This is a genomic window from Streptomyces phaeofaciens (assembly GCF_014648915.1).
Taxonomy (GTDB): Bacteria; Actinomycetota; Actinomycetes; order Streptomycetales; family Streptomycetaceae; genus Streptomyces; species Streptomyces phaeofaciens.
The window spans coordinates 1-55,542 of sequence record NZ_BMSA01000003.1; the positions used below are offsets into that span (position 1 = coordinate 1).

Here is a 55,542-nt window from a genome sequence, read left to right on the forward strand (position 1 = left end):
ACGGTCGCGTGCACCGCGCCGCGGGCCTCGCCGATGCGCTGCACGGCCATGGCGATGCCGCGGTCCAGATAGGTGGGCGTTCGGTGGCGGCACTCCCCGCCACCGGCCAGGGCGGGTACGGCGATGGCATGGGGCGCCGGCCGGACCGCGGCAGGCTCCTTCACGACCAGCGCCCGCACCGCATCCGGCAGCTCGGCCATGCGGCCGCTGCCGGGACCGAGCCACCGGGCGTAGGCCATGGACGACTTGACGTCGACCCCGGGGCGCACGTGGTTCGCCGACCGCGTCGCGCCCTGGTAGATCCAGTGCTGCCCCCTAGTTGTCGGCACGGTGCGGGTCGCGGGCAGGCTCTGGCGGGCCCAGTCGACGGCTGCCGCGTCGTCCAGGTCGACCACGGTGAGCCCGGCGCCGCCGGGGTGGTAGGCGACGGCGCCGGCGCGGCGCCACGCGGACGCCCACCGCGGGGAGGTGAGGGTGGCTGCGTCGGTGGTGGCGGCGGCCCAGGCGTGGCAGACGTCGGGGCAGTGGCAGGGGCCAGCACTCTTCATGTTCGGCCGTCCACCGCACGCGTTGGCGGCGCAGTTGGGGCAGTTACCGAACGGCACCTTGCCCGCCCGCAGTGGCAGAACAGGCACGGCGCGTGCGGCCAGCGTGAGCGCGGTGGCCAGCAGGGCGGGGGTGGTCACGCGGCCACCCCCAGCGCGAGGGCAGATAAGGCGGGAGCTCGCCGGATGCTGATGAGTTGGGTCATGCTTGATGTCTCCAGTCCTGTGAAGGGTGCTGGGTGATGAGGGCGGCCCCGCGTTCTTGCCGGAAGGGGGGTCGCCCTTTCGCCTGGCTCCGGGAAATCGGGCGGCGGGGTGTCAGTGGGGGTGGTTAAGGTCGCGGCATGACGACGACCGTTGATCTTGTGCCGGGTAGGTTGACGACGCGCGATGCGATCGCGGCGGCCTACGGCTGTGGCACGTTCCAGGGCATCGAGCCGGCCGATGATGCGGGCAAGGTGTTCGTGTACTCCGACCCGTCCGCGGGCGAGGAGTACGGCTACACCTTCGATGGGCGGGCCGAGGACGACGAGTTCGGGCCGCTGTACCTGTACACCGGCGCCGGTGCCAAGGGAGATCAGAAGCCTTCCGGCCGTAACGGCTCGCTGCTGACTCACGCCGAGAAGGGCCGTGAGGTGCATCTGTTCGTCGCTCACGGCAAGGTGCCGGGTAGCGGGGCGATGCAGCAGCGCTACATCGGGCAGATGGTGGTGGACCCCATCACGCCCTACGAAGTTCGCCGCGGGCCCGGCCGGGACGGCGTGATGCGCGATGTCCTGGTCTTCCGGTTCCGGCCGGCTGAGGGAACCACGCCGGCATGGACGGAAGCCGACCGGATGCCGGCCGCGGCGAAGTCGGACGTCGAGATCACCGAACCCGTGGTGGAGGTGGCGGAGCCCGTCACGCTGCCGAAGCAGAGCGGTGCGCAGGTCAAGAAGACCGAGCAGCACAGCACCGCGGAGACGGTTGCGGACATTCCCGCCGGCCAGCGCAAGGTGCTGCGCCGTGAAGGCGAGCTGGTCAAGGCGTTCGTGGCGCACCTGACGGCGGCGGGCCATGAAACCCACAGCTTCCAGATCACCATCAAGGGCGAGCCCGGGGCCCTGACGCCGGACCTGTACGACGCGACGGACCACGCGCTGTATGAGGCCAAGGGACTGACGACCCGCGCCAACGTCCGCATGGCGATTGGCCAGTTGGCGGACTACCGCCGCCACATCCCCGGGCGCAAGGAACTGCGCGTCGCTGTGCTGCTGCCGAGCGAGCCCACCGAGGATGTGAAGGATCTCCTCGGCGAGGAGTACGTGGAGCTGGTCTACCAGACCGAGGACGGCGGGTTCGCCGGCTGGCCGCTCGCCTACAACCAGCCGTAGCCGCCGCGGGCGGCACGGGTCCCCCGCGCGCCAGAGCGAAGGTGGGCGTACTGCTGGCGGACGTAGGCGCGCGGGTCGCAGATCACGGCCGGCGGGTCGACGTCGAGCAGCTGCACCGCGGCCGCGTACGCGGCCGCGGTGGCGTCGCCGTCGTCGGGGTCGGCGAGGGCGACGCGGTCGAGCAGGGCGGCCTTGCGCAGGTAGTACTCGCGGTCCAGCGGTGCGAGGCACGGGGTGGCAGCGAGGGTGCGGGCCACCCAGCTGATCTCGCTGAGGATGCTCGGGACGTCGGCGTATGCCTGCTCGGGGGTGGGCCACTGTTCGGGCACGGCTGTTCCTCCGCTTGGGGCTAGAAGGGGGGTTCGTCGCTGTAGCCGGCGGGGCCCCACGGGTCGCGGTCGTCGCCGCGGCGGCGCCGCCACCGGGGCAGGGGCAGGAGGACCAGGCGGCGGGTGTCGTCCCAGCAGGGGCAGACATCCCAATCGGTGCCGGCGTACTCGCCGGTGTGGTCGCAGTAGGGGTGCTCGGTGCCGCCCTCGCCCCGGCAGTCCGGGCAGTGAGGGTGAGGGGTGTCGGTGAGGACCAGCGCTCGGCGCGGCCAGTCGTCGACCTTGATACGCAGTCGCATCGGTGCGGGCTCCTTTCAGCCGTAGAACTTGTTGCGCTTGATGACGGCCTTGCGGATGTTGACCGTGGTCCCGCCGCCGTGGCGGTTGCTGCTGAAGATCTGCACGGCGATCCATCCGCCGAAGATGACGGCGGCGAGGGTGATGAGCTGGGTGACCAGCGCGGCCAGCGCGGTGATGAACGTGGTGAGCATCAGCAGTCCGCCGCAGACGGCGAGGAACCCGACGCCCCCGAGGGCGACGTTCACCGCCGTCCGGGACACGGCCGGCCGCGTGGCGACCGGTTCGGGCTGCACGGGGCTGACGGCGTAGCCGGTGACGACCCGCCCGTCGGGCAGGACGACGCTCGCCACGGCGGGGACGTGCGCCGGCTGCTGCACAGCGAGCGGGGTGCTGGGCGGGTGGGTGAGCGGCTGCGGCTGGTGTACCTCGATGGCCGCCGGCTGGTTGGGGTGGGGCATGGCAGATGCCTCCGCAGGGGTGTGCCGCGGGCCCGCGCCGTGGGAGGGCGCGGGCCCGTGCGGGTGGGTGTTAGGCGCGCGTGAGTGGGGTGTTACGGGCCGGCGTGAGGGCGCGTAACAGCGGGTCTGCCTAGGGGTTTGGGTGTGAGGGGCCCGTAACGGTGTTACGGGTGTCAGGGGTGTTAGGCCGCGGCAAGGGTGGGCACGATGCGCCACCGTCCGGTGGTGTTCGTCGCTTCCAGGCGGCCGTCCGTCGCGGCTTCCTTGAGGCGCAGGGACACCCAGGAGCGGGAGAGGTGGTTGCGGTCGCACCAGTCGGTGAAGTCGACCGGCCCCACGACCATCTGCCCGGCCGTCTCGAACTCGGCCAGCGCCCGCGCGAACAGTTCCCGCGCTTCGTCCGGGGACGGCTTGCGCCCCTGCTCGCGTCCGAAGATCGGGGCGTCGTCGCCGTCCTCGGCGTCGGGGAGTTCGGCGTCGGGGTCGATGCCGGCGTCCTCGGGGTCGACCAGCAGCCCGCCGCCGTACGCCTCCATGTCGTCCTCCTCCTGGACGGCCCGCAGCGCAGCCGGCTGCGGGGCGCCGTCGGCGGTGGTGCGGCCGGTGTAGGCGCGGCCGGCCACGCTGGTGGCGGCGCCGGCGGTGATGGGGTCGGCGGTCGCGCCGTTGCGCTGGGCCCATGCGGCGAGCTGTTCCATGACGGGCACGGCGCGGGCGGTGAAGCGGCGGGTGCGGCCCGGGGAGGGGTAGCGGTCCTCAGGGATGCCGGGAGAGACGACGTAGCAGTAGCCGGGGCGCCGGTTGCCCCACGCCCCGGGGTGGGCGCCCGCGTCCAGCACCGTTTCGGGGAGGGAGAACCCTTCGTCGCGGGGGTCGCAGCCGAGCGCGATCACGGACGGCAGGGAGGCCCGGGTGGAGGTGGACATCTGGTCGTAGGAGGGCCGCTGAAGCGACACGATCAGCGAGATACCCGCGGAGCGGGCTTCCTGCGCGATCCCGGTGAACGCGTCGTCGCCGAGCGCGCGCAGAGTGTTGGCGGCCTCCTCGAACCAGGCGACCAGGAACGGCATCCCTACGCAGCCGCACGCCCGCCCGCTCTGGCAGGAGTGGGCGGGGTCGTTCTGCTGCTGCGCGGCGGCCGGTACCCACTGGCGGTAGCCGTGGGCGCCCAGCCAGCGGGTACGGGCGGGAATGACGGCCTTGACCGCCTCCACCATCACCTCGGTGTCCGTGCCGCCCTCGGCCGCCCAGTCCAGACCGGGGCGGAGCGGGGCGAAGTCCTGGAACGCCTTGGGGTCGGAGAACCACACGATGACGTCCCGCCGGGACAGGATCTCCGTCTGGAGATTCAGGGCGGTGTCGCCCTTGCCGGATCCGGTGCCGCCGGCTACCAGCACATGGGTGGAGTTACGGCCCGCGTCCGGGTCGCCCGGCAGCCAGATCACGAGCAGGGATCCGTCGTCGTAGCGGCCGATGACCAGCGGTTCGGCGATCGAACCCCCCAGATTCGACGGCCCTTCCCACTCCACTTCCTCCGCGAGCATGTCCTCGGGGACGATGACCAGCTCGCCGCGGCGGGAGGATCCGGCGTCCGGGGTGTAGCGGACGGCGGACGTCGGCAGGTCCAGCGCGGACGCGATCCGGGCCAGCGCCTTCGTCACGTCGTCGTTGGTCTGCTCGCCCGCCACCACGGCGAGCGGGGCGGTGACCCGGTTCGGCTCCACCTTGGCGGCGCCGATCTGCGCCCGCGCCAACCCCACCTTCTCCAACAGCCCGCCATCGGCACTGCCGCTGGCGGCGCCATCGGGGGTGTGGCGCAGGACCATGCGAACGTTCCACGACAGCGCCGCCACGGGCCCGCCCATCAGGAACATGTCGTCGATCGGCCCGGCGGTGGGTCCGGCGAGGCAGGCCGCGGTGACCCACGCGGAGCCGGCGGCGACGGTGACGGCGGAGTGCAACCGACGCTGGGGGCTGGTCGACTTCCCCGCCCACCACGTCGCCCCGGTGAGGGCGACAGAGGCGAGGGTGAGGCCGACCCCGGCGCCGGCGCTGCCCTCCCACCGCCAGTTCCCCAGCGCCCCGGCCAGGCCGGTACCGGCCCACCCGATCCACGGGGGCAAGTGCGGCTTGGCCCGGTGCAGCAGGTACGCGCGGACGCTCCCGCCCGACGACCCGTCGGGCACGGCGTAGGTGGCCATGGTCCGGCCGTCGTCCAGAAGATCGGTGACGTTGCGGCGGTTGTTCCTGGTCATGCGGCGGGTCTCCTTACTGCTGGTGCCAGTTCATGACCGGCTGCTGCGGCTTGCGGGCACGGTGACGGACGCGGTTGATCTCCTCCTCGAACTCCTGCTGGAACGTCGAGTAGCAGGCGGCGGCGTTCTTCGCCGCGTCCCGCAGGGCGTCCGCGGAGCGCTGCATCTTGCGCGCCACCTTCGCGGCCCGGATCCGGGAGCCGAACGTGCGGCCCTGCGGGTCGGGGACCGCGGCCAGGACGCCCTTCATGATTTCGGCGCCCATGGACACCTCGATGGACAGAGTCACGGCCGCGGCGCGCAGGGTGTTGCAGTACTGCCGCACCTGCGCCGGCGAGCCGAACTCCGGCGACGGCAGCAGCGCCTCAGCATGCGGCCGACCCCCACCCCCACCGCCGCGGGCGGGGGTCTTGGTGTTGTTGACGGTGACGTTGATCGGCGGGACGAACGAGCCGCCCAGCGCGCCGACGAACCCGCCCGCGGCGGCGCCAGCGTTGGCGAACTTGTTGGGCTTGTCCGCGCCGTCACGGCGCGGGCGCGGGCGGGTGAACGGCTGGTCCGCCTGCCGCGTGGCGAAGTCGCGGACCCGGCCGGCGGAGCTTCGGCTGTCTGCCATCAGGCTGTCTCCCTGATCAGTGCGTGCGGCGGACGATGAGCCAGGCGGTCTGTGCAGTGATCCACATGAGCAGCCAGACCAGCTCTAACGGCCCGGCGAGCGGGCCGAAGCCGGCCGCGAGTGCCGCCCAGGCGGCGGTGAGGGTGGCGAGCAGGGCCAGGCCGGCGCGCCACAGGGCGACCGTGCCGCGGCCGGGCCGGCGGACCTGGAGGAACCACAGCCACGCCCCCGGCGCCGCAGCGAGCGGGGCTAGGACCAGGCCGGTCCACCAGCCCAAGACGTGCAACAGGCCCGTGACGGCGAGGGCGACCAGCGCGAGGCCGGTCGGGGCGAGCGCCCGCCGTCCCTTCCAGACGGCGCGGCCGATGAAGCCGGCCGCCTCACGGGCCAGGGACGGCGACTCGGGGACGACGATCACGAACGGCTGCGCGCCGCGGCGCCCGCGCTGACGCGGGATCTGGACGGTGTGCACGGCCCTCTTCGGGCCGCCGGCACGGGTACGACTGGACACAGCGAAGCTCCTTGATCGGAGGATGGTTGAAGGTGCTGTGCAGGTGAGTCAGGCCGCGGCCTGGTCGTCGGGGTAGGTGCAGGGCACGCACATGCCGAGTTCGGCCGGGATGACGTAGCCGGTGTCCCGACGGCACTGCGGGCAGGTGCGGCGCGCGGCGTTTGCCTTGTCCAGTGCCGCCTGCTTGGCCGGCGTCATGGGTCGTACAGGCTTGGCGCCGTCGACGCTGTAGAGGTAGGCGACCAGCGGGCCGCGCCGGTAGCGGGGCCGCTCGATCTGCGCGACCACATCCTGGCCACCCGGCCGCAGTCCCTTCGCACGAAGCTGACGGCGGGTGGCCAACCCGTCCGGCGCCAGGCGCCAGGGGTAGACCGGTAAGGCGCTCATCCGTGACTCACGATCGCGAGTTCTGCGCCACCCTGGCCCGGTTCGCGGTACTCGACGTAGCGAGCGGAGACCCACCCGACGGACCAGCCGCACAGATCGGCCGCGCGCCGCACCGACACGCCCTCGGCCACCGCGGCGGCGACGATCCGCCGCGCGTGGTCCTCGGGCAGCTTGGTGTTCACGGGCGGACCATCCAGCAGCGCGGCGTGCTCACGGCGGGCGGCTTCCGCACGCTCACGGGCCTCCCTCGCTACCCGTTCGGCCGCCTCGCGTTCAGCGTGTTCACGATCACGCTCGCGCTGTTCACGCTCGCGTTCACGGCGTTCACGCTCCTCGCGGTCAGCAGCCTCGTGCGCTGCCCGCTCCTCGCGCTCCTCCCGCCGCCGGCGCTCCTCGCGCTCCGCTGCTTCCGCGGCAAGGCGGGCTTCGTGTTCACGCTGTTAGGGTTCCCTGCGGTGTCAAGCGGTAAGGTAGGGAACCTCAGGGATGTGACGACAGGGAGCAGGCGACATGGCAGGCCAGGCCGACAATCGGGCCCCGTACGCGAAGATTGCCGCCCACTACACGGAGTTGATTACCTCTGGTCAGCTAGAGCCGGGAACGCTCTTGCCGAGCATCAAGAACCTCGCGGAAGAGTGGAGAGTGAGCACCGCGACGGCTGAGAAGGCGCTGCGCAAGCTGCGCAACGAGGGTCTTGTCCGAGGGATTCACGGAATCGGGACAGAGGTTCTGGACCAGCCGGCTCCGATGTCTTCGGGAGCCCAGCGCCAGGACCGAGGGCGCCGTACCGGGTCCAGTTGGGGAGCGGGCGAAAGGTCCGACTCGCATCAGGCCGCCGTGGTGCCCGCACCCGCCGAAGTGGCCCAGGCGCTGGACATCAAGCCCGGCTCCGATGTGATCCGCCGAAGCCGGGTCTACCGAGACCGGCACGGCATCGTGGCCCACAGCACGTCATGGATTCCCGCCCGGTACGGGAAGCTGATTCCCCAACTGGCGGCGAGTGAGCGCCTGACAGGTGGAACATCACTCCAGCTCATTGCCCAAGTGACCGGCCACCCGATCAGCCACCGCATCGACACCGCCTCTGCCCGCCTGCTCACGCCGGAGTATGTGCGTCTCTTGGAGCTGGATCCCGAAAACCCGCCAGCAGAACCGGTGGTCGTGATGACAGCAAAGTTCGTCGACACCGAGGGCAACATCGTGGAGTACGGCGTGGACCTCGGGGGCCCTGGCCGCACATGGCGCACGGAGTCGGAGGTCTCCTCGTGACGGTCGTGGATGACACGCTCGCGAAGGTGCCCGAAGAGCGCCTAGGGTCATTTCTTGCGGCCCACAGGGCTGGCACAATCACGCTCGAAGCCGAAGCGGAGATGGCCACCATCTCCCAGACCATGACGAGACCGATGTCACCACGCCCACCGTTCTGCGTCCTAATGGCCGGGCTCCCCGGCTCCGGCAAGACCACCCTTTCCCGCGCCCTCACAGATCGTGGGTTCGTACGGCTGTGCCCGGACGAAGAGATGTACCGCCGACATGGCGTCTACGGAGTCGACTTCCCGCGGGGCACCTTCCCCGTCCTTGAACGGCCGGTCCTTGAGGATGTCGCAGTTGAACTGCGCGAACTGCTTCAGGCGGGGCGTGATGTCGTGGTCGACCACGGCTTCTGGACGCCGGACGACCGCGCCCTGTGGCGAACCATCGCGACCGACGCCGGCGCCACTCCGCTGCTGGTCTATCTCGAAGCAAGCCATGACGAACTCTGGTCGAGAATCAACAAGCGCAACGAGTTCCACGCTGACGATCCGAACTCGATCTACTTTTCTGAGAGCGACCTTCAGCGCTACCGCGCCCGCTTCGTTCCCCCTGGGGCAAACGAAACGCATCTCACGTACCACGGCGATCCTGCGGCCGTGATTTCGGCACTCTAATTTACTTAGAGCGGCCCTTAAAGTTTCTTCATCGCCTTCCGCAGTTCAGTTAGAAGTTGCGAAGGTGTCAAATCATTCTTTTCGTGCTGCCTTCCCCGTCGCCCCGTTGAGAGCTGAACCTGGACTGCGAACTTGCCAGACTTCTCGCGGACGGCGCAGACCTCTACACCCAATGCGGTTTTCGTGGCGCCACCAAGGAAACACGCTTCATGCCCTTGATGGGAATGGATGCGTCGCCAGGGGCGAGGGTAGTGGGAACAAGAAGCAAGTTGATTGGCGAAATCCTGCGCACTCTTGGGTCGCTGAGCCGGGTCGAGGGACATTCCCTGTTCTACTGTTCGGGCCACACTAGGCGATACGTGTGGGGCGAGAGAGCGTAGGTCCAAGAATTCCCCGGCAAGGATCTTCTGTCTTCTGTCTTCATTCTTTATGCTGCGTGGGCCGGTAGGATAGTGGCCGGTGAGCAGATAGAAGACGGTTGCCGCCAGAGAGTAGATATCCGTGGCAATCGAGCATCCAGGATTCTCCGGAGATACAACTTCGGGTGCAACGGTAGCGTACGAGCCATTTGCCGAAGTTTTGCCGTCGGCATCCATCGCGGCTGCCATACCCAGATCGCCTAGTAGCACGTCGCCGTTGTCATCCAAGTAAGCGTTGCCGGGCTTCACATCGCGATGCAGCAAGCCCTCCCTGTGCATGCGATCCAACCCGTAGCCCAAGTGCTCTCCCCAGCGAACCGCAGATAGAGAGTCCACTCCGAAGCCGTCTGCTACATCTTCAAGATCGCCACCAGTGATCACGGGCGTGGTGATATATCGAATGTCTGTGTCATCCACGAGGTCTGCGTTGAGTACTCGAAGGAGATAGGGACTGCGCAGACGCTCAAGAACCTGCGCCTCGTCCCACGTGGCAGGCTCATTCTGCTTAGGGGTTAGCAGCTTGAGCGCCACCTCGTTTCCCAGGTGATCGTCCGCGACGCGGAAGACATCGCCGGTTGAGCCGCTGCCGAGGCGTCCAAGTACCTGGTATCGGCCGTCGATTCGGTCGCCGGCTTGCGCGGCCGGGAGTGCAGACATGACCAACACCCTATAGTGCTTGTCATGTTGGTGCTGGGAGTGAGCGTTGGCTTTCCGACGCCGGGCAAGCCCGTAGTCAGTCTCGTCCTCCTTGAAGGGGGGCGAGAGGAGCCGAGTTTCGTGGAGTCCTGCGAGATCAAGACGGCCGAGAAAGAGATCGCCGATCAAGTAATTGATCTTGGTCGCAAGTTCCTGAGCAAACTCTCTGGACTTAAGCCGGAGATTGTGGTAGTGCGCATCGCAGATATTCCAACGAGGGCCAGTAGAGCAGCAGGGCCGCGACACCGTCTCATGATTGAGGGTGCGTTGGCCTACGTGTGTAACGAACAGAAGGTGCGGAATGTCATGCTGTGCACTGGCAGGGAGGTGGGAATCGCGCTTGGAATGAGCAAGGCTGATGCCTTGGCTTGTGGGGAGCATCTTGACGCGAAGCACCCTGAGGCTGCCTCGGCAGGAATTGTTGCCTTGCCATCAGAGTCCTGAGTCAGTGGTGCGGCCGCCAGCTTGCCAGGAAGTAGTGTGAGTTTCGTTGAGTACAACGAGTTCGTCTACGCCGCAATCAGCGGCAGCAGCAGCGACGTCTGTTACCTGGTGTAGCACGGCCGCCCGAATGTGGTTAGCGCCGGCGTGACGCGCTGTTCGGGCAGCTTTCGCGACAGAGGTGCCGCTGGCAAGGTTTACGTCGATGATCAACACTTTGGATCCTGTGCTTCCACCGCCAATGAGACCCATTAGGTCATCGGACGCAAGGAGTACGGCGCTTACCAGGCGCTCTGCTACGGGACTAGCCGCGATCACCGTTTGCGCTCCGAAGGCGTGCGCAACTTTCGTGACCTGCTCCACAGCGGCACGCAGCTGGTCAGGCTGCGCAAGTCGATCAATGTTGGTCTGCGCCGTTCCGACAGCTGCTAGCAAGTCGCTCATGCACGTCACCCCTCATGCTTTCAGCCCGCTGCCTTGCCTCAGTCTCACCCGCTCAACGAGGCGTTGCCAACACCGTTGCGCAAGCCGTTACCGAAGCCTCGCAGCGGACGAAAACCGGTTGCCTCATCGGTGTGCTTGGGTCACATCGGCGAAGGGAAGCATCCTACTTCCCGAGCGATTCAGGTGTCAGAACGTCCCATAGAGTGAGTCCAGCTGGTGGTGACTTCAGCTTCCAAGACCGGGACGAGCTACCCCGTGGTATGCCTCGCCGTGGGAGCTTGAGATTGCGGAGCGTTCGGTCGGGCGGTCGCTAGGGCCACCCTCCCTGCGGGCGCCAGGTAGAGGTGCAGTATCAGGATCGGCAATCCGTCGGCTGGCTGTGCCGAGGGGGCTACTGCGAGCCAGTTTCCCCAGACGTCCCCCGAACTGACCCCAGTCACCCGTAGCCCCAGGTCAACTAGGGCGGAGGCAGCCCGCTGTAAATCTGCTGGCCTCGCCTTCGGTGCCGGCGCATGACGGGACTCAACCGCGCTGGGAGGGCACAACGAGGGCACAACGGCTTCAGACGAGCCCAACGGCAACCAACGCCAGCAAACGCCGTTTCGCCTGGTCAGCGACTTAGCTTGACAGTCTTCGCAGATGATGCATGAGAGGGCGGCACCCCCGCACAGGGTGCCGCCCTCCTCTTGCGGTCCGGAGCCGCCGCCGATCGGTGAGGGTCGGGGACCAGCGGCGGCTCCGGGGCCAGAGGGGATCGGCGGTCGGCGCCGATCACCCGAAGCGATCAGCACTCCCGCCGATCGCCCGGAGGGGATCGGCGGGAGGCGCCGATCCCCTCAAGGTTCAGCGGTGGTCGCTTCCCGTCGACTGCGTAGCCGCCCGGCCCGCCTCCAGGCGGGCCACCGGGATGCGGAAGGGGGAGCAGGAGACGTAGTCGAGTCCCACCTCGTGGAAGAAGTGGACGGACTCCGGGTCGCCGCCGTGTTCGCCGCAGACGCCCAGCTTCAGGTCGGGGCGGGTGCGGCGGCCGGCCTCCGCCGCCGCCTTCACCAGGGAGCCGACGCCGTCCTTGTCGATCGTCTCGAAGGGGGAGACTCCGAAGATGCCCTTCTCGAGGTAGGCGGTGAAGAAGGAGGCCTCGACGTCGTCCCGGCTGAAGCCCCACACCGTCTGCGTGAGGTCGTTCGTGCCGAAGCTGAAGAACTCCGCCGCCTCCGCGATCTGACCGGCGGTCAGTGCGGCGCGCGGCAGTTCGATCATCGTGCCGATCGCCAGCTTGAGCGCCACGCCCGTCGCCGCCTCGACCTCGGCGATGACCTCGTCGGCCTCCTCGCGCACGATCTCCAGTTCCTGGACCGTGCCCACCAGCGGGATCATGATCTCCGCGCGGGGGTCGCCCTTGGCGTTCTTGCGTTCCGCCGCCGCTTCGGCGATCGCCCGGACCTGCATGGTGAAGAGGCCGGGGATGACCAGGCCGAGGCGTACGCCGCGCAGGCCCAGCATCGGGTTCGCCTCGTGCAGGCGGTGGACCGCCTGGAGCAGGCGCAGGTCGTTCTCGTTGGCGTCCTTGCGGGCCTCCGCGAGCGCGACCCGGACCGACAGCTCGGTGATGTCGGGGAGGAACTCGTGCAGCGGCGGGTCCAGCAGGCGGACCGTGACCGGGAGGCCGTCCATCGCCTCGAAGAGCTCGACGAAGTCCTTCTTCTGGAGCGGCAGCAGCTGCTTCAGGGACTCCTCGCGCTCCTCGTCGGTGTCGGCGAGGATCAGGCGCTCCACGAGTTCGCGGCGGTCGCCGAGGAACATGTGCTCGGTGCGGCACAGGCCGATGCCCTGGGCGCCGAAGCGGCGGGCGCGCAGCGCGTCCTCGGCGTTGTCGGCGTTGGCGCGCACGCGCAGCCGGCGCTTGCGGTCGGCGAAGGCCATGATGCGGTGGACGGCCTCGACCAGTTCGTCGGCGTCGTCGGCGCCGGCGTGCATCCGGCCCTCGAAGTACTCCACCACCGGGGACGGGACGACCGGGACCTCGCCCAGGTAGACCTTGCCGGAGGAGCCGTCGATGGAGATGACGTCGCCCTCCTCGACCACGTGGCCGCCCGGGACGGTCATCCGGCGGCGCTTGGTGTCGACCTCGAGCTCCTCCGCGCCGCACACGCAGGTCTTGCCCATGCCGCGCGCGACGACGGCCGCGTGGGAGGTCTTGCCGCCGCGCGAGGTGAGGATGCCCTCGGCCGCGATCATGCCGTCGAGGTCGTCGGGGTTGGTCTCGCGGCGGACGAGGATGACCTTCTCGCCGGAGCGGGACCACTTGACGGCGGTGTAGGAGTCGAAGACGGCCTTGCCGACCGCCGCGCCCGGCGAGGCGGCGATGCCCCGGCCGACCTTCTCCACCTTCGCGTCTTCGTCGAAGCGGGGGAACATCAGCTGGGCGAGCTGGGCGCCGGTCACTCGCTGGAGCGCCTCGGTCTCGTCGATGAGGCCCTGGTCGACGAGCTGGGTGGCGATGCGGAAGGCCGCGCCGGCGGTCCGCTTGCCCACGCGGGTCTGGAGCATCCACAGCTGGCCGCGCTCGATGGTGAACTCGATGTCGCAGAGGTCCTTGTAGTGGTTCTCCAGCGTCTCCATGATCCCGAGCAGCTGGTCGTACGACTTCTTGTCGATCTGCTCCAGCTCGGCGAGCGGGACGGTGTTGCGGATGCCCGCGACGACGTCCTCGCCCTGGGCGTTCTGGAGGTAGTCGCCGTAGACGCCCTGGTGGCCGGAGGCGGGGTCCCGGGTGAAGGCGACGCCGGTGCCCGAGTCGGGGCCGAGGTTGCCGAAGACCATGGAGCAGACGTTGACGGCGGTGCCCAGGTCGCCCGGGATGCGCTCCTGGCGGCGGTAGAGCTTGGCGCGGTCGGTGTTCCAGGAGTCGAAGACCGCGTGGATGGCGAGGTCCATCTGCTCGCGCGCGTCCTGCGGGAAGTCCCGGCCGGCCTCGGCCTTGACGATCCTCTTGAACTTGGTGACCAGCTTCTTGAGGTCGGCCGCCTCCAGTTCGGTGTCGACGGCGACCTTCTTCGCCGTCTTCGCCGCGTCCAGCGCGTCCTCGAACAGCTCGCCGTCGACGCCGAGGACGGTCTTGCCGAACATCTGGATGAGGCGGCGGTAGGAGTCCCAGGCGAAGCGGTCGTCGCCGGCCTGGGCGGCCAGGCCCTGGACCGACTTGTCGGAGAGGCCGATGTTCAGGACCGTGTCCATCATGCCGGGCATGGAGAACTTCGCGCCGGAGCGGACGGAGACCAGCAGCGGGTCGTCGGCCTGGCCGAGCTTCTTGCCCATGCGCTCTTCGAGGGCGACGAGGTGTGCACTCACCTCGTCACGCAGTGCCGCGGGCTCCTCGCCGCTGTCGAGGTAGACCTTGCAGGCCTCGGTGGTGATCGTGAAGCCGGGAGGGACGGGGAGGCCCAGGTTGGTCATCTCGGCGAGGTTCGCGCCCTTGCCACCGAGGAGGTCCTTGAGGTCCTTGTTGCCCTCGGTGAAGTCGTAAACGAACTTCACGTCCTCAACGCTCGCGGCCTGATCGGCTACCTGAAGATCTTTGTTTTCCGACACGGGTCTCGACTCCTCGAGGACGCGGTGGCTGCCCTGACGGCCAGGAACATACCCAGATCGAAGGCGCCTGGGTACGTCCACTTGTGCGTCATGCGCCTGTAACCAATCGTCCGCCACCGGATCGAAAGTCAAAGCTTGGCAAGCGCAGAGCCGCCGATGTTTTCACTTCTTGAACACAGTCACCCTGACAGACCCCCGAAAGCGCTCACATGAGCAGCATAGGGGTACATCTGATTTCGATCGATGAACGATCAAGGGGTGGCACCGAGTGCCACCCCTTGATGTCGTGCAGTCGCTCTTGATCCGCTCATCTGAGCAATGCCCCCCTCAGGGGTGGCGAGAATCACGCTTCGGTCGGCGCCCCGATGTCACCATGCGGACGGGTCCCGAGACAGGTCACAGCGCGTCTCCCCGGACGAAACACGGCTGCCACACGAGCGTCCCTCAGACCCCCAGCGCCAGCAACCGCTCCTCCACCCGCTCCGGCGCGTACAGGTGCTCCACGACCATCGCACCCGCTCCCACCAGCGCGGCCCGCTCCCCCAGCCGGGAGGTCACCACGTCCAGCCGGGCGGTGGAGCGCGGCAGCGCCCGCTGGTAGAGCAGCTCGCGCACACCGGTGAGGAAGGGGGTCCCGGCCAGATCCCCGGCGATCATCAGCACGCCGGGGTTGAGCAGCGTCACCACCGTCGCCAGTACGTCCCCGACCCTGCGCCCGGCCTCGCGGGCCAGCGCGGCCGCCTCCGGATGCCCGGAGGCGAGCAGGTCCCGTACGTCCGAGCCGGAGGCGGCCCGTATCCCGGCCTCGGTCAGCTTCCGGGCCACCGCGCCGCCGCTGGCCACGGCCGCGAGGCAGCCGTACGACCCGCAGCGGCACAGGGAGTCCGCGCCCTCGGGGACCCGGATGTGCCCGATGTCCCCGGCGCCGCCGTCGATGCCCCGGAAGACCGAGCCGTCGACCACGACCCCGGCGCCGATGCCGGTGGACACCTTGACCAGCACGAACGCCGAGCAGTCGGGATGTCCGGCGCGCTGTTCGCCGTACGCCATGAGGTTGGCGTCGTTGTCGACCAGGACCGGGACCTTCGTCGCCCGGCCGGTGCGCTCGGCGAAGGCTCTCGCGAGGCGGCCCCTTATGTCGTAGCCGTCCCAGCCCGGCATGATCGGCGGCTGGACGACCCGGCCGGTCTCGTTGTCGACCGGGCCGGGGACGGCGAGGCCTATGCCGCCGACCTCCTCGGCGCGGTGGCCGGCCTTCTCCAGCAGCTCGGCGAACCAGCCGCCCAGCTCGCCCAGCACGGCGTCCGGGCCGTCCTCGACGACCAGCGTGCCGGAGTGCTCGGCGAGGATCTCGCCGGTCAGCGTCAGGACGGCAGCCCGCGCGTGCCGGGTGTCCAGGTCGGCGGCCAGCAGCACCGCGTGGGCGTCGTCGAACTCCAGGGTGATGGAGGGACGGCCGCCCAGCGGGGAGTCGACCGGGCCGCCGGCCCCCTCGCGCAGCCAGCCCGCCCGGAAGAGACGGTCCAGGCGCTGGCCGACGGTCGCCCGGGACAGGCCGGTGGCCTGCTGGAGCGCACCGCGTGTCGTCGCCCGTCCCGTGCGTACCAGTTCGAGCAGATCTCCGGAGCTGGCCTGTCCCCGTCCCGTCATGCGCACCCCCTTGTGTTTCTCAAGCTTGCATTACATATTGAGTTTTGCGTGTTAAATAGACGTAACCCTACGGTAGCCGCTGCCGAACCGAGCGGCACTGTCGTCTTCGGGGAGCCCCGAGTGGATCGCACCGCCCAGCTCATCGCCCGCCCGACGGAGCACACCGTCGTATACGATCCGGCGGCTCCGCCGGGTTCGCCGCACGTCAGGGCGGCGGAGGTGCTGGAGCGCAACTGGACGGGCACATCGACGGTGCCCTCACGCGGTCTGTACCCGCACCAGTGGTCCTGGGACTCCGCGTTCATCGCGATCGGCCTGCGGCACGTCTCGCCGCGCCGGGCGCAGCAGGAGCTGGAGACGCTGCTGGACGCCCAGTGGGGCGACGGACGCGTCCCGCACATCGTCTTCAACCCCTCCGTACCGCACGACGCGTACTTTCCGAGCCCCGACTTCTGGCGCTCCTCGACCGCGGGGCGCGCTGCGGGCGCCCCGCGCACCGTACAGACCTCCGGCATCGTGCAGCCACCGGTGCACGCGCTGGCGGCCTGGCTGGTGCACCGCGCCGATCCGGGACTGTCCCGGGCCCGCGGCTTCCTCGCCAAGGTCTACCCCCGGCTGGCCGCCTGGCACCGCTATCTGCTGCACCGGCGGGACCTCGGCGGCGGCGGACTGGTGTCCGTCGTCCACCCGTGGGAGCAGGGGATGGACAACGCTCCCGCGTGGGACGCGCCGCTCGCCCGGATCACCCCGGCCCCGGCCCGCTCCTTCCGCCGCGCCGACCTCGACCACGGGGCCGCCGACGACCGGCCGACGGACCTGGACTACGGGCGGTACGTGCGGCTGGCGGCCGACTACCGGGACGGCGGCTACGCCGACGGCGCGGACCGGGGGGCGGCCCACCGGGCCCGGGGCGAGGACGCCCATGGGCGAGGGGCGGGTGGATTCGCCGTCGAGGACCCCGCCTTCAACGCGCTGCTCATCGCCTCCGAGCACGCCCTCGCGCGGATCGCCCACGAGCTGGGGGCCCAGGCCACGGCCCGCCACGCGCGCGCGGAGCGGCTGACGTCCGCGCTGGTGGACCGGCTGTGGGACCCGGACGAGGGCATGTTCCTCTGCCGGGACCTGCGCGGCGGCGGGCTGATCCGGGAACGCGGGGTCTCCGGACTCGTCCCGCTGATCCTGCCCGGCCTGCCGCGTGACGTGGTCGCGGCCGTCGTACGGACCCTGCGCGGCCCGCACTTCGGGGTCGGTACGGCCACCCGGCTCGTCCCCAGCTACGACCTGCTCGGCGAGGCCTTCGACCCGCACCGCTACTGGCGCGGCCCGGCCTGGTTCAACACGGGCTGGCTGATCGAGCGGGGCCTGCGGCTGCACGGCCGGCTCCAGGACGCGGACGCGCTGCGCGAGGCCGTCCTCGGCACCGCGCTCGCCTCGGACTTCGCCGAGTACGTCGACCCGTTCACCGGCGAGGCGTGCGGCGCGACCGGCTTCAGCTGGACCGCCGCGCTCACGCTCGACCTGCTCCACCACGACACCACTTCGAGCACGGGAACCAAGGGAGGGGACCGGCGATGACGGACCGGCATCATCTGCTCGTGTACGGCGGGACGTTCGCCGCCGTGGGCGACCACGGGGACATCAGCGGCGTACGGGGCGCCGGTTCTTCCCCCGAGGGATTGTTCGTGCGGGACGCGCGCCACCTCAGCCGCTGGCAGCTGACGGTGGACGGCGCCGTGCCGGAGGCGCTGGCGCCGGTCGCGGACGGCGACACCGCGCGCTGTGTGCTCGTCCCGCGCGGCGGCCGCAACGAGCCGCCGGCCTGCACGGTCTTCCGTGAGCAGGCCGTCGGCGACAGCTCGTTCGTGGAGTCGCTGCGGGTGGTCGGCAACCGTCCGGTGGCGACGACGGTCCGGCTCGCGGTCACCGTCGACGCCGACTTCGCCGATCAGTTCGAGCTGCGCTCCGACCACCGTACGTACACCAAGACGGGCGCCGTGCGCGGCCGCCAGGTGCTCGAGGACGGTGTGGAGTTCACCTACCGGCGCGGCGAGTGGAAGTCCTGTACGACGGTGACGGCCGAGCCCGCCCCGGACGCCGTCGAGGAGACCGGCACCGGCGCCCGGCGCCTGGTCTGGAAACTGGAACTCGCCCCGCACGGCTCCGCCGAACTGATCCTTCGGGTGATGGCGCGGCCGCACGGCGAGAAGCGGGCGCTGCGGGTACCGCGCTCCCCCTCGGCATTGGCCGAAAAGCTGCTTGCGCAGGAGGGGGAGTTCGTGGAAGGCGTGGCCTTCCCGACCGGCTGGCCCGAACTGGCGGCCGCCTGCGCCCGGGGGCTGGCCGACCTGGCAGCGCTCCAGGTCCACGCGAGCGGTCCGGACGGCGAGGAACTCCGCGTCCCGGCCGCCGGAGCGCCCTGGTTCCTGACCCTGCTCGGCCGCGACGCCCTCCTCACCTCTCTCTTCGCGCTCCCCTACCGCCCGGGGCTCGCCGCCGCCACCCTCACGGCGCTCGCCGCCACCCAGGCCACCGAGACCGGTCCGCAGGCGGTGTCCCAGCCCGGCAAGATCGTCCACGAGGTACGGCACGGGGAGCTGGCCCACTTCGGGCAGGTCCCCTACGGGCGCTACTACGGCTCGGTGGACGCGACCCCGCTCTTCCTGGTCCTGCTCGGCGCGTACACCGAGCGGACCGGCGACACGGCGACGGCCCGCCGTCTGGAGCGCAACGCCCGCGCGGCCGTCGGCTGGATGCTCGACCACGGCGGGCTCACCTCGCGCGGCTATCTCGTCTACCGCGCCGACCAGGGCGGCCTCGCCAACCAGAACTGGAAGGACTCCCCCGGCGCCATCTGCTCCGCGGACGGCACCCGCGCCACCGGAGCGGTCATGGCGGCGGGGGCCCAGGGGTACGCGTACGACGCGCTGCGGCGCACGGCGTGGCTGTCCCGCACGGCGTGGGGCGACGAGACGTACGCCGCGCTGCTGGAGCAGGCGGCCGCGGACCTGCGCGACCGGTTCCAGCGGGACTTCTGGGTGCGGGAGCGCTCGTTCCCCGCGCTCGCGCTGGACGGCGAGGGCCGCCAGGTCGACGCGCTGGCCTCCGACGCCGGGCACCTGCTGTGGTCCGGTCTGCTGGACAAGGAGTACGGCGAGGTCGTCGGCCGGCGTCTCCTCGAACCGGACTTCTTCTCCGGCTGGGGCGTGCGCACGCTGGCCTCCGGGCAGCCGGCGTACCACCCGCTGTCGTACCACCGGGGTTCGGTCTGGCCGCACGACAACGCGCTGATCACCCTCGGCCTCGCCCGCTACGGGCTGCACGACGAGGCCCGGCAGGTCGCCCACGCCCTGGTCGACGCGGCGACGGCCACCGGGCACCGCCTCCCCGAGGTGCTCGCGGGCTACGGCCGCGACACCCACGCGGAACCGGTGCCGTACCCGCACGCGTGTGTGCGGGAGTCCCGGGCGGCGGCGGCCCCGTTGGCGCTGCTCACGGCGGTCGGGGGTGCGTGACGGCACGCCCGGCGTGCCGCTTGGCGTGACGTTTGCACGGTGTTTGCCGAGCACTGGACGAGGGGGCTGAACGCGGGGCGGGGGCAGGCCGTACGAAACTGAGGCGGATCCGACGTCCGATGCCGGATCCGCCGAACCACCGGGCTTCGTACGGAAGGACCCTCGGGTGCCTGTCTCCACTCGCTCTCACCAACTGCCTGAATCGGAACAACCCGAAGGCGACGCCGTGGGCTCCGGGGAACCCGTGGACGCCGGGAAATCGGTGACGGCGGCGGACGCCGGGGACACGGTGGACACCGGGGAGGCCGGGGACGCCGGGGAGGCCAGGGACGCGGGGGAGGCCGGGGAGGCCGGGGACGCGGCGGACGCCGGCGAGGCCGAGGGCCCCTCGGTGGAAGCCGGGGCCGAGGCGCCCACCGGGAAGCCGGAGGCCGACGGGGCCGGCGAGGAGTCCGACCCCGAGGCCACCGTCACGGCCGCCGCGCCGTCCGAGGCCGAGGCCGAGGCCGCCGACACCAAGACCCACACCCACACCGCCACCGACACCGACACCGAGCCTGCGGTCGAGGCCGAGCCCGGGACCGAGCCCGGGACCGCCACCGCCACCGCCGACGCCTCCCAGCCCGACCCTGGCCCCGGCCCCGAGCCCGAGGTCGACGCCCCCGCCCCCCGCGGCTTCCGTGCGCGGCTCGCGCATCGGCGGGCCTGGCGCGGTCGGCACCCCCGGGCCGCCCGGGTGCTGTGGTGGACGGTGACCGTGTTGTCGCTGGTGTTCGTGCTCGGGGCGTTGCTGCTGCCGAACCGGATGGCCGCGCTCCAGCTGAACCGGTTCGTGCGGATTCCGGGTGAGGCGATCATCGGGGCGGCCGTGCTGCTGGCGCTGCCGCGCCGGCCGCGGGTGGCACTGGCGGCGCTCGGCGGGACGGTGCTCGGTGCGCTGACCGTGCTGAATCTGCTCGACATGGGTTTCCTGGAGTATCTGGGCCGCGACTTCAACCTCGTCCTGGACTGGGGGCTGCTGGACGACGCCCAGTCGTACGTCGCCGACTCGATGGGCGGGACGGTCGCGGCCGCCGCGGCGATCGGGGTCGTCCTGCTGGTCGTCCTCGTGGTGGCCCTGATGGCGCTGGCGACGGTGCGGCTGAGCAACATCCTGGTGCGCGACACCCGGCGGGCGACCCGGGGCACGCTGATCGCCGGCACCGCGTGGATCACCTGCTCGGTGATCGGCCTCCAGTACGCGGGGATCCCGGTCGCCTCCGACCGGGTGGCGAACCGGCTCACCTCCGAGGCCCGGCAGGTGCGCGAGACCCTGCGGGACGAGGCCGCGTTCGCGAAGATCGCCCGGAGCGACACCTTCGGCGACACGCCGCCCGCGGAGCTCGTGCCCGACCTGCGCGGCAAGGACATGGTCTTCGCCTTCATCGAGAGCTACGGCCGCAGTGCCGTCGAGGACCCGATCATCGCGCCCGGCGTGGACAGCACCCTCGACACGCGCACCGAGGCCCTCGCGAAGGCCGGCTTCCACGCGAAGAGCGGCTGGCTGACCTCGGCGACGTACGGCGGCAGCAGCTGGCTCGGGCACTCCACCACCCTGTCCGGCCTGTGGGTGGACAACCAGCAGCGCTACCGCACGGTGATGGCCAGCGACCACCTCTCCCTCACCAAGGCGTTCCAGAAGACGGGCGCCTGGGACACGGTCGGGGTCATGCCGGGCGTGCAGAAGGCCTGGCCGGAGGCGGAGTTCTACGGCCTCGACAAGGTCTACAACGCGTTCCAGCTGGGCTACCAGGGGCCGAAGTTCAGCTGGTCGACCATGCCGGACCAGTACGCGCTGGAGGCGTTCCAGAAGCGGGTGCACGGCAAGCAGCGCGACAAGCCGCTGATGTCGGAGATCATCCTGACCTCCAGCCACCAGCCGTGGGCGCCGATCCCGACGATGGTCGGCTGGGACGAGGTCGGCGACGGCTCGGTCTTCCAGGGCATCCAGGAGGCCGGCAAGAAGGCGTCCGACATCATCGCCGACTCCACCAAGTCCAAGGAGGAGTACGGCAAGTCGGTCCAGTACTCGGTGACGGCGCTCACCGAGTGGCTGGAGCGCTACGGCAGCGAGGACACAGTCCTGGTCTTCCTCGGCGACCACCAGCCGATCTCGCGGGTCAGCGGCCAGAACGCCAGCCGGGACGTGCCGATCTCGATCGTCGCCAAGGACCCGAAGGTCCTCGACAAGATCGCCGGCTGGAACTGGACGGACGGCCTGAAGCCGGCGCACAACGCCCCGGTGTGGAAGATGAGTTCGTTCCGCGACCGCTTCCTGACGGCGTACGGCTCGACCCCGCATCCGACCGCCGGCTGAGCCCCGGGGGGGGGCCGGCGGCCGGGCCCTGCGGGGGAGTTCAGCCGCCGGAGGTGTCCAGCTCCGCGTCCTCGCTCACGCCCGCGCAGTCGTAGGGGTCCTTCAGCCAGCCGTCCGGCAGCACCACCCGGTTGTTGCCGGACGTGCGGCCGCGGGGCCCGTCGGCGCCGGCGGGCCAGGCCTGGTCGAGGTCCAACTCGTCCAGTCCGGAACGGAGTTCCTCCAGCGAGGAGGTGATCGCGAGCCGCTTGCGCATCTCGGAGCCGACCGCGAAGCCCTTCAGGTACCAGGCGACGTGCTTGCGGAAGTCGATGACGCCCCGGGACTCGTCGCCGATCCACTCGCCGAGCAGGCCGGCGTGGCGGACCATGACGTCGGCGACCTCGCGCAGGGTCGGCCGCGCGAAGGCCGTACGCCCCTCGAAGGCCGCCACCAGGTCGGCGAACAGCCACGGCCGGCCCAGGCACCCGCGTCCGACGACGACGCCGTCGCAGCCGGTCTCCCGCACCATGCGCAGCGCGTCCTCGGCGCACCAGATGTCGCCGTTGCCGAGCACGGGGATCTCCGGGACGTGCTCCTTCAGCCGGGCGATCGCGTCCCAGTCCGCCGTGCCGCCGTAGTGCTGGGCTGCCGTGCGCCCGTGGAGCGCGATGGCCGTGACGCCCTCCTCGACGGCGATGCGGCCGGCGTCGAGGTAGGTGATGTGGTCGTCGTCGATGCCCTTGCGCATCTTCATGGTCACCGGGAGGTCCCCGGCGCCGCTGACGGCCTCGCGCAGGATGGCGCGCAGCAGGGGGCGCTTGTAGGGGAGGGCGGAGCCGCCGCCCTTGCGGGTGACCTTGGGGACCGGGCAGCCGAAGTTCAGGTCGATGTGGTCGGCGAGGTCCTCCTCCGCGATCATGCGGACGGCCTTGCCGACGGTCGCCGGGTCGACGCCGTACAGCTGGATCGAGCGCGGCTTCTCGGTCGCGTCGAAGTGGATCAGCTGCATGGTCTTCTCGTTGCGCTCGACCAGCGCCCTGGTCGTGATCATCTCGCTCACGAACAGGCCCTTGCCTCCGCTGAACTCCCGGCACAGGGTGCGGAAGGGCGCGTTGGTGATACCGGCCATGGGGGCCAGCACGACGGGCGGCTGGACGGGGTGCGGGCCGATCTTCAGGGTCGAGGTGCTCGAGGGCGCGGTCGTGGGCATTGGCCCATTGTCGCGCATCGGAGGACGGGTCCGGCCGGCCCGCTCCGACATGATCATGTAATAACCATTAGTTAGACGCACTATCGACATCGGCGTACGATGGTCCGCATGCCCGAGCTCAGCCCTCGCCGACGTCTGCTGGTCCTCGCGATCTGCTGTATGAGCCTGCTGATCGTGAGCCTCGACAACACCGTCCTCAATGTCGCCCTGCCGGCGATGCAGCGCGACCTGGACGCCACGACGTCCGGGCTCCAGTGGACGATCGACGCCTACACCCTGGTCCTGGCCACGCTGCTGATGCTGGCCGGCTCCACGGCCGACCGGATAGGGCGCCGGAAGGTCTTCATGGCGGGCCTGGTCGTGTTCGCGGCCGGCTCCCTGCTCTGCTCGCTGGCACCGAACCTGGAGCTGCTGATCGCCGCCCGGATGGTGCAGGCGGTCGGCGGTTCCATGCTGAACCCGGTCGCCATGTCGATCATCACCAACACCTTCACCGACCCGCGTGAGCGCGCGCGGGCGATCGGCGTGTGGGGCGCGGTCGTCGGCATCTCGATGGCCGCCGGCCCGCTGGTCGGCGGGCTGCTGGTGGAGTCCGTGGGCTGGCGCTCGATCTTCTGGCTCAACCTCCCGGTCGGCCTCGCGGCACTCCTGCTCACCCTCCGCTTCGTCCCCGAGTCCCGCGCGCCCAGGCCCCGCCGCCCCGACCCGGTCGGCCAGCTCCTGGTCATCGTGCTCTTCGGCTCCCTGACGTACGCGATCATCGAGGCGCCGGAGGAGGGCATCGCGACCAGCGGACCCTTCGCGGCGCTGGCCCTGGCCGCGCTGATCGGGCTGCTCCGCTACGAGCCGCGCCGCGCCGAACCCCTCATCGACCTGCGGTTCTTCCGTTCGGCCCCGTTCAGCGGGGCGACGGTGGTCGCGGTCAGCGCCTTCGCCGGGCTGGGCGGCTTCCTGTTCCTGTCCACGCTGTACCTCCAGAACGTACGGGGGCTGGACGCGCTGCACGCCGGTCTGTGGATGCTGCCGATGGCCGTCCCCACGTTCCTGTGCGCACCGCTGTCCGGGCGGCTGGTCGGCACCCGGGGGCCGCGGCTGCCGCTGGTCGTCGCGGGGGTCGCGATGACCACGAGCGCGCTGCTCTTCGCCGCCTTCGACGCGGAGACGTCCGACGGGACGCTGTTCCTCGGGTACGTGCTGTTCGGCGTGGGCTTCGGCTTCGTGAACGCGCCGATCACCAACACCGCGGTGTCCGGGATGCCCCGCAGCCAGGCGGGTGTGGCGGCGGCGGTCGCCTCCACCAGCCGGCAGCTGGGCCAGACCCTCGGCGTCGCGGTGGTCGGCGCGGTGCTCGCGGCGGGCGTGAGCGCCTCGGCGTACCGGGAGACCTTCGTCTCCGCGGCCGTCCCCGGCTGGTGGATCCTCACCGGCTGCGGCCTGATGGTCCTCGTCCTCGGCGTGCTGACCACGGGTCCCTGGGCCCGCCGGACCGCCGAGCGGACCGCGCGGCGGCTGGAGACGAAGGACGTCCGCGAGACGGCGGGCATCGGCGCCTGAGCCGGCGGCAGCAGGGCAGCCCGGTAGCCCCGGCCGCCCGGCCGCCCCGGCACCACCGGGCGCGACACCACCGCGGCACCACCCCCAAGGCACCTCGAAGGCACCCCGAAGGCACCTTCAACCACCCCTCGACCGGGGCTGGTCGAGGGTGCCTTCGCGTTTCCCCGTAACGCTTTTCGCAGGGCGCGCCAAGTACCGGTGTAGCCGATGAGAAGGAGGCGCCTGTGGACGAGGCGGAGCGGATACGGGGCGGTCCCGCGGCGGCGGCGCGTGACCCGCGGCTGTTCGAGGAGTTCTACCGGCGCCATGTGGACGCGGTGACCCGGTTCGTGGCGCGGCGGGTCGACGACCCGCACACCGCCGCCGACCTGACGGCCGAGATCTTCCTCGCCGTCCTCGACTCGGCCCACACCTACCGGCCGCGCCTCGGCAGCGAGACGGCCTGGCTGTACGGCATCGCGCGCAACGTCGTGTCGTCGGAGCGCCGCCGGGCCGCCCGGGCGGCCGAACGGGACCGGCGGTTCTCCGGGCGGCGCCTGCTGGAGCCCGACGACATCGTCCGGCTGGAGGACAAGCTGGACGCGGAGAGCCCGGGGCGGCGCGCGCTGGCGGCGCTCGCGCGACTGCCCGAGGGCGAGCGGGCCGTGATGGAGCTGATCGCGGTGGATCAGCTGACGGTCACCGAGGCGGCCGCAGCGCTCGGCATCCGCCAGGTCACGGCCCGGGTCCGGCTGCACCGGGCCCGCAAGGCACTGCGTGCGCAGGCGGTGCCCGCCGCTCCCGCCGATCCCGCCGATCCCGCCGACGCGGCGCCCGAAGCCGTACCGGAAGGGACGCGGGACACATCGCTGCTGTACGTCATGAGGGGAGAGGCATGAGCACGCGCACCTCGTTCGAGGACCGGCTGCTGGAGGAGCTGAAGCGGGAGATCGAGCTGCGTGGGGAAGACCGGCCGGACGCCGGCGCGCGGACGGTGTTCACCCCGCGCCGGATCTCCGTCGCCCTGGCGGCCTGTGCGGTGGCGGGGCTCGCGGCGGTGGTGGTGCCGGGGTCGCCGGCCGGCTCGGCGGCGTACGCCGTGGAGCCCCACGACGACGGCAGTCTCACACTCACCCTCAACAAGCGGGACATCCCCAGGTGGGAGCTGCACACCCTCGCGGACACCCTGGGCGAGGAGGACATCGACGTGGCCTGGGGCGAGCCCGTCGCCGTGTCCCTGTGCACCGGCACCCGTCTGCTGCGGATCGTGGGCACGGACGGCAGGACCTCGACCGCGAGCAGCTGGGCGCTTCCGGTGAAGGTCAGTCTGCGGCCGGGCGATGTGCTGCTCCTCGACGCGAAGGAGGGCCCCTTGACGACCGTCAGCCGGTGCTCGGCGGGTTGAACAGCGCGTACAGCCGCTCCAGCCGTTCCCGCGACACCTCGTCCACCGGTGTGAACGTCACCAGCCGGGCGCCGTTCTCCGGGCTGAGCCAGAGGTCCGTGTGCTGGAGGGTCAGCAGGCCCACATGGCGGTTGCGGAACTGCTTGGTCTTGGTACGGCTCACCACGATCTCGTAGCGCCGCCAGTTCTCCCGGAACTCGGGGGACTCCGCCTGGAGCCGTTTGACCAGCATCTTCCAGGCCGGTTCGGAGAGATGGCCGGCCATGGAGGCGCGCAGCTTCGCGGCCATCAGGCGCCGGGTGTCGTCGAGGTGGACGATCGACTCCTGCCAGGCGGGGTTCGTGTGCACCAGGAGCATGCAGTTGCGGTCCTCGGGCGGGATCGTGTCGAGGTCGCAGAACAGCTGGGAGTAGGCGCGGTTGTAGCCCAGGATGTCGTAGCGGCTGTTCTGGACGCTGGCGGGCAGCGGGTCGAGCTGGTCCAGGGTCATGCGTACGGCGTCCGTGATGCCCTCGCAGTGCGCGGCGGGCGTCGGATCGGTGGAGCCGGCCAGCCGGAACAGGTGCGCGCGTTCGCTGAGGTCGAGCATCAGCGTGCGGGCCAGCGCGTCCAGGACCTGCACGGAGACATGGATGTCGCGGGCCTGTTCGAGCCAGGTGTACCAGGTGACGCCGACCGAGGAGAGATGGGCGACCTCCTCGCGGCGCAGGCCGGGCGTGCGGCGGCGCGCACCGCGCGGGAGGCCCACCTGTTCCGGGGTGATGCGCTCGCGGCGGCTGCGCAGGAAGGCGGCCAGTTCATGGTGCCGGACCGCCGCGCCGCTGCCGGCCGCGGGGGCCGCCGTCTCCTGTGCCATCGTCGTCATGCCTCCAGCGTGCCCGGGTCCGCACCCTGTTGCCAGGTAGTCCTGCTACCAGGATAAGGAGACTCTGGTACCCGGTTGAGGGCCGGGCGCAGGCTCTGGGGGTGACCACAGAAACGACCGTCGCCCCCTCGCCCGGCGCCCGCGCCGGCACGGTGTCCGGTGCCTTCGGGCCGCTCGGGCTGTTCACCGTGCTGCTCGGCGCGGCCCTGCCGCTCGTCGACTTCTTCATCGTCAATGTCGCCCTGCCCACGATCGCCGCGGACCTCTCCGCGAGCGAGTCCGTCCTGGAACTCGTCGTCGCCGGGTACGGCCTCGCGTACGCCGTGCTGCTCGTCCTCGGCGGGCGGCTCGGTGACCTGTTCGGGCGGCGCCGGCTGTTCCTCGCCGGCATGGCCGCCTTCGGTCTGACCTCGCTGGCCTGCGGGCTCGCCCCGGACGCCTGGTCGCTGGTGGCGGCGCGGATCGTCCAGGGCGCGTCGGCCGCCGCCATGGTCCCGCAGGTCCTCGCCACCATCCAGGCCGCCACCGAGGGCCCCCGCCGCGCCCGCGCCATGAGCCTGTACGGCGCGACCGCCGGCCTCTCCATGGTGGCGGGCCAGATCCTCGGCGGGGTCCTGGTCGCCGCCGATGTCGCCGGCACCGGCTGGCGTTCGGTGTTCCTGGTGAACGTCCCCGTCGTGGTCGTCGGTCTGCTGCTCGCCGTCCGGACCGTCCCCGAGACCCGCTCGCAGCGCCCGGAGCCGCTGGACGGCCCCGGCACGGCCTTGCTGGCGGCGGCACTGCTGACGCTGCTCGCCCCGCTCACCGAGGGCCGCACGGCCGGCTGGCCGCTGTGGACCTGGCTGTCACTGGCCGCGTTCCCCCTGGTCACGGCCGCGTTCTACGCCGTGGAGCGGCGGGCCGACCGGCTCGGCCGGACGCCGCTGGTGCCGCCGAGCCTGTTCGCGCTCACCACGCTGCGGCGCGGGCTGGTCCTCATGCTGCCGCTCTCCATCGGCTTCAGCGGGTTCATGTTCGTCGTCGCGGTGGCCCTCCAGCGGGGCGCGGGGCTCGGTCCGGTACCGGCCGGGCTGGCGCTCGCGCCGATGGCCGCCGCGTTCTTCCTCGCCTCGCTGGCCGGGCCCCGGCTGGTGGCCCGGTTCGGGGCCCGGGTGGTGACCGCGGGCGCGCTGCTCCAGGGTGTGGGCCTGGTGCTCATCGCGCTGGCGGTGCGCGCCGACTGGCCCGACGTGGGGCTCGTCGAACTGCTGCCGGGGGCGGCCGTCGCGGGCGCCGGACAGGCGCTCCAGCTGCCCGTCGTGATGCGGATCGTGATGTCCGAGGTGCCGCCGGCCCGCGCGGGCGTCGGCAGCGGGGTGATGGTGACCACCCAGCAGACCGCGCTGGCGCTGGGCGTGGCCACCCTCGGCACGCTGTTCCTGTCGCTGGTCCCGGGCTCGGGCATGCGGGACGCCCTGCTGACGACCCTCGCCGTCCAGCTGGCCGGTGTCGTCCTGACGGGAGCGCTGAGCCTGCGGCTGCCTCGGCGGGTGGGCTGAGCCGGCGCCGCACCGGCCGCCACCCGCCGTCACCAGCCGGACCCCACGCCGTCGTTGCCGTGATCCTGATCGTGATCGTGGTCGCCGAGGTCGTCCCAGTCCGTGCCGCCGGCGTCGAGGGGCTCGCTCGGGTACGCGTCGTGGTACGGCTCCTGGTACGGGGCGGGGTTCGGCTCGTACCCGTACGCGGCGGTGTACGGATCCGGGTCGGAGCCGGGTTCGAGCGGGTACTGCTCCCGCGGTTCCGGACCGGGGAGCGGCCAGGGGGGCGGTGGCTCGCCCTCGTTCACGACATACGTGTCCCCCACCATGACGTAGGTGTCGCCCCCCGGTCCGTCGGGGACCGGGTCGGGGCCCGGGTCGGGGCCCCCGCCGTGGTCCGTGACCGCCGACCACACCTCGTGGCCGGCCCACACCCCCAGTCCCCCGGCCCCGATCAGGCCGCCGCCCAGGGCCACGCGCAGGCCCCAGTCGGTGCGGTGCGGCTGCGGGGTTCCGTCGGGCCGGACGGGCCCGGTGTAGGCGGGCACCGGGGTGCGCGAGCCTCCCGGGCGGGGCACGTACACCCAGCCGCGCGCCTCGAACCCCTTCTCCGGAACGCTCGCGTCGAGCGGATCGAAGTGGCCGGCCGCGGGCTCCTCCCGGCGCTGGGTGAGGACGTCCCGGTAGAGGTCGTCGGTGACGGCCAGGGCCAGGTCGCTGTCCGGCCGGCCGCCGAGGGTGGCCCGCAGCTGGGGCGAGTCCAGGACCCGGCAGGCGTGCACGACCGCCGTGCCGACGAACCCCGTGGCCGCCACGTACACGAGTCCCTGGCTCACGGAGGCCCGCAGCCGGATCCGGCCGCCGGGGCCCGGCTTGCGGTTGAGCCGGTGCAGGGCGGCGCGCAGGCCCCGGACCGCGCCGGGCAGCGCACGCCCCTCGTCGATGCCGGGCGGCAGGATCAGCAGCTGGCCGTCGCCCTGGTCCTGGCGGGCGCAGCTGCTCGGGTCCACGTCGGCCACCCGGCAGGCCTGGTGCATCGTCCACAGCAGCCGGTCCTGCACGTCGAGGGCGGCGTCGGTCAGACGTCTGCTGTATCCCTCGACGTCGACGACCAGACACAGACGGCGGACACCGGGGACGCCGAGTTCTCCTCCGGACATCGCGGGGTTCCCTTCACTGGCGAAGTCGAATGCGGGGGTGGGGAGTTGAGGGGAACGTCCCCGACGGGGGTCCGGCCGACTCCCTCACAGGACGGAGTCCGGCGGCCGGGCGCCGCCTAACCTCGGTGAGGCGGGGACGAGCCGGTCCCCGCTGCGGGGAACCTGCGGCCGCCCGTCCGTCCGGTCCACGGACCCCGGGGGAGGACGGGCGGTCCGGGCACCCGCCGGGCCCGTACGGGGCGGTCGGCGGCCCGGACGCTCAACCGCTCGGCGTGCCCCGGAGAGTCAGAAGCCCCCGGAGTCGTCGATGTCGTCGGCGTCGGCGTCGTACGAGTCGCTCGCGTACGTGTCGTCGGGCTCGTAGCCGTTCTCGCCGGCGACGAATTCGGACATGGAGGTGTAACCGGTCCCGTCCGCCGCCTCGATGACGTCGTGCTCGGTCAACCGGCCCTCGTCCCAGGTCTGTTCGCCTTCGTCGGTCGTCATGCCGTCCCCCTTGGTCGTCGACATCATGGCGCCCCGGAGGGGGCGAGTCGAGGAAAAAGCTGAAAAACCGCCACGTGTGGTCGTCGCCGTGCACAATGGCTTGCCCTGTGGGGTGGGTCACATCGAACGGACGGGAGAAGGGGGGTGCCCCATGGGTCCGAAGGGGGCCGGGGAGCCGGCCGCCGCGCCGGCGGGGGCCCTGCGCGACACCGCCGACGGGCTTCGGGAACCGCTGCGGCTCGCCGTGGCCGGGCAGATCAAACGCGGCAAGTCCACCCTGGTGAACGCCCTGCCGGGCGAACGCGTCGCGCTCACCGGACAGCTCGAAGTCACCTTCGCCGTCACCTTCCGGCTCGCCGACACCCCGGGGCTCGGCAGTGTCGGGCCGGACTCGCCCGGCTCGTCCACCGGCTCCCGCCCCGTATGACCTCCGCCCCCGGCCCCCGGCGGCCGTCCTCCGCCGTGCCGCCGGCCTGGGCCGCCGGGAGTCTGCTGGACACGCTGGACGCCGAGGACCGGGAGGCGCTGCTGCGGCTGGGGACACGGCGGCGGTACGGCGACCAGGAGGTGCTGATGATGGCCGGGGCGGTCGGGGACGCGGTGTACATGCTGCTCGACGGGCTGGTGCTGGTCGTCGGGGAGACGGAGGAGGGCGAGGCGTCGGCACTGGCGATCCGGGCGGCGGGCGAGGTGGTGGGGGAACTGGCGGTGCTGGACGGGAACCTGCGGTCCGCCACGGTGCGGGCCGCGGGCCCGGTCACCGCGCTGCGCATCGCCCCGGCCTCCTTCATCGGCTTTCTGCACTCGCATCCGGCGGCCCAGCTGCAGGTGCTGCGCAGTGTGGCGCGCAAGCTGCGGTCCGCGACGCAGCGGCGGATAGAGACCAGCGGCTGCGACGCGCGCCGCCGGCTGGCGCGGGTGCTGTACGAACTCGCGGCGGAGTACGGACGGCCGCGCCCCGACGGCAGCGTCCTGCTGGAGCTGTCGCTGAGCCAGCGCGCGCTCGGCAGTCTGGCCGGGGTGGCGGTGTCGACGACGGAGCGGGCCCTGGCGGCGCTGCGCGCGGAGGCCGTACTGACCACGGGCTACCGCCAGTTGGTGCTTCTGGACCCGGAGCGCCTGACGGACCTGTGCGGCTACTGACCCGGCGCGCCCGCGAACTCCTGGCGAGGAAATCCCCATTGATCTTCCGGGTGCTGCACACTCCTTGCTGTTCTCCGGAGTCGATGCGGGAGGGGTCATGCTGCAGATCACGACGAGCAAGGTGAGCCGCTGGGACCAGCACGGGCGCGAGCATGTGGTCCAGGTGCAGCGCGCGGGGATGCAGCGCACGATCAGATGCGACACCTGCGGCTGGCGCAAGGGCGCGCAGTTCCTGCCCTGGCTGAAGGCCGAGGAACACCTCGCCGAGGCGCATCAGGCGACGGTGGATCCCTCGGAGGGCCGCGAGCCGCGATGACTTCCGGCCGCCCCGGGAGTCAAGAGGGGCGGAAAGAGGCGATCGCACCGGAAGGCCGGACCGAGCGCTCTGCACGAGACCCTGCGACGGTATGTCGACGACGGCACCGTACCGGGAGCGGTGGGCCTGGTGGCCCGCGGCGACGCGGTGGAGGTGGTGACCGCCGGTTCGCAGGACGCAGAAGGACGGCCGGGCCCCGCATGCCGGCACGACGGCCCACATCGTCCCGCGGACGGGCGGGGTGACGATCCTCCTCACCCAGGTGGCGATGGAGAACCCGACGCCGACTCCGCTGATGCGGGACTCCTGGCGCTGCACGGCGGGGAGCTGACGCCCTACGCCGCCGGCGCCCGCAGCCCCCGCAGCAGCAGATCCACCAGGGCCGTGAAGTCCTCCCGCGCGCCCGGGCGCTCCCACAGCCGGCTGTAGCCGGGGTCGTGGAAGCGGCCGGTGGCGTGGAAGACGGCGACGGCGACTGTCCTCGGGTCCAAAGCCGCGAAGTCGCCGGAGGCGACTCCCGCCTCGATGATCCGGGTCAGCTGGCCGGTCAGGTCGGCGAGGTGCTCGTCGACGACCTCGCTGCTCTCCCGGGTCAGCACCATGTAGGTGGCGAACAGCTCGGGGTCGTCGCCCGCCTTGCGCCGCTTGGCCTCGAAGAGCGCCGCGAGCCAGTCGCGCAGCCGAGTCTCCGGTGCGCGCGACTCGTCGGCGGTGATGACGTCGAGGGTCTCGAACATCCGGTCGAGCCACCGCTTCGTGACCGCCGCGCGCAGCGCCGCCTTCGTCCGGAAGTGCCGGTAGACACTGCCGTGACTGACCCCGAGCGCGCGGGCCACGTCGACCACGGTGGCCTTGGCGGGCCCGTGGCGGCGCAGCACTTCCTCGGTCGCCTCGAGGATGCGCTCGGCCGTCAGGGTCTCGGTGGTCGGTGACATGCTCAGACCGTACCCGGAGGGCGGGTCAGCGCTCACTGTCGAGGTGGGCCATCGCGGCGGCCGAGTAGCGGTCACCGGCGGCCGCGTCGGCCGGGACGGCGTCCTCGACCGCGGCGAGGTCGGCGGCCTCCAGGACGACGTCCAGCGCGCCCAGCGACTCCGCCAGCCGCTCCCTGGTGCGGGCGCCGACCAGCGGCACGATGTCCTCGCCCTGGGCCAGCACCCAGGCGATCGCGATCTGCGCGACGGAGACGCCCTTCTGCTCGGCGATCTTCCGCAGGGACTCGACCAGGTTCAGGTTGTGCTGGAGGTTGTCGCCCTGGAAGCGGGGCGAGAAGGCCCGGAAGTCGTTCGGGGCGAGCTTGCGGTCGGCGGTGAAGTGCCCGGAGATCAGCCCGCGCGAGAGCACGCCGTACGCGGTGATGGAGATCCCCAGCTCCCGCGTGACCGGCAGGATCGACCTCTCGATGCCCCGCGAGATCAGCGCGTACTCGATCTGGAGGTCGGCGATCGGCGCGGTGGCGGCGGCCCTGCGGATCGTCTCGGCGCCGACCTCGCTGAGGCCGATGTGCCGCACGTACCCCTGCTCGACCAGCTCGGCGATCGCGCCGACCGTCTCCTCGATCGGTACGTCGGGGTCGAGCCGGGCGATGCGGTAGACGTCGATGTGGTCGACACCCAGACGCTGGAGCGAGTAGGCGGCGAAGTTCCGCACGGCCGCCGGACGGCCGTCGTAGCCGCTCCAGCCGCCGGCCGGGTCCCGCAGGGCTCCGAACTTCACGCTGACCTGAGCCTGTTCACGGCGTGCGGCGGGAGCGGTGCGCAGCGCCTCACCGATCAGCAGCTCGTTGTGGCCCATGCCGTAGAAGTCGCCGGTGTCCAGCAGGGTCACGCCGGCCTCGAGGGCGGCGTGGATCGTCGCGATCGCCTCGTCCCGGTCCGCGTCGCCGTACAGCGCGGACATGCCCATGCAGCCGAGGCCGAGGGCGGAGACCTGGGGACCGGTGGTGCCGAGGGAACGCGTTCGCATCGTCATGCCCACCACCCTGACATGACAGCTGACAGATTTCAACATCTGTCAGCTGTCATCTGACGTCTGCCATCCGATATCTGTCCGGTCGACGGGACGGGAGCGCCGAGGACAATGAGAGATGTCGGTGCGCAGTCACCTCGGCGGCGCCTGTCGCCGACCGAGCGGCCCTCCGCGCCGCCATGGAGGCTGCCATGAGCATCCGCATCGCCACCTTCAACATGGAGAACCTCTTCCGCCGGCCCACGGCCTTCCGCCTCGAGGATCCGGCGAAGCGCAAGGAGATCCTGGACGACTTCGCCGCACTGGTCGGCCTCCTCGACCTGCCGGCGTACACCGCCGCCGACAAGACGAAGATCGCCGGGCTCATCGAGAAGCACCGGGCGTACGACATCAACCCCGAGAACCCGCCGCCGATCTACGTGAACCAGTCCCGGCCGGGCAAGGAATCCGGACTGTTCAAGCCGCCGGGGCCGGGCAAGAACCCCCACATCGAGATCAGCGCCAACGGCCGTTCCACCTGGGCCGGCTGGGCCGAACTGGGGCAGGACGACCTCGATCTGGACGTGGTGCGCAACACCGGCCGCGTGGTCTCGGAGGTCGACGCCGACATCCTGCTCACCGTGGAGGTCGAGGACCGGCTCACCCTGGAGCGCTTCAACACGCAGGTGCTCGCCGGAGCGCTGGACCGGCGGCCGTATCCCTACGTCATGCTGATCGACGGCAACGACAGCCGGGGCATCGACATCGGGATCCTCAGCCGGCACCCCATCACGTCCGTCCGGTCCCATCTCTCCGAGACGAACCCGGATCGCCCCACCCAGCGCCTCTTCAGCCGCGACTGCCCCGAGTTCGAGATCCGGCTCAACGGCACCCCCCTGGTGATCCTCGGCAACCACCTGAAGAGCAAGTCCCAGGACGATCCGGAACTGCGGCTGGCCCAGGCGAAGCGGGTCGCGGAGATCTACCGGTCCGCGCTGGAGCGCACCCCGCACGTCATCGTCGCCGGGGACCTCAACGACCACCCGGCCAGCGACACGGCCGCGGTGCTGGAGGGCGCCGGGCTGCGGGACGCGATGAGTCACCGCTCCTATCGCGGGCTGCCCGGCACGTTCGGGGAGTGCAAGAGCGAGCGGGACAAGATCGACTACCTGCTGCTGTCGCCGGGGGTGTGGCAGGAGGTGCAGCAGGTCGGCCTGGAGACCCGTGGCATCTTCGCGGACGGCATCAAGCCCTTCGACACCGTGACCTCGAAGGCCGACGCGGCCTCCGACCACGCGGCGCTCTACATGGATGTCGACCTGTAGGCACGGACGAACCGCGCCCAGGCCTCCGGCCCGAACACCAGCACGCCCCGTCCGGGGTCCTTGCTGTCCCGGACGGGGACGAGGGCGGTGACGTTGTCGGCGACTTCGAGGCAGGCGCCGCCGTCCTGATTGCTGTAGCTGCTCTTGCGCCAAGCAACGCCGCTCAGGTCGATGGCTCGCACGGAACTTCCTCCAACAATCGCCGGATGAACCCACGCGATTCGTCCGGGGAAAGGGCCAAATCGCGTACCAGATCGTATCTGAGCTGGAGCCGTTCGACCTTGGCTGTTTCCTGAACCAGCTCGCCCCCGTAACCGGTCTCCACCCAGGCAACGGTACTGCCGTCAGGTTGCCGCAAGAAGACTGTGTCGGTGTTCGACAGGGCGTGAAGTCCAGTCGAGAACGGCAGCACGTGAAGGGTCACCTTCTTGCGCTCGCCCATGGCCAGGAGGTGCTCCAACTGCCCGCGCCACTCGCCGGAGTCGCGCAGGGCCGTGCGCAGCACCGACTCGGCGAGAATCGAGCGGAAACGCGGCGCATCCTCCGTCACCAGCAGCTGGCTGCGCCCCACGCGCGCCTCGACTTGCGCTGTCAGCTCCTCCCCGTCCAGCCCACCCGCCTCCAGGAACTCACAGGCGTAGCCCGGGGTTTGCAACAAGCCGTGCAGGTTCGCCGAGGCGTAATGCCACAAACTGACCGCCCCGGCCTCCAACTCCATATACCGCCGATACTGCTCCTTGAACTGCGAAGGATCCGCCACCGCCAGCTCCCACAGCGTGAGCAGCATCGGGGTCGTCCCGTAGTGCTGGTCCAGCGCCTCGACGATCTCCGGGCTGCCCAGGCTCCGGCCGCCCTCCATCTTCCCGAACGTCGACGCGTTCCAGCCCAGGACCACCTCCAGCTGCCGCAGGCTGTCCCCCTTCTCGGCCCGCAGGAGGCGCAGTTCCTCCGCGAAGCGCCGCCGGGGTTCCTGGCTACGGCCCGTGATCACCCGCCTGGACGGCATCCAACCCTCCGGAATTTGTGGAATATGCGCTGCCCGACGACGCCCAGCCCCACGTCAGCGGCGTGCCGATGCCGATCGAAGGCCATCCTGACGACAACCCCCACTACCCAGAGTAGCCCAACTGTCGCATTTGGTATGTAAGTTGGGTGAAAGGAGCGAAAGACATGCACGACACGCGGCACGAGCCGGGCGCCCTGCTCTACGACCCGGCCACGGACAAGGTCGGCGAGTACCAGGACCGGTCCGGTCCCTACGCGATGCTGCGGCCGGTCGGCGGCGGCCGGGAGTGGCAGGCCGACCCGGCGGCACTGCGGCCGGCGACCGCCGAGGAGCGGCTGAGCGCGGGCGTGCGGGCGGCGAACCGGCGCGCCCGGACCGACGCGCCGTTCCTGGTCGGCATCGGCACGCCCCGCCCTCCCGTACCGGAGCCGGACTGCGCCGAGTGCGAGGACCTGGCGTCACGGCGGGAGAGCGCCCGCGCCGCGCACGACCGGAGCGCGGAGACGGACGCCGACGTGCTGCTGCGCGGCCACCGGCGGCGGGAGCACGGGAACGACGAGTGCCGGGCCCCGGAAAGGGACCCGGCACTCGTGAGCGCTGACGAGGAGACGCGAGATCAGCAGCCGATCAGGCGCGCCGCGAGGTAGCCCTCGATCTGGTCCAGCGACACGCGCTCCTGCTTCATGGAGTCACGCTCACGCACGGTGACCGCGTTGTCGTCCAGCGTGTCGAAGTCGACCGTGACGCAGTACGGCGTACCGATCTCGTCCTGGCGGCGGTAGCGGCGGCCGATGGCGCCGGCGTCGTCGAACTCGATGTTCCAGTTCTGCCGCAGGGCCTGGGCGAGGCCCTTGGCCTTGGGGGACAGCTCGGGGTTGCGGGAGAGCGGGAGGACCGCGACCTTCACCGGGGCGAGGCGGTGGTCGAGGCGCAGCACCGTGCGCTTCTCCAGCTTGCCCTTGGCGTTGGGGGCCTCGTCCTCGACGTACGCGTCGAGGAGGAACGCCAGCATCGCGCGGCCGACACCGGCCGCGGGCTCGATGACGTACGGCGTCCAGCGCTCCTGGGCCTCCTGGTCGAAGAAGAAGAGCTCCTGGCCGGAGGCCTTGGAGTGCGCGGTGAGGTCGTAGTCCGTGCGGTTGGCGACACCCTCCAGCTCGCCCCACTCGTTGCCGCCGAACTGGAAGCGGTACTCGATGTCAGCGGTGCGCTTGGAGTAGTGGGAGAGCTTCTCCTTCGGGTGGTCGTACCACCGCATGTTCTCCTCGCGCATGCCCAGGCCGGTGTACCAGTTCCAGCGCTGCTCCATCCAGTACTCCTGCCACTGCTCGTCCTCGCCCGGCTTGACGAAGAACTCCATCTCCATCTGCTCGAACTCGCGGGTGCGGAAGATGAAGTTGCCGGGCGTGATCTCGTTGCGGAAGGACTTGCCCATCTGCGCGATGCCGAACGGGGGCTTCTTGCGCGCGGTGGTCTGCACCTGGGCGTAGTTGGTGAAGATGCCCTGGGCGGTCTCGGGGCGCAGGTAGGCGATGGAGCCGGTGTCCTGCGTCGGGCCGAGGTGGGTGGAGAGCAGACCCGAGAACTGCTTGGGCTCGGTGAACTGGCCCTTGTTGCCGCAGTTGGGGCAGTTGATGTCCGCCAGGCCGTTCTCCGGCGCACGGTGGTGCTTGGCCTCGTAGGCCTCCTCCAAGTGGTCCGCGCGGAACCGCTTGTGGCAGGAGGTGCACTCGGTCAGCGGGTCGGAGAAGGTGGCGACATGACCGGAGGCGACCCACACCTCGGGGGCCAGGATGACGGACGAGTCGATGCCGACCACGTCCTCGCGCGACGTCACCATGTAGCGCCACCACTGGCGCTTCAGGTTCTCCTTGAGCTCGACACCCAGCGGTCCGTAGTCCCATGCGGCCTTCTGGCCGCCGTAGATCTCACTACAGGGGAATACGAAGCCACGGCGCTTGCTCAGGCTGACGATGGTGTCGATCTTGTCGGCGGCCACGGTGCTCTCTTCATAACGACGACGGGCGACGAAGCGAGATGCTTCCAGCGAATGCTTCAGGGTACCGGCGGGGCCTCCCCCTCGACCAAATCGGTGTCCCTTCAAGAGCTTGTTGACAACGGTTTCCATATTTGTTGAAAATGACTGTCATGAACGTACGACGACAGCACATATCCCGCGTCGCGCTCGTGGCCGCCGCCGGCCTCGGCCTCGGCACCCTGACCGCATGCTCGGGCGCGAACGCGGCGGGCAACACCGACAAGTTCGACGTCGTCGCGTCGTTCTACCCGATGGCCTTCCTCGCCGAGCAGATCGGCGGGGACCATGTGAACGTCACCAGCCTGACCGAACCCGGCCAGGAACCGCACGACCTGGAGATCAGCGCCAAGCAGACCGCGCAGCTCCAGGAATCCGACGCGGTGCTCTACCTCAAGAACCTCCAGCCCTCCGTCGACGACGCGGTGGCCCAGTCCGAGGTCAAGACCAAGATCGACGCCGCTTCCCTCACCACGCTGGAGAAGCACGGCAACGAGGTCGGCGGCCACGCGGCCGAGCACGACGACCACGAGAACGAGGAACTGTCCGGCCTCGACCCCCACATCTGGCTCGACCCGGTGCGCTACGCCCAGGTCGCCGAGGGCGTCGGCAAGGCCTTCGAGAAGGCCGACCCGGACCACGCGGCCGACTACGAGAAGAACACCGCGACCCTGGTGAAGAGGCTCGACGCGCTCCACACCGAGTTCGAGGACGGGCTCGCGGACACGAAGACCAAGGTCTTCGTCACCACCCACGCCGCCTTCGGCTACCTCGCCGAGCGCTACGGCCTGACCGAGGAGGCCATCAACGGCCTCGACCCCGAGTCGGAGCCGAGCGCCGCGCGCGTGAAGGAACTTGAGAAGATGGCGAAGGCCGACGGCGTCACGACCGTGTTCTACGAGACGCTCGTCAGCGACAAGACCGCGAAGACCATCGCCGCGGACTCCGGACTGAAGACGGACGTGCTCGACCCGATCGAGGGCATCACGGACAAGTCCCGGGGCGACGACTACTTCTCGGTCCAGCGGGCCAACCTCAAGGCGCTCGAAACGGCCCTGGGAACCAAGTGATCTTTACGGAGGGCGTCATGGACGCGAACGCCGAGCCCGTCATCGCGCTGCGCGGAGTCCGCGCCGACCTGGGCTCGCGCCCCGTCCTGCGGGGCATCGACCTCACCGTGCACCGCGGTGAGGTCGTCGCCCTGCTCGGCGCGAACGGCTCGGGCAAGTCGACGGCCGTGCGCAGCGTGATCGGCCAGGTGGCGATCCACGCGGGCGAGATCGACCTGTTCGGCACACCGCGCAGGTCGTTCCGCGACTGGGCGCGGGTGGGCTACGTCCCGCAGCGCACGACGGCCGCCGGCGGCGTCCCCGCCACCGTCACGGAGATCGTCTCCTCCGGCCGCCTCTCGCGCACCCGCTTCGGCGTCTTCCGGACGGCCGACCGCAGGGCCGTACGGCACGCCCTGGAGCTGGTCGGGATGGCGGACCGGGCGAAGGACAACGTCGACGCCCTCTCCGGCGGCCAGCACCAGCGCGTGCTGATCGCCCGCGCGCTCGCCGCCGAACCCGAGCTGCTGATCATGGACGAGCCGATGGCGGGCGTCGACCTGGCCAGCCAGGAGGTCCTGGCCCACACCCTGAAGGACCAGGTCGCGGCCGGTACGACCGTCCTCCTCGTGCTGCACGAACTGGGCCCCCTGGAGCCCCTGATCGACCGGGCGGTCGTCCTGCGCGACGGCTGCGTGCTGCACGACGGCCCGCCCACACCCGCCGTGGGCCAGCACGCGCTGCCCGGCCACGACCACGTACACCCGCACGCACCCGCGGGCGCCGAACCGATCCGCACGGGACTGCTGAGCTGATGGACCTCCTCGACTACGCCTTCATGCAGCGGGCACTGCTCGCCGCCGTCCTGGTCGGCATCACCGCGCCCGCCGTCGGCATCTACCTCGTCCAGCGCCGCCAGGCCCTGATGGGCGACGGCATCGGCCATGTCGCCATGACCGGCGTCGGCCTCGGCTTCCTGCTCTCCGCCTCCCCCGTGTGGATGGCGACCGCGGTCTCCGTCCTCGGCGCGGTGATCATGGAACTGATCCGCTGGTACGGCAAGACCCGCGGCGACCTCGCCCTCGCCATGCTCTTCTACGGCGGTATGGCCGGCGGCGTGATGTTCATCAACCTCGCGCCCGGCGGCTCCAACGCGAACCTCACCTCGTACCTCTTCGGCTCGCTGTCGACGGTGTCGGAGTCGGACGTGACGGCGATCTGCCTGCTGGCGGCCTTCGTGGTGCTGGTCACCCTCGGTCTGCGCCGGCAGCTCTTCGCGGTCAGCCAGGACGAGGAGTTCGCCCGGGTGACGGGCCTGCCCGTGCGCGCCCTGAACCTGCTGACGGCGGTCACGGCGGCGGTCACGGTGACCGTCGCGATGCGGGTGGTGGGACTGCTGCTGGTCTCGGCCCTGATGGTGGTGCCCGTGGCGGCCGCCCAGCAGCTGAGCCGCAGCTTCGCCGCGACCTTCGCGATCGCGGTCGCGATCGGGATCTCGGTCACCGTCGGCGGCACCGTGACCTCCTACTACCAGGACGTCCCGCCCGGCGCGACGATCGTGCTGCTGACCATCGCCGTATTCATCGCGCTGAGCGTGGCGGCCACCCCGCTCGCCCGCCGCCGAGCCCGCGCCCTGGCCGCGGCGCAGCCCGCCGGAGATCCGGCGGAGTGCACGATTCCGGCCACCCGGGGGGCCTCGGACGAGGTCGGCGTCTGACCGGGCACAGTCCGGGCTGGCACAATGGCCCGGCAAGCCGCAGACGTGAGGAGGCAACGGTGACGACCGCTGGACCGCCCGTGAAGGGCCGTGCCACCCGGCAGCGCGCCGCCGTCGCCGCGGCGCTGGAGGAGGTCGAGGAGTTCCGCAGCGCGCAGGACCTCCACGACATGCTCAAGCACAAGGGCGACTCGGTCGGGCTCACCACGGTGTACCGCACCCTCCAGTCCCTCGCCGACGCCGGCGAGGTGGACGTCCTGCGCACCTCCGACGGCGAGTCCGTGTACCGCCGCTGCTCCACCGGCGACCACCACCATCACCTCGTCTGCCGTACCTGCGGCAAGGCCGTCGAGGTCGAGGGGCCGGCGGTCGAGAAGTGGGCGGAGGCCATCGCGGCGGAACACGGCTACGTCAACGTGGCCCACACCGTCGAGATCTTCGGCACCTGCGCCGACTGCGCGACCGCGGCCGGCTAGAACGGCTGCGCCCCGGGCCCTAGGACCTGTCCGGCCGATCATGCCGCAGACGCGGGGTCTGGCACGCACATCTGCGGCGTTGTCGTCGGTTGCCGACGCTCCGCGTCGACGCCCTCCTCCGCCTTGCAGCTGCACGCACCAGACCCCGCTCGGCCGTGCTGCAAGGTGCCGTCGCGTTCCTGCGACTTGATCGACCGGACAGGTCCTAGGCCCGGCCGAAGCAGCGCTCCAGCTCGTCGAAGTCGTAGAACGTGCTGCCCTTCGTGATCGGGCGGCAGCTCGCCCTGAAGGCGGTCTCCTTCTCGTTGTAGAGCATGCGGACCAGCCAGCGGCCGTTCTTCTCGTAGACGTCCCACTGGATGTTGGAACCCAGCGGGGCCACCTCGGCGCCGCGCCAGGCGTTGCCGGCGTAGGTGTACGGCTTGTCCTCGGTGACCTGCTCGGTGCTGCCGGGCAGGCCCATGAGGGTGGCCAGCGGGATGATCTCCTCGGCGTGGGTGAAGCGGAGTTCGGCGCCCAGGGTGCTCGTCCCGGCCTTCTTGTCCTCGATCCGGGCGAAGAAGTCGTCCAGCAGGACGTCCGCCATCCGGTACGTGATGTCGCTGCCGACGAAGCCGGGGCCCTTCTCGTAGAAGTCCTCGGCGTCGCCGAGATACCCGAACCAGGCGGCGTCGGAGGCGGAGATGTACCGCTGCATCCCCCAGCCCCTGCCGTCCGGGCTCTCCTCGCTCATCGCGGGCGCGATGGCGTACAGGTCGTAGACGGCCCGGGCGGCGTCGACCTGGTCGGAGGCGCTCAGACCGTTCACGAAGGCGGCCGTGAACAGGCGCCGCAGAACGCTCCGCGCGGCCGCACGGGTCTTCGGCTGGTCCGTGACGGCGGCCAGGGTGTCCGCGAGACGCCGGTCGTTCGCGAGATAGTCGCGGTAGGCCGCGCCGCCGTCCGCCTTGTGGAAGTACAGCAGGTCCTTGTCGGTGCGGGTCGCGCCGATCAGCGGCTCCAGGGCCGGGTGGCTGTCGGCGAGACCGGCCGCGTACAGGTCGGCGCTGTCGACGGCCCGGCCCTGCCCGGAGCTGACCACGTCGATCTTCTCGCCCGTGCGGGCGATCCCGGCGAAGAGGGACGGCAGACGCTCGGCCGTGCGGGCCGCCGTGTCCCGCATCTCCTCCTTGCCGCGACCGCTCAGATTGCCGTAGCCGACCTTCGCCATCGCGGCCTGGAGCGCGCGCACCGTGGGGCCGAACTTCTCGCCCTTCCCGGTGAGCCCGCCCGCCGCCTCCGCCTTGTCCCACAGCGCGAGGACCAGGTCGCCGTCCTCGCTGTCGCTGGCGGCGCGGGAGCCGTGCCGGGAGACGTTCTCGGTGAAGACGGGGGTGAAGCCGGCCGGCGGCCGCTGGTAGGTGCGCGCGCTCTGCCCCGGCGCGTACACGGCCTTCGTGCCGTAGCTGTCGCGGTGCGCCAGGTGGCCGGCGGAGTCGGCGTGGGCGGGCAGCGCGGTGAGGACCAGGGCGCCGAGGGCGAGACCCAGGGCGGGGGTGACGCGATTCATGTGCGGGCCGTTTCGACGAGCGGGAGACCGGACGATGGTGATCTCCCGCAGCGTCGACCGTGCCGGTGAACGCAGGGCGGCTACGAAGTGGCCTGCTGGTCCGGAGTTTTCCCCTCCATGGCCAAGAGCTCCTCATTGGGGATCGCCCCGCCGAAGCGGCGGTCCCGGGAGGCGAACTCCAGGCAGGCCCGCCACAGGTCACGCCGGTCGAAGTCCGGCCACAGCACGTCCTGGAAGACCATCTCGGCGTACGCGCTCTGCCAGATCAGGTAGTTGGAGGTGCGCTGCTCGCCGCTGGGACGCAGGAACAGGTCGACGTCCGGCATGTCCGGGTAGTACAGGTACTTCGCGAGGGTCTTCTCGTTGACCTTGGACGGGTCGAGGCGGCCCGCCTTCACGTCCTCCGCCAGTGCCTGCGCGGCGTCGGCGATCTCGGCCCGCCCGCCGTAGTTCATGCAGAAGTACAGGGTGAGGCGGTCGTTGTCCTTGGTCTGCTCCTGCGCGATCTGGAGCTCCTTGGCGACCGACTTCCACAACTTGGGCATCCGGCCCACCCAGCGCACCCGGATGCCGAGCTCGTCGAGCTGGTCGCGGGTCTTGCGGATGAAGTCACGGTTGAAGTTCATCAGGAAGCGGACCTCGTCGGGCGAGCGCTTCCAGTTCTCGGTGGAGAAGGCGTACAGCGAGATGTTGCGCACACCCATCTCGACCGCGCCCTGCAACACGTCGAGGACCTGCTCGGCGCCGACCTTGTGCCCCTCGGTGCGCGGCAGCCCGCGCTCCTTGGCCCAGCGGCCGTTGCCGTCCATGACGATCGCCACGTGCTCGGGGACCAGCTCGCCCGGAAGCTTCGGCGGGCGCGCGCCGGACGGGTGCGGCTCCGGCGTCCTGTACTCGCGACGCTGCCGCCCCAGGAACCCGCGTACCACCATGTGCCTCTCGTCTCCTTCGTCGCTTGCGCTTACTTTTCCACGTACCGCAGGGAGCGCAGTCCGCGCTCCAGATGCCAGTGCAGATAGGCGGACACCAGCCCGCTCCCCTCCCGCACGTACCGCGGCTCGCACGCGTCCGCGGTCTCCCAGTCTCCCGTGAGCAGCGCGCCCAGCAGCACCAGGGTCTGCGGCGAGGGTACGACGCTGCCGGCGACCCGGCAGTCCACGCAGACGCTGCCGCCGGACGCCACGGAGAAGAACCGGTTGGGGCCGGGCATGCCGCACTTCGCGCAGGCCTCGAAACTGGGCGCGTAACCGTTGACGGCGAGGGAGCGCAGCAGGAACGCGTCGAGGACCAGGTGGGGGGCGTGCTCGCCCCGGGCCAGGGTCCGCAGCGCGCCCACGAGCAGCAGGTACTGCTGCACGGCGGGCTCGCCCTCGTGGTCGGTGAACCGCTCGGCCGTCTCCAGCATGGCCGTCCCGGCGGTGTAGCGGGCGTAGTCGGTCACGATCCCGCCGCCGTACGGCGCGATGGTCTCGCTCTGCGTGCACAGCGGCAGCCCGCGCCCGATCAGCTCGCTGCCCCGGGCGAAGAACTGCACGTCGACATGGGAGAAGGGTTCCAGCCGCGCCCCGAACTTCGACTTCGTCCGCCGCACCCCCCGGGCCACCGCCCGCACCCGCCCGTGCCCGCGCGTCAGCAACGTGATGATGCGGTCCGCCTCGCCCAGCTTCTGGGTGCGCAGCACGATGCCGTCGTCGCGGAACAGGCTCATGGAGCCATTCTCGCCTACGCGCGGGGGCAGGCGTGCCCGCACCTCGGGATCCGCGGACGGGGCCGGTCACCACCGAGGTGACCGGCCCCGGGCGGTCAGGCTCCGGCGGAGTCGCCGCGGTTGGTCAGCGACCGCACGCTGTCCGGGGCGGGGAGACCGTTCGCCGACGGCGGCAGTTCACCGGCGGCCTCCCAGAGTTGTTCGAACCGGCGCAGCAGGGGCTGCACCAGTTCGGGCCGGGCGTTCACCGCGGTCGAGGAGTTCAGCCCCAGCTGGTCGGGGTGGATCTCGTAGGAGAGCGCTTTGTCGAAGACGATGAAGTCGATCATCTTCCCGCGGCGCAGGTGTGCCGGGAGCTGCTCCAGGGCCACCACGCGGACCTTGATGCGCATGTCCCGCTGCTCCTCGCAGATCGGGTCCAGCGCGGCCCGCTCCTGGTTCTCCTTGACGATGAACAGGCGCCTGACCGTGATGTTCCGTTCGACGATCCCCTCGCGCTGGGCCGTCAGGTAGCGGCTGGCCGGCTCGCTGGACCAGAAGCCGTCGTCCACGACGCTGGTGCTGATGGCGTCGATGCTGGTGCTGGTGCACTTGGTCAGGGTCATGAGCCAGTCGTGGTTCTCCCCGGGTGTCTCGGCGCTGAAGCTGGTCAGGTCCTCCATCACCCCGGCGAGGCGGTTGATCTCCTCGTTGGCGAAGTCGTGCAGGATCCTGGGCCCCGTGGTGACGAGCTTGGTGGCGTTCTCGGCGAGCCGGGGCACGCCGTCGTCGCGCAGCTTCTCCACCTCGTTGAAGAGCTTGGTGGCCCTGCCGATGTCGGCGAACCGCTTGTCGACGGAGTCCTTCACGGCGTGCATCTGGTTCACGAAGGACACCAGGAACTGCACGATCAGCACGATGCCACCGCACAGCACGGACAGCACGAGCTGCCAGGGACCTTCGTCGTCGGACGAAATGACGTTGGTGAGCAGGTAGACGACACCGCCCACCACCACCGTGACCAGGAGCTTCTGTGTCACATGTCGTGCATTCATCTCTCTTTCTCCCCCCGTTGGGATCGTGCGGGAACAGGTGTGTCGTGGTGACGTCCTCAGGGTGTGGCCAGCGCGTCGCGCCGGGTGAGGTGGAGCAGCGTGAGCTGGTCGCGGACGCGCTGGGCCAGGGTGTGCCACTGCCGGGAGTAGCCGGCGTCCTCCTCCAGCTCCGCCCAGGTCGTGCGCAGGGCGCGGTCGACCCGGGCCTGCGGCATCCACAGGTGCAGCAGGTGGTCGACGAGCGGGCGCAGCACCTTCAGCGCGGCCGTACCGTCGTCGGCGCCGACCCGCAGGCCGTCGAGCTTGTCGTTGACGGTGCTCAGCAGCCAGTCGTGCAGGGCGAGGTCCTCGCACAGCCCGGCCGCGACGTCGGGTGCGGTGCCGCGCGGCAGCCGCAGCTCGACGATCCGCAGACCGTCGTCGGCCTTGGTGAACCGCAGGGACGCCGCCTCCCCGTCGTCAGCGGGGGCCGCGGTCCAGCGCAGGGCGGTGTCGGCGGTGGTGAGCGGGGTGTCGTAGTCGAGAAACCGGTGCCGGCGGGAGATCCGTGCGAGCAGGCTCTCGGCGACCGAGCCGATGTCCAGCTCGCCGGACCGGTGGCCGGTCAGGAAGCCCTCGGTGACCGGCTTCTCGGCGAGTCTGCCGACCGGGACGAGCGTGCCGGGCCGGACCAGGTAGTAGCCCCAGGGCTGACGCCGGTCGGGCCCCTTGGCCGGTGCGCGGAAGTACGCCGTGGACTGGAGCACCCGCCCCTCGACCAGCACGGCCCGTGCCGCGACCGTGCCGACCGCGCGGACCCGGGTGCCGTTGGCGGTGGGCAGCAGGCAGTCGACGCCGGTGAGGACGTCCGGGGAGACGGCGTGCCGGTTGGGGTGCCGGGAGACCCGGACCCGCTCGTCGGCGCGCAGCCGCAGCAGCTCGACGGCCGTGCGCTCGTCGACCGCGTCGCGGGTGGGCAGCAGGCAGGTGCGCACCTCGCCGCAGACGAGGGCGGGCCCGCCCGTGGTGCCCAGTCCGGTCATGTCACAGCCCCGGCGGGAACACGTAGGAGGTGCGGTCCACCACGCCCGCCGGCACGGTGAAGCCCTCTCCGGCGGACCGCTCGGCGACCATCCGTACGGCCTCGTCCTCGACGTGGACCTGGTCGAGGATGACGCGTACGGCGTGTTCGACGGGCAGGAAGCGGGCCGGGAGCACACTACAGGTGACGTACGCGGTGAAGGGGTCCGCGGCGCTGTTGAGCTTCAGGACGGGCGGCAGCGCGTCCCATTCGGCCGGGAACTCCTTGTCGAACCAGTCGGTGGGGGTCATGACCGCCCGGCCGTTGTCGCGCAGCAGCCCGAGCCGGACCAGCTGCCACACGGAGGCGAGGAAGGCGCAGGACCAGGTGCGTTCCTCCTCCGGGCCGCTCCACAGTTCGACGTCCATGAAGACGGAGTGGCCGCGGGCGCCGGTCTCGCCGGGCGGCTGCCAGACGACGCCGGTGGAGTCCAGGGCGGCGGAGGTGCGCTGGGCGGGGGCGCGCCGCCCGTTGGTGAGCCAGCCGGTACGGCTGACGGGCGGGCGGAAACCGTTGCTGCCGGGCGGCGGCAGCTCGACCAGCCGGTGCAGCACGGCCTCGGCGAGCTCGGTCCGGTCGCGGTGGGCGGCTTCGCCGGGGGCGGGGGAAGGGCTCGCGCAGCCGGACTCGCGGGCCAGGTAGTCGATGGTGAGCCCGGCCTCGGCGGCGGCCGCCAGCAGCGGCGGTATCAGCTCGGCGGGGGTGGAGAGCCGGGAGAAGTAGTCGTCGATGAGGAAGCAGGTGCTGATCCGGGGCCGCCGGCCCGCGGGCAGCGGGCCGACGCCGGCCCGGGCGGCGTCCACCCAGGGGCGCACGGAGGCGAAGTGCCGGCGCAGCCGGGACGGCCCTTCGACAAAGTCCTCCATGTACAAGTGGCCTAATTCCAGGGAGAGATGGGAGAACGGCACGGATTCCGTGCGCGGTTCGGCGCTCGTCTCCCTGAAGACCGTTTCCGCCCCGCTCACAGCTGCCCCCAGAACTTGTCGTCGGTCAGCCGCTGTGCGAGGTCTCCCATGGCCTGCCAGGTCTCGTTGTTGGCGATTCGGCGGTCGTGCACGTCTTCGTCGGTGATGAGGCGTTCCTGCCACTGGAGGACGGGTTCCAGCGGAATGGACGACAGCACCCGGGTCTTGCCGATGCCCCGCCCGGCCGCGAGTTCCTCGAGTTCTTTGTCGCACTGCCGCATCCACGCGTACTGCGCGGGCGACACCTGCGACCAGAGAGGAGATTCCAGATCGGGTACGGCCGCGCGCACGAAGCGGATGGACCCGTTGAGCGCGTCGGGCACATGGCCCATCGCTATACCGGCCAGGACGATTCCCTGTTTGCCGTACACGAGTTCGGCGGCGGCCATCACATGCTGGCGGGTCCAGCGGTGATAGACGAGCCACCGGTTTTTCAGCCGTCCGAGGCCGCCGCGCGGCGAGGTGGCGGCGAGTGCGAGGTCCATCGCATAACTGCGTCCGGCGCTCAGGTCGACGATGATGAGGTCGAATTCGCGCTTCAGCCGCAGTACGAGGTCCACGCACCGGTGGAGGTTCTCCTCGTCGGTGACGAATTCGCCGCCGGTGCGGTCGCCGGGGAGCAGGACCAGCCGGCCCGATCCGCTGGGCCGGCTGCGCAGGACGGGGTGTTCCGTGCGGGCCCAGACGTCGACACGCAGCGGTTCGCCGGTCTTGCCCTTCAGGTACGAGTGCAGTCCGCGGCCCTCGGCCTCGGAGAGGACGTCGGGCAGGTCGAAGACGGCGGCCGCGGTGGGCGAGCCGAAGTCGAAGTCCAGGTAGCAGACGTCGTCCCCGTCCAGGGCGCGGTGGTAGGCGAGGTTGGCGCTGGTGACCGAGCGGCCGGTGCCTCCCTTGTCGGAGGCGGCGAAGACGAGCACGGATCACACCCCCCGGCCGGTGCCGCGGGCGCGGGCCAGGGTGTCGAGCCGGATGAGGACGCCGAGGGCCAGCGCGTGGGCGGTGCCGGGCTGTTTGTCGACGAGCAGCCGGGCGCGGCGCAGGTCGGCCTCGATGCCCTTGATCTCTTCCCCCTGGGGGCTCTTGGGCGCGGGCGCGGGTTGCTGCATCTGTTCTTTTCCGAAGAGGTGGGCGGCCTCGCTGAGTGTCGCCTGGGCGAGCCCGCTGACGTCGGTGCTGCGGATCGGGTCCTGGGCGTAGAGGGCGTGCGCGGCGACCATGCACTCGGTGACGCGCTCGGTGATGCTCCACGACAACGGGCCCTGGCGGACGGGTGATTCGGGGTAGACGGCATGGACGTTGTCCCAGAGGCCGACGCCTTCGCCCTCGCTGACGCGGCGCTGCCAGAGGTGGTCGAGGATGTCCTCGGCGAGCCGCAGCAGGCGGTCCTGGGAGCCGATGTTCCGCGACAGCGCGCACAGCTGGATGGTCCGCTTGAGCAGCTGTGCGGAGAAGTCGCCCATCGTCCACTTCATGGCCGGGCCGAGTTCCTCGCTGCCCAGCAACGGGAGGGTGACCCCGGGGTTGTGCAGTCCGATCGCCGGGTCGTCCCGGGTGGTGCTGCTGGTGATGCGGCCGCGTTCGGCGAGGCGTTCCATGACGGCGACGGTGCGGGTGAGGTCGTCGTCGGTGGCGCGGCGGCGGACGAGGTCGTGGACGAGGATGGAGGCGACGGAGAGGGAGAAGTACTCCGACTCCAGCTGCTGGAGCGTGGTGCGCCAGGGGATCTCCTCCAGCGGCCAGGTGCCGCCGTCGAAGCGGGCGATGGCGGACCAGTACTGCTGGGTGATCTCCCAGCGCAGCCGGAGCGCGTCGGCCAGCTTCTGCTGTTCGGCGTTGAGCAGACCGAGGACGAGGGTGCGCTCGGAGGACAGGTCGGGGATGCCGTCGAGGGCGACGACGGTGAAGTACAGGTAGGGCACGGCGCGGGCGACGCCCTGGGGCTGCTTGCCGACGTCCTCGGCGGTCTTGGGCTCCAGCTCGACCTCGGGGGCGCCCTTCACCAGGCTCCAGGCCCAGCCGCACTCGAACAGGCGGTTCTCGTTGCGGAGCTGGTCGGTGACGTCGGTGTCGAGACCGAGGGTGACGCTCTCGGTGATGAGGGCGCGCAGCGACTTGAAGCGGTCCTGGAAGCGCTGGAGGACCTGCCGGTCGGAGAGCCGGCCGCGGCCGAGCAGCCGGGCGAGCGCCTGGCCCTGGTCGGAGGCGATGTCGACGACGTTGACGGTGAAGGAGCGCAGCAGGCTCACCATGGCGGCGGTCAGCCGGGCGCTGGTCTCCTCGCGGAGCTGGTCGATCCGGGCGAGGGTGGAGGCCCGCTGGGTCTTGCCCCGGTAGACCTTGAGGAAGCCGAGGGTGGCCAGGCAGAGGGTGATCGACATGGAGTAGGAGTCGACGACGCCCAGTTCCCTTTGTTCCTCGCTGAGTTCGTGCTTCGGGTCCTCGGCGGCGAAGTAGTAGCCGCCGGCGAACGTGGGGCTCTCCTCACCGCGGTGCTTCCCCATGAAGTCGGCGAGGATCTCCACGAGGTTCGTGGGAATCTCGCTGGAGTCACCGGCGTGCCGGAGGGCCCTTTCCACGTCGAGTTCGGTGGTGTCGGGGTCGTCGAGACGGAACGGCTCGATCTCGGTGGCGGGATAGAGCAGGCAGAGCAGTCGCTCGGCGTCGGCGACACTGCTGCGACCGCCCCATTCACCCCAGTCCCATTCGCCGTCGTCGAAGGAATGGCGGGCGACGGCCTGCCATACTTCGAGCAGATTCTGTCTCGGCTTGATCTGCATGCCCATTCCCCTCGCACAGGCCCGTCACCATGGAAAAGCGGTCGACGTCATTCTTTCCGTCGGCCGCGGGCCAGGATCATTCCGGTGTATCCGTCGCGTACGAGATCGCTCGTATGCAGACGCTGAATGTCCACGGTGGACTCGACGAAATCGCCGAGTGCCGTCCTGACATCATTCGTGTCGATGTCTCGGGCGGGGAACTCGATATCGCCGACGCGATATCCCTGGGAATGCTCCATGAATGCGGTGGCGAAAGGCGCGCCGGGCTTCAGGGCATGCATGAAGCAGTGCACGCCCCGCTGGAATTCTTCGAGGGAGGTGGTGATGGATTCGGCGACGAAGAACATCGTGCCGACGTCCCAGCCGGGCTTCGCGCCGCACAGCTCGAACAGACTGCCCTCGATGGGGTCCTCGACGACCTTCTTGAACCGCTCGCGGGGGTCGTCCAGGTCCGCGTAGCCCTTGCGCCCGCAGAGGACCTTCCAGAACGGGTCCCAGTGGGCGTCGTACCCGTCCCGCTGGTGCGCGTCGTCCCCGTCGCGCTGCCCGAGGAGGTACCGCCGGTTCTGCGCGGAACGCTCCAGAAGGGTGATGCTGTCGCACCAGGGGAGCATCGAGAAGGCCGGATAGAGATTCGGGCCGGCACCTACGTCAATACCGCGCGGAACGCGATCACCTCCCTCGAAATGATCACTGAAATGATCGCGGACGAGAGTGACGATCTCCTCGTCGACGGCCTGCATGACGAGGTAGTTGTGGCCGACGTACTGATGGGGATCAAAGTCGTCCCACCGCACGTCTGCATTCAGCGTCCGATCGGCGGCGGTTGGCGGTCCGGAGGTCATGGTTAAGCGTAGCAGTATGACGGGGTCTTGAAGGCGAAGATGCGGCGGGCAATGATGGGGTGATCGGGCAGGAAATCACACAAGCCGCAATTCGGTCGACACCCACAAGGGGACGGTATGACTCCTCTTCCCGGAGATCGTTTTCCGTCGGTCGCCGGTTCGATGCTGAACCAGGTGTCCGGAGAAAGGCCCTTACGGATCAGAGCGGTCACCGAGGAGGATCTCCCCCATATCGTCCGCCTCGACGCGAAGGCCTTCCCGGCCGACCCCTACCCGTTCTTCGTGCTGCGCCAGCTCCTCACCGCCTTCCCGGAGTTCCTGCTGGTCGTGGAGGACGGCGAAAAGGATCTGCGGGGTTACGTGCTCGCGACCCCGCCGCACGACGCGCAGAGCTGGATCCTCAGCCTCGGCATCACCCCCGAGCTGCGCCGGCAGGGGCTCGGACGGGAACTGATGACGAGAATCCTGGGACGTCTACGCGCGAAGGGCACCCACTCGGTGTGGCTCTCCGTGGAACCCGGCAACGACTCCGCGGTCGCCCTCTACCGCTCCCTGGGCTTCGTCCCCGAACCCGCGGGCCCGCGCCCGGACTACTTCGGGCCCGGCGAACACCGCCTCCTCATGTCGCTGGCCCTGTGAGCGACCCGGGACCCGCGAACCGCCGCACATAACGCCGCTGCCAGGGCGTCTCCACGGCGTGCCGGTCGTAGTGCCGGCGCACGAACGCGACCGCCTCGCCGGCCGGCACGCCGTCCAGCACCGCCAGGCACGCCAGCGCCGTCCCGGTCCGGCCGCGACCGCCGCCGCAGGCGACCTCCACGCGCGCCCCCGCGGCCCGTTCCCACGCCCCGGTGAGCGCCGCGCGGGCGTCCGTGCGGTCCGCCGGGAGGCGGAAGTCGGGCCAGCGGACCCAGCGCGCCTCCCAGGGCACCTCGGGCGGCCGGTCCCCCAGCAGATACAGGCCGTACTGCGGGGCGGGCGCCGCCGGGTCGAGCGGGCGGCGCAGCCCCCGCCCCCGCACCAGCCGCCCGGACGGCAGCCGCAGCACACCGGGCGCGCCCGGATCCCAGGCCCCCTCGTGGTCGAAGGTCGTCATCCGTCCATTCCAACCCGGCCCCGTGCCCCGGGCAACCGATTCCGCCCCATCGGTGGTCTGGAGGGCGAGGAGGGTGCTGATGCAGTCCGAACTAGAGGACCGGTTCCAGGAGTTCGTCAGAGCGCGGTGGTCGCGGCTCGTACGAACCGCCTATCTGCTCACCGGTGACGTCCATCACGCGGAGGACCTGACGCAGACCGCGCTGGCCAAGGCGTACCGGTCGTGGCGGCGGATCTCGCGGAGCGACAACCCGGAGGCGTACGTCCGGCGGATGCTGGTCAGCTGCAACAGCGACCGGTTCCGCAAGCGGCGCGTCACCGAGGCGCTGACCGCCGCGCCGCCGGAGCGGATGGGGCACGACGACACCGCCGGGCGGCTGGAGGAGCGCGGTTCCCTCATGGAGGGGCTCGCCCGGCTGCCCACGAAGCAGCGGGCCGTGGTGGTGCTCCGGTACTGGGAGGACCTCTCCGAGGCGGAGGTGGCCGAGGTGCTCGGCTGTTCGACCGGCACGGTCAAGAGCCAGGCGTCGAAGGGGCTGGCGAAGTTGCGTACATATCCGGGACTGGCTCCGAGCCGTACGGTCTCCGGTCGGGGAGGCGGCAGGTGAACGCGGAACAGCGGGACGACGAGCGGGACTTCGAGCCCGGCTTCGAGGAGCAGCTGCGTGAGCTGCTGGCCGAGGACGCCCACGCCATCCGGCCCGCGCCGGCGCCCTACCCGGCGATCCGGCGGCGCGGACTGGCCGAGCGGCGACGGCGGGTGGCGGCGGCCGGAGCGGCGCTGGTGGCGCTGGCCGCGGTGCCGGCCGGGGCGTACGCGGTGTCCGGGGCGAACGGGGGCCGGAGCGCGGACACGGCGGCCCCGAAGCCGTCCGTCAGCGCGCCGGACACCCCGGCGGCGTCCCCGTCGACGAAGTCGTCAGGACCCGCCCGGCCGGCGACGGACGGGCAGCTGCTCGACGGGATCACCTTCGAGCAGGCGGCGGACGGGCTGACGGACTGCCTGAAGGCCGAACGCTCGGGAATGGCCGGCCACCGCGACCTGCTCGGCGAGCCCGAGGACTACCGGATCGTCCTGGCGATGCGGAAGACCGGCGACTCCAACTCCCCGGGCGACGGCTTCTACGTCGTCGGGGCGCGGGAGCAGCCGGCGGGCTCCCGGGTGATCTGCACCATCGAGGACGGTGAGTCGTCCGGCATCAGTGTCAGCTCCGGCGACGCCAGCGGGCCGGACGTGGGCAAGGTCGTGCCCGACCTCAACGGCGGCGATCTCTACCAGCAGTCGGTGATCGACAAGGGCCGCTGGAAACTCCCCTTCCGCTGGGGCGCCATCGGCACGGTGGAGTCGTCGGTCGCGAAGGTGACCGTCTCCTACGGCGACGCCGCCGCCGTGACCGCCACGCTCGACCACGGCTGGTTCGTCGCCGCCGGCACCCTGGAACAGCAGGTCACCCTGGCCCCGCACGTCAAGGGCTACGACACGGCGGGCACCCTCGTGTACGACTCCGACGACGACAGGACCTACCAGCGGCAGCTGCCCTAGACGCGGCTTCGCCGGCCCCCTACAGCCCTTCCAGCCGGCGGAACTCGATCGTCTCGTACGGTCCCGCCGCCCCCGTCTCGTACAGCACGCCGGTGGTCCCGGTGTCCAGCGGCACCAGGTCGGAGTAGGCGGCGGGGAGCGTGGAGAGGGTCACCGCGGGGGTGAAGTCCACCCCGGCGCCGGTCCCGGTGCCGCGCCGGACGGTCAGCGACCGGCGGGCGGTGGGCTCGGCGGGGCCGGAGAACAGCAACGGCCCGTCGGGCCGGTCCAGTTGGAGCACGCTGCCCTGGACGACCGGCACGTCCGCGAGGGTGGGCTGCGGGGCGTAGGGCCGCACGAGGGTGTCGCCGCCGTCCCGCGAGAAGGCGTCGAGCCGGTTGCCGGGGGCGGTGCCGCCCTGGTCGCGGGCGTTGAAGTAGAGGGTTCCGTCGAGGAGTTGGGCGGCGGTGCTCTCGTTGGCGTTGACGGTGCCGTCGTAGGCGCCGTCGACGAAGCCCAGCCGCCAGTGACCGCCTCCGTCGTCGCTGACCAGGGCGTGGGCGCCGTAGTAGCGGGATTCGCGGCCGGTGTCGGGGGAGCCGGCGGGCGGGGCCGCGGAATGGTTGGCGGGGACGACCAGGCGCCCCGCGTACGGGCCCCGGGTGAGCGCGAGAGCGTGCCCGGGGCCCGTGGCGTACCAGCGCCAGGACGGCAGCCGGACGTCGTCGGTGATGTCCCGGGGCGCGGTGAAGCGGCGCCCGTCGTCCCAGCTGTGCTGCACGTGCACACGGCGGACGGGTGCCTCGCCGCGCATGATCTCGGCCTCGGTGGCGGTGCCCTCGTTGGAGCAGCTGACCAGGACGACGGCCCCGGTGCGCGGGTCGACCACGGGCGCCGGGTTGCCCCGGGTGTGCCCGGCCCCGGCGGCGACCACGGTCAGCGGGTCCCAGGTGCAGCCGCCGTCGGTGGAGCGGCGCAGGACGATGTCGATGTCCCCGGTGTCACCGGCCCCGTCCCGCCGCCCCTCGGCGAAGGCGAGCAGCGTGCCCCGCCGGGTGGCCACGGCGGCCGGGATCCGGTACGAGGCGTAGCCGTCCCGGCCGGCGGCGTAGGGCACCGAGACGGAGCAGCGGGTGGCGGCGGCAGCGGCCGGCACCGAGGTGAACGGACCGAGGAGGACGGCGGTGGCGACGAGGGTACGGATCGGAAGGGTCATCCCTGCTCCCTGACGAAGGCGACCGGATCGTTCCCATGGTCGCGTCCGCGAGGTTCAGGACGGGGTACCCGCCGCCGCCAGCAGGCGTGTCACGTCGTCCGCGCGGATCGTCAGGGCGGCGCCGACCGTGGCCAGGACCTCCCGCTCGGCCGGGGTGTACGGGCCGTCGGCGAGGGCGATACGGGCGCCCTGGAGCAGGATCGATTCGCGGCCGATGGACGCGAGGTGCGGGGCGAGCGGGTCGAGGGCCTCGTGGAGCTCTATGGCGAGCCCGGCGCCGCAGGGGTCGCCGTAGATGCGGCCGGTGTCGGAGGCGAGGGCGTCGACGAGGGCGGCGAGCTGCTCGCGGGTGCAGTCGGTGAAGCCGGCCGCGCGGACCGCGCCCGCGGCGGTCTCCAGGGACGTCGGCGCGCAGGTGCCGCCGGCGGAGAGGACCGCGAGGGCGACGGTGTGCACGGCGTCGCGGAGCATCGCGGAGAAGCGGGTGGTGGTGGGGTGGTCGAGGGCGTCGGTGCCGTACTGCTGCTGGCAGGCGGCGCACTCCACGACGGGTCCGGTCTCGCCGCGCGGGAGGACGGGTACGCCCAGCAGGGTGAAGCGGCGCCGGCCGGTCAGCCGCTGGTAGTTGCGGTCGCCGCCGCAGCCGGGGCAGAAGAACTCGCCGTCTCCGACGGGTGTCCAGGCGGTGCGTGTTCCCAGGATGCGGGCAAGCCTGGTGACCTGGCCGTTGCGTCCCCGTCCTGGCAGCACGTCGCACCTCCGTAACCACGTGGCAACATCGCCGC

At 71.0% G+C, this 55,542-nt stretch carries 54 protein-coding genes and 2 pseudogenes; 23 read left to right on the forward strand and 33 right to left on the reverse strand.

Annotated features, from left to right (window positions below; translation table 11 throughout):
- Positions 1-686, reverse strand: a 686-nt coding sequence (locus IE275_RS06970) for a bifunctional DNA primase/polymerase (RefSeq protein WP_189708777.1), incomplete at its 3' end; no start/stop codon positions are given.
- Between the two features lie 203 nt (positions 687-889).
- On the opposite strand from IE275_RS06970, the gene IE275_RS06975 reads away from it, so the two are divergent.
- Positions 890-1,918 (forward strand): SRA domain-containing endonuclease, encoded by a 1,029-nt coding sequence (locus tag IE275_RS06975; RefSeq protein WP_189708779.1) that lies wholly within the window; start codon positions 890-892, stop codon positions 1,916-1,918.
- On the opposite strand, the gene IE275_RS06980 is transcribed toward IE275_RS06975, so the two are convergent.
- From IE275_RS06980 to IE275_RS45820, 8 genes and pseudogenes are all read right to left on the reverse strand, one after another.
- Positions 1,903-2,247, reverse strand: a complete 345-nt coding sequence (locus IE275_RS06980; RefSeq protein ID WP_189708782.1) for a hypothetical protein — start codon at positions 2,245-2,247, stop codon at positions 1,903-1,905. The two genes, IE275_RS06975 and IE275_RS06980, sit on opposite strands and share 16 nt — an antisense overlap.
- 20 nt (positions 2,248-2,267) lie before the next feature.
- A complete protein-coding gene (locus IE275_RS06985; RefSeq protein ID WP_189708784.1) occupies positions 2,268-2,546 on the reverse strand; it encodes a hypothetical protein in 279 nt (92 codons plus the stop codon).
- Positions 2,547-2,561: 15 nt separating this feature from the next.
- A complete protein-coding gene (locus IE275_RS06990) occupies positions 2,562-3,005 on the reverse strand; it encodes a hypothetical protein (protein WP_189708786.1) in 444 nt (147 codons plus the stop codon).
- Between the two features lie 182 nt (positions 3,006-3,187).
- Positions 3,188-5,206 (reverse strand): plasmid transfer protein TraB, encoded by a 2,019-nt coding sequence (gene traB / locus IE275_RS06995; protein WP_229870165.1) that lies wholly within the window; start codon positions 5,204-5,206, stop codon positions 3,188-3,190.
- 67 nt (positions 5,207-5,273) lie between these two features.
- Positions 5,274-5,876: a plasmid transfer protein TraA gene (gene traA / locus IE275_RS07000; RefSeq protein WP_189708790.1), complete on the reverse strand. Its 603-nt coding sequence runs from the start codon at positions 5,874-5,876 to the stop codon at positions 5,274-5,276.
- A gap of 16 nt (positions 5,877-5,892) precedes the next feature.
- Positions 5,893-6,387, reverse strand: coding sequence for a hypothetical protein (locus IE275_RS07005; RefSeq protein ID WP_189708792.1), 495 nt, complete (start codon positions 6,385-6,387; stop codon positions 5,893-5,895).
- 48 nt (positions 6,388-6,435) lie between these two features.
- Positions 6,436-6,774, reverse strand: a complete 339-nt coding sequence (locus IE275_RS07010; RefSeq protein WP_189708794.1) for an RRQRL motif-containing zinc-binding protein — start codon at positions 6,772-6,774, stop codon at positions 6,436-6,438.
- A pseudogene (locus tag IE275_RS45820) lies at positions 6,771-7,214 on the reverse strand (DUF2637 domain-containing protein); the annotation flags it as partial. The gene IE275_RS07010 and the pseudogene IE275_RS45820, both read right to left, overlap by 4 nt.
- A 70-nt stretch (positions 7,215-7,284) precedes the next feature.
- Between IE275_RS45820 and IE275_RS07020 the strand changes: the two are divergent.
- Positions 7,285-8,043: a GntR family transcriptional regulator gene (locus IE275_RS07020; protein WP_189708798.1), complete on the forward strand. Its 759-nt coding sequence runs from the start codon at positions 7,285-7,287 to the stop codon at positions 8,041-8,043.
- Entirely contained in the window at positions 8,040-8,702 is a 663-nt protein-coding gene (locus IE275_RS07025; protein ID WP_229870144.1) for a P-loop nucleotide/nucleoside kinase family protein, read from the forward strand. Before IE275_RS07020 ends, IE275_RS07025 begins: the two co-directional genes overlap by 4 nt.
- A gap of 17 nt (positions 8,703-8,719) precedes the next feature.
- On the opposite strand, the gene IE275_RS07030 is transcribed toward IE275_RS07025, so the two are convergent.
- The gene (locus IE275_RS07030) at positions 8,720-9,778 is read right to left on the reverse strand and encodes a serine/threonine-protein kinase (protein WP_189708801.1); all 1,059 of its coding nucleotides are present in this window, start codon (positions 9,776-9,778) and stop codon (positions 8,720-8,722) included.
- Positions 9,779-9,802: 24 nt separating this feature from the next.
- Here IE275_RS07030 and IE275_RS07035 point away from each other — a divergent pair, with 24 nt between their 5' ends.
- Entirely contained in the window at positions 9,803-10,261 is a 459-nt protein-coding gene (locus IE275_RS07035) for a hypothetical protein (RefSeq protein WP_189708803.1), read from the forward strand.
- Positions 10,262-11,545: 1,284 nt separating this feature from the next.
- On the opposite strand, the gene ppdK is transcribed toward IE275_RS07035, so the two are convergent.
- A complete protein-coding gene (gene ppdK, locus IE275_RS07040; RefSeq protein ID WP_189708805.1) occupies positions 11,546-14,293 on the reverse strand; it encodes a pyruvate, phosphate dikinase in 2,748 nt (915 codons plus the stop codon).
- Between the two features lie 444 nt (positions 14,294-14,737).
- Positions 14,738-15,943, reverse strand: a complete 1,206-nt coding sequence (locus tag IE275_RS07045) for an ROK family transcriptional regulator (protein WP_189708807.1) — start codon at positions 15,941-15,943, stop codon at positions 14,738-14,740.
- A 120-nt stretch (positions 15,944-16,063) separates the two neighbouring features.
- On the opposite strand from IE275_RS07045, the gene IE275_RS07050 reads away from it, so the two are divergent.
- The 3 genes from IE275_RS07050 to IE275_RS07060 all read left to right on the forward strand — a co-directional run bounded on the left by IE275_RS07050 (position 16,064) and on the right by IE275_RS07060 (position 21,811).
- The gene (locus tag IE275_RS07050; RefSeq protein ID WP_189708809.1) at positions 16,064-17,518 is read left to right on the forward strand and encodes an MGH1-like glycoside hydrolase domain-containing protein; all 1,455 of its coding nucleotides are present in this window, start codon (positions 16,064-16,066) and stop codon (positions 17,516-17,518) included.
- Positions 17,515-19,455: an amylo-alpha-1,6-glucosidase gene (locus IE275_RS07055; protein WP_189708811.1), complete on the forward strand. Its 1,941-nt coding sequence runs from the start codon at positions 17,515-17,517 to the stop codon at positions 19,453-19,455. Before IE275_RS07050 ends, IE275_RS07055 begins: the two co-directional genes overlap by 4 nt.
- Before the next feature lie 226 nt (positions 19,456-19,681).
- A complete protein-coding gene (locus tag IE275_RS07060) occupies positions 19,682-21,811 on the forward strand; it encodes an alkaline phosphatase family protein (RefSeq protein ID WP_229870145.1) in 2,130 nt (709 codons plus the stop codon).
- Positions 21,812-21,851: 40 nt separating this feature from the next.
- On the opposite strand, the gene dusB is transcribed toward IE275_RS07060, so the two are convergent.
- Positions 21,852-23,003, reverse strand: coding sequence for a tRNA dihydrouridine synthase DusB (dusB, locus tag IE275_RS07065; RefSeq protein ID WP_189708814.1), 1,152 nt, complete (start codon positions 23,001-23,003; stop codon positions 21,852-21,854).
- A gap of 108 nt (positions 23,004-23,111) precedes the next feature.
- Here dusB and IE275_RS07070 point away from each other — a divergent pair, with 108 nt between their 5' ends.
- The 3 genes from IE275_RS07070 to IE275_RS07080 all read left to right on the forward strand — a co-directional run bounded on the left by IE275_RS07070 (position 23,112) and on the right by IE275_RS07080 (position 25,941).
- Positions 23,112-24,557 carry an MFS transporter gene (locus IE275_RS07070; RefSeq protein ID WP_189708816.1) on the forward strand — a complete coding sequence of 482 codons (1,446 nt, stop codon included), beginning with the start codon at positions 23,112-23,114 and terminating at the stop codon, positions 24,555-24,557.
- 224 nt (positions 24,558-24,781) lie between these two features.
- Positions 24,782-25,435, forward strand: a complete 654-nt coding sequence (locus IE275_RS07075) for an RNA polymerase sigma factor (protein WP_189708818.1) — start codon at positions 24,782-24,784, stop codon at positions 25,433-25,435.
- Entirely contained in the window at positions 25,432-25,941 is a 510-nt protein-coding gene (locus IE275_RS07080) for a hypothetical protein (RefSeq protein WP_189708820.1), read from the forward strand. The genes IE275_RS07075 and IE275_RS07080 overlap by 4 nt, the downstream gene beginning before the upstream one ends.
- Here IE275_RS07080 and IE275_RS07085 read toward each other — a convergent pair.
- The gene (locus IE275_RS07085; RefSeq protein WP_189708822.1) at positions 25,919-26,806 is read right to left on the reverse strand and encodes a helix-turn-helix transcriptional regulator; all 888 of its coding nucleotides are present in this window, start codon (positions 26,804-26,806) and stop codon (positions 25,919-25,921) included. The genes IE275_RS07080 and IE275_RS07085 overlap by 23 nt on opposite strands.
- 152 nt (positions 26,807-26,958) lie before the next feature.
- On the opposite strand from IE275_RS07085, the gene IE275_RS07090 reads away from it, so the two are divergent.
- On the forward strand, positions 26,959-28,344 hold the full coding sequence (locus IE275_RS07090; RefSeq protein WP_229870166.1) for an MFS transporter: 1,386 nt from the start codon (positions 26,959-26,961) through the stop codon (positions 28,342-28,344).
- 29 nt (positions 28,345-28,373) lie between these two features.
- On the opposite strand, the gene IE275_RS07095 is transcribed toward IE275_RS07090, so the two are convergent.
- Together IE275_RS07095 and IE275_RS07100 are read right to left on the reverse strand one after the other, a co-directional pair.
- Positions 28,374-29,486 (reverse strand): hypothetical protein, encoded by a 1,113-nt coding sequence (locus IE275_RS07095; RefSeq protein ID WP_189708824.1) that lies wholly within the window; start codon positions 29,484-29,486, stop codon positions 28,374-28,376.
- Between the two features lie 285 nt (positions 29,487-29,771).
- Positions 29,772-29,972 (reverse strand): hypothetical protein, encoded by a 201-nt coding sequence (locus tag IE275_RS07100; RefSeq protein WP_189708826.1) that lies wholly within the window; start codon positions 29,970-29,972, stop codon positions 29,772-29,774.
- Positions 29,973-30,123: 151 nt separating this feature from the next.
- Here IE275_RS07100 and IE275_RS47050 point away from each other — a divergent pair, with 151 nt between their 5' ends.
- The 3 genes from IE275_RS47050 (at position 30,124) to IE275_RS07115 (ending at position 31,431) form a co-directional block, all read left to right on the forward strand.
- Complete coding sequence (locus IE275_RS47050; protein ID WP_189708828.1) at positions 30,124-30,399, forward strand: P-loop NTPase family protein; 276 nt, start codon at positions 30,124-30,126, stop codon at positions 30,397-30,399.
- Positions 30,396-31,115, forward strand: a complete 720-nt coding sequence (locus IE275_RS07110) for a Crp/Fnr family transcriptional regulator (RefSeq protein WP_189708830.1) — start codon at positions 30,396-30,398, stop codon at positions 31,113-31,115. The genes IE275_RS47050 and IE275_RS07110 overlap by 4 nt, the downstream gene beginning before the upstream one ends.
- A gap of 97 nt (positions 31,116-31,212) precedes the next feature.
- Positions 31,213-31,431 carry a hypothetical protein gene (locus IE275_RS07115; protein WP_189708832.1) on the forward strand — a complete coding sequence of 73 codons (219 nt, stop codon included), beginning with the start codon at positions 31,213-31,215 and terminating at the stop codon, positions 31,429-31,431.
- 335 nt (positions 31,432-31,766) lie between these two features.
- Here IE275_RS07115 and IE275_RS07125 read toward each other — a convergent pair whose 3' ends face one another.
- Positions 31,767-32,366, reverse strand: a complete 600-nt coding sequence (locus IE275_RS07125; RefSeq protein ID WP_189708834.1) for a TetR/AcrR family transcriptional regulator — start codon at positions 32,364-32,366, stop codon at positions 31,767-31,769.
- 25 nt (positions 32,367-32,391) lie between these two features.
- Positions 32,392-33,402: an aldo/keto reductase gene (locus IE275_RS07130; RefSeq protein WP_189708836.1), complete on the reverse strand. Its 1,011-nt coding sequence runs from the start codon at positions 33,400-33,402 to the stop codon at positions 32,392-32,394.
- A gap of 188 nt (positions 33,403-33,590) precedes the next feature.
- Between IE275_RS07130 and IE275_RS07135 the strand changes: the two genes are divergently transcribed.
- Complete coding sequence (locus IE275_RS07135; protein ID WP_189708838.1) at positions 33,591-34,703, forward strand: endonuclease/exonuclease/phosphatase family protein; 1,113 nt, start codon at positions 33,591-33,593, stop codon at positions 34,701-34,703.
- Here IE275_RS07135 and IE275_RS07140 read toward each other — a convergent pair.
- Positions 34,682-34,885, reverse strand: coding sequence for a DUF397 domain-containing protein (locus IE275_RS07140; protein WP_189708840.1), 204 nt, complete (start codon positions 34,883-34,885; stop codon positions 34,682-34,684). The two genes, IE275_RS07135 and IE275_RS07140, sit on opposite strands and share 22 nt — an antisense overlap.
- On the reverse strand, positions 34,867-35,709 hold the full coding sequence (locus tag IE275_RS07145) for a helix-turn-helix domain-containing protein (protein WP_189708842.1): 843 nt from the start codon (positions 35,707-35,709) through the stop codon (positions 34,867-34,869). The genes IE275_RS07140 and IE275_RS07145 overlap by 19 nt, the downstream gene beginning before the upstream one ends.
- Before the next feature lie 164 nt (positions 35,710-35,873).
- On the opposite strand from IE275_RS07145, the pseudogene IE275_RS07150 reads away from it, so the two are divergent.
- Positions 35,874-36,257, forward strand: a pseudogene (locus tag IE275_RS07150) (hypothetical protein); the annotation flags it as partial.
- Positions 36,258-36,325: 68 nt separating this feature from the next.
- On the opposite strand, the gene IE275_RS07155 reads toward IE275_RS07150, so the two are convergent.
- Complete coding sequence (locus IE275_RS07155; RefSeq protein WP_189708844.1) at positions 36,326-37,708, reverse strand: glycine--tRNA ligase; 1,383 nt, start codon at positions 37,706-37,708, stop codon at positions 36,326-36,328.
- 149 nt (positions 37,709-37,857) lie between these two features.
- Between IE275_RS07155 and IE275_RS07160 the strand changes: the two genes are divergently transcribed.
- Genes IE275_RS07160 through IE275_RS07175 form a run of 4 tightly spaced genes read left to right on the forward strand, consistent with a single transcriptional unit; the run spans position 37,858 to position 40,986 of the window.
- Positions 37,858-38,814 carry a metal ABC transporter substrate-binding protein gene (locus IE275_RS07160; protein ID WP_189708846.1) on the forward strand — a complete coding sequence of 319 codons (957 nt, stop codon included), beginning with the start codon at positions 37,858-37,860 and terminating at the stop codon, positions 38,812-38,814.
- A gap of 17 nt (positions 38,815-38,831) precedes the next feature.
- Positions 38,832-39,608, forward strand: a complete 777-nt coding sequence (locus tag IE275_RS07165) for a metal ABC transporter ATP-binding protein (RefSeq protein ID WP_189708848.1) — start codon at positions 38,832-38,834, stop codon at positions 39,606-39,608.
- Positions 39,608-40,510, forward strand: a complete 903-nt coding sequence (locus IE275_RS07170) for a metal ABC transporter permease (RefSeq protein WP_189708850.1) — start codon at positions 39,608-39,610, stop codon at positions 40,508-40,510. Before IE275_RS07165 ends, IE275_RS07170 begins: the two co-directional genes overlap by 1 nt.
- Positions 40,511-40,569: 59 nt before the next feature.
- Positions 40,570-40,986: a Fur family transcriptional regulator gene (locus IE275_RS07175; RefSeq protein WP_189708852.1), complete on the forward strand. Its 417-nt coding sequence runs from the start codon at positions 40,570-40,572 to the stop codon at positions 40,984-40,986.
- Between the two features lie 205 nt (positions 40,987-41,191).
- On the opposite strand, the gene IE275_RS07180 is transcribed toward IE275_RS07175, so the two are convergent.
- From IE275_RS07180 to IE275_RS07220, 9 genes are all read right to left on the reverse strand, one after another.
- Positions 41,192-42,535 carry a histidine-type phosphatase gene (locus IE275_RS07180; RefSeq protein WP_189708854.1) on the reverse strand — a complete coding sequence of 448 codons (1,344 nt, stop codon included), beginning with the start codon at positions 42,533-42,535 and terminating at the stop codon, positions 41,192-41,194.
- An 80-nt stretch (positions 42,536-42,615) separates the two neighbouring features.
- Entirely contained in the window at positions 42,616-43,467 is an 852-nt protein-coding gene (locus IE275_RS07185) for an isoprenyl transferase (RefSeq protein WP_189708856.1), read from the reverse strand.
- Positions 43,468-43,496: 29 nt separating this feature from the next.
- A complete protein-coding gene (gene recO, locus IE275_RS07190) occupies positions 43,497-44,243 on the reverse strand; it encodes a DNA repair protein RecO (protein WP_189708858.1) in 747 nt (248 codons plus the stop codon).
- Positions 44,244-44,338: 95 nt separating this feature from the next.
- Positions 44,339-45,262 carry a hypothetical protein gene (locus IE275_RS07195; RefSeq protein ID WP_229870146.1) on the reverse strand — a complete coding sequence of 308 codons (924 nt, stop codon included), beginning with the start codon at positions 45,260-45,262 and terminating at the stop codon, positions 44,339-44,341.
- Positions 45,263-45,333: 71 nt separating this feature from the next.
- The gene (locus tag IE275_RS07200; protein WP_189708862.1) at positions 45,334-46,299 is read right to left on the reverse strand and encodes an SCO2521 family protein; all 966 of its coding nucleotides are present in this window, start codon (positions 46,297-46,299) and stop codon (positions 45,334-45,336) included.
- A 1-nt stretch (position 46,300) separates the two neighbouring features.
- On the reverse strand, positions 46,301-47,302 hold the full coding sequence (locus IE275_RS07205) for an SCO2522 family protein (protein ID WP_189708864.1): 1,002 nt from the start codon (positions 47,300-47,302) through the stop codon (positions 46,301-46,303).
- Entirely contained in the window at positions 47,299-48,219 is a 921-nt protein-coding gene (locus IE275_RS07210; RefSeq protein WP_189708866.1) for an SCO2523 family variant P-loop protein, read from the reverse strand. Before IE275_RS07210 ends, IE275_RS07205 begins: the two co-directional genes overlap by 4 nt.
- A gap of 3 nt (positions 48,220-48,222) precedes the next feature.
- The gene (locus IE275_RS07215; protein ID WP_189708868.1) at positions 48,223-50,079 is read right to left on the reverse strand and encodes an SCO2524 family protein; all 1,857 of its coding nucleotides are present in this window, start codon (positions 50,077-50,079) and stop codon (positions 48,223-48,225) included.
- 47 nt (positions 50,080-50,126) lie between these two features.
- The gene (locus IE275_RS07220) at positions 50,127-50,924 is read right to left on the reverse strand and encodes an SCO2525 family SAM-dependent methyltransferase (protein WP_189708870.1); all 798 of its coding nucleotides are present in this window, start codon (positions 50,922-50,924) and stop codon (positions 50,127-50,129) included.
- Positions 50,925-51,098: 174 nt separating this feature from the next.
- On the opposite strand from IE275_RS07220, the gene IE275_RS07225 reads away from it, so the two are divergent.
- Complete coding sequence (locus tag IE275_RS07225) at positions 51,099-51,563, forward strand: GNAT family N-acetyltransferase (RefSeq protein ID WP_229870147.1); 465 nt, start codon at positions 51,099-51,101, stop codon at positions 51,561-51,563.
- Here the strand turns inward: IE275_RS07225 and IE275_RS07230 are convergent.
- Complete coding sequence (locus IE275_RS07230) at positions 51,544-52,020, reverse strand: protein-tyrosine phosphatase family protein (protein ID WP_189708874.1); 477 nt, start codon at positions 52,018-52,020, stop codon at positions 51,544-51,546. The two genes, IE275_RS07225 and IE275_RS07230, sit on opposite strands and share 20 nt — an antisense overlap.
- A gap of 79 nt (positions 52,021-52,099) precedes the next feature.
- Here IE275_RS07230 and IE275_RS07235 point away from each other — a divergent pair, with 79 nt between their 5' ends.
- Both IE275_RS07235 and IE275_RS07240 read left to right on the forward strand, forming a co-directional pair.
- Positions 52,100-52,627, forward strand: coding sequence for a SigE family RNA polymerase sigma factor (locus IE275_RS07235; RefSeq protein ID WP_189708876.1), 528 nt, complete (start codon positions 52,100-52,102; stop codon positions 52,625-52,627).
- The gene (locus IE275_RS07240) at positions 52,624-53,562 is read left to right on the forward strand and encodes a hypothetical protein (RefSeq protein ID WP_189708878.1); all 939 of its coding nucleotides are present in this window, start codon (positions 52,624-52,626) and stop codon (positions 53,560-53,562) included. The genes IE275_RS07235 and IE275_RS07240 overlap by 4 nt, the downstream gene beginning before the upstream one ends.
- 19 nt (positions 53,563-53,581) lie before the next feature.
- Here IE275_RS07240 and IE275_RS07245 read toward each other — a convergent pair whose 3' ends face one another.
- Both IE275_RS07245 and IE275_RS07250 read right to left on the reverse strand, forming a co-directional pair.
- A complete protein-coding gene (locus IE275_RS07245; protein ID WP_189708880.1) occupies positions 53,582-54,757 on the reverse strand; it encodes a sialidase family protein in 1,176 nt (391 codons plus the stop codon).
- Between the two features lie 54 nt (positions 54,758-54,811).
- Complete coding sequence (locus IE275_RS07250) at positions 54,812-55,507, reverse strand: tellurite resistance TerB family protein (protein WP_189708882.1); 696 nt, start codon at positions 55,505-55,507, stop codon at positions 54,812-54,814.
- Between the last annotated feature and the right edge of the window lie 35 nt (positions 55,508-55,542).

What these genes read in the sequence shown, in the direction of transcription:
- IE275_RS07045 (WP_189708807.1), bottom strand. Translation starts at nt 15,943, where the DNA reads ATGACGGGACGGGGACAGGCCAGCTCCGGAGATCTGCTCGAACTGGTA.
- recO (WP_189708858.1), bottom strand. Translation starts at nt 44,243, where the DNA reads ATGAGCCTGTTCCGCGACGACGGCATCGTGCTGCGCACCCAGAAGCTG.
- dusB (WP_189708814.1), bottom strand. Translation starts at nt 23,003, where the DNA reads ATGCCCACGACCGCGCCCTCGAGCACCTCGACCCTGAAGATCGGCCCG.
- IE275_RS07230 (WP_189708874.1), bottom strand. Translation starts at nt 52,020, where the DNA reads ATGACGACCTTCGACCACGAGGGGGCCTGGGATCCGGGCGCGCCCGGT.
- IE275_RS07180 (WP_189708854.1), bottom strand. Translation starts at nt 42,535, where the DNA reads ATGAATCGCGTCACCCCCGCCCTGGGTCTCGCCCTCGGCGCCCTGGTC.
- IE275_RS07110 (WP_189708830.1), top strand. Translation starts at nt 30,396, where the DNA reads ATGACCTCCGCCCCCGGCCCCCGGCGGCCGTCCTCCGCCGTGCCGCCG.
- IE275_RS07020 (WP_189708798.1), top strand. Translation starts at nt 7,285, where the DNA reads ATGGCAGGCCAGGCCGACAATCGGGCCCCGTACGCGAAGATTGCCGCC.
- IE275_RS07055 (WP_189708811.1), top strand. Translation starts at nt 17,515, where the DNA reads ATGACGGACCGGCATCATCTGCTCGTGTACGGCGGGACGTTCGCCGCC.
- IE275_RS07080 (WP_189708820.1), top strand. Translation starts at nt 25,432, where the DNA reads ATGAGCACGCGCACCTCGTTCGAGGACCGGCTGCTGGAGGAGCTGAAG.
- IE275_RS07085 (WP_189708822.1), bottom strand. Translation starts at nt 26,806, where the DNA reads ATGACGACGATGGCACAGGAGACGGCGGCCCCCGCGGCCGGCAGCGGC.
- IE275_RS47050 (WP_189708828.1), top strand. Translation starts at nt 30,124, where the DNA reads ATGGGTCCGAAGGGGGCCGGGGAGCCGGCCGCCGCGCCGGCGGGGGCC.
- IE275_RS07115 (WP_189708832.1), top strand. Translation starts at nt 31,213, where the DNA reads ATGCTGCAGATCACGACGAGCAAGGTGAGCCGCTGGGACCAGCACGGG.
- IE275_RS07170 (WP_189708850.1), top strand. Translation starts at nt 39,608, where the DNA reads ATGGACCTCCTCGACTACGCCTTCATGCAGCGGGCACTGCTCGCCGCC.
- IE275_RS06985 (WP_189708784.1), bottom strand. Translation starts at nt 2,546, where the DNA reads ATGCGACTGCGTATCAAGGTCGACGACTGGCCGCGCCGAGCGCTGGTC.
- IE275_RS07200 (WP_189708862.1), bottom strand. Translation starts at nt 46,299, where the DNA reads ATGACCGGACTGGGCACCACGGGCGGGCCCGCCCTCGTCTGCGGCGAG.
- IE275_RS07030 (WP_189708801.1), bottom strand. Translation starts at nt 9,778, where the DNA reads ATGTCTGCACTCCCGGCCGCGCAAGCCGGCGACCGAATCGACGGCCGA.
- IE275_RS07130 (WP_189708836.1), bottom strand. Translation starts at nt 33,402, where the DNA reads ATGACGATGCGAACGCGTTCCCTCGGCACCACCGGTCCCCAGGTCTCC.
- IE275_RS07095 (WP_189708824.1), bottom strand. Translation starts at nt 29,486, where the DNA reads ATGTCCGGAGGAGAACTCGGCGTCCCCGGTGTCCGCCGTCTGTGTCTG.
- IE275_RS07100 (WP_189708826.1), bottom strand. Translation starts at nt 29,972, where the DNA reads ATGACGACCGACGAAGGCGAACAGACCTGGGACGAGGGCCGGTTGACC.
- IE275_RS07035 (WP_189708803.1), top strand. Translation starts at nt 9,803, where the DNA reads ATGTTGGTGCTGGGAGTGAGCGTTGGCTTTCCGACGCCGGGCAAGCCC.
- IE275_RS07245 (WP_189708880.1), bottom strand. Translation starts at nt 54,757, where the DNA reads ATGACCCTTCCGATCCGTACCCTCGTCGCCACCGCCGTCCTCCTCGGT.
- IE275_RS07145 (WP_189708842.1), bottom strand. Translation starts at nt 35,709, where the DNA reads ATGCCGTCCAGGCGGGTGATCACGGGCCGTAGCCAGGAACCCCGGCGG.
- IE275_RS07185 (WP_189708856.1), bottom strand. Translation starts at nt 43,467, where the DNA reads ATGGTGGTACGCGGGTTCCTGGGGCGGCAGCGTCGCGAGTACAGGACG.
- IE275_RS06975 (WP_189708779.1), top strand. Translation starts at nt 890, where the DNA reads ATGACGACGACCGTTGATCTTGTGCCGGGTAGGTTGACGACGCGCGAT.
- IE275_RS07070 (WP_189708816.1), top strand. Translation starts at nt 23,112, where the DNA reads ATGCCCGAGCTCAGCCCTCGCCGACGTCTGCTGGTCCTCGCGATCTGC.
- traB (WP_229870165.1), bottom strand. Translation starts at nt 5,206, where the DNA reads ATGGCCACCTACGCCGTGCCCGACGGGTCGTCGGGCGGGAGCGTCCGC.
- IE275_RS07125 (WP_189708834.1), bottom strand. Translation starts at nt 32,366, where the DNA reads ATGTCACCGACCACCGAGACCCTGACGGCCGAGCGCATCCTCGAGGCG.
- IE275_RS07165 (WP_189708848.1), top strand. Translation starts at nt 38,832, where the DNA reads ATGGACGCGAACGCCGAGCCCGTCATCGCGCTGCGCGGAGTCCGCGCC.
- IE275_RS07010 (WP_189708794.1), bottom strand. Translation starts at nt 6,774, where the DNA reads ATGAGCGCCTTACCGGTCTACCCCTGGCGCCTGGCGCCGGACGGGTTG.
- IE275_RS07220 (WP_189708870.1), bottom strand. Translation starts at nt 50,924, where the DNA reads ATGACCTCCGGACCGCCAACCGCCGCCGATCGGACGCTGAATGCAGAC.
- traA (WP_189708790.1), bottom strand. Translation starts at nt 5,876, where the DNA reads ATGGCAGACAGCCGAAGCTCCGCCGGCCGGGTCCGCGACTTCGCCACG.
- IE275_RS06990 (WP_189708786.1), bottom strand. Translation starts at nt 3,005, where the DNA reads ATGCCCCACCCCAACCAGCCGGCGGCCATCGAGGTACACCAGCCGCAG.
- IE275_RS07215 (WP_189708868.1), bottom strand. Translation starts at nt 50,079, where the DNA reads ATGCAGATCAAGCCGAGACAGAATCTGCTCGAAGTATGGCAGGCCGTC.
- IE275_RS07135 (WP_189708838.1), top strand. Translation starts at nt 33,591, where the DNA reads ATGAGCATCCGCATCGCCACCTTCAACATGGAGAACCTCTTCCGCCGG.
- IE275_RS07235 (WP_189708876.1), top strand. Translation starts at nt 52,100, where the DNA reads ATGCAGTCCGAACTAGAGGACCGGTTCCAGGAGTTCGTCAGAGCGCGG.
- IE275_RS07160 (WP_189708846.1), top strand. Translation starts at nt 37,858, where the DNA reads ATGAACGTACGACGACAGCACATATCCCGCGTCGCGCTCGTGGCCGCC.